General features: G+C 59.7%; 47 protein-coding genes (2 of these 47 only partly in view). 27 read left to right on the top strand and 20 right to left on the bottom strand.

What is annotated here, in order from left to right:
- On the top strand, positions 1-25 hold the end of the coding sequence (locus CCC_RS06780) for a response regulator (protein WP_024080704.1). Its footprint begins 365 nt before the window's first position; only the last 25 of its 390 coding nucleotides appear in the window; its start codon lies off the left edge, out of view; the stop codon is at positions 23-25.
- Between the two features lie 537 nt (positions 26-562).
- Here CCC_RS06780 and CCC_RS06775 read toward each other — a convergent pair.
- The 3 genes from CCC_RS06775 to CCC_RS06765 all read right to left on the bottom strand — a co-directional run bounded on the left by CCC_RS06775 (position 563) and on the right by CCC_RS06765 (position 5,370).
- Positions 563-3,469, bottom strand: a complete 2,907-nt coding sequence (locus CCC_RS06775) for a chemotaxis protein CheB (protein WP_236686322.1) — start codon at positions 3,467-3,469, stop codon at positions 563-565.
- A 44-nt stretch (positions 3,470-3,513) separates the two neighbouring features.
- Positions 3,514-4,782 carry a sensor histidine kinase gene (locus CCC_RS06770; RefSeq protein ID WP_236686321.1) on the bottom strand — a complete coding sequence of 423 codons (1,269 nt, stop codon included), beginning with the start codon at positions 4,780-4,782 and terminating at the stop codon, positions 3,514-3,516.
- Between the two features lie 93 nt (positions 4,783-4,875).
- A complete protein-coding gene (locus CCC_RS06765) occupies positions 4,876-5,370 on the bottom strand; it encodes a hypothetical protein (protein ID WP_152619720.1) in 495 nt (164 codons plus the stop codon).
- Between the two features lie 232 nt (positions 5,371-5,602).
- Between CCC_RS06765 and CCC_RS22920 the strand changes: the two genes are divergently transcribed.
- The 5 genes from CCC_RS22920 to CCC_RS06755 all read left to right on the top strand — a co-directional run bounded on the left by CCC_RS22920 (position 5,603) and on the right by CCC_RS06755 (position 7,550).
- A complete protein-coding gene (locus CCC_RS22920) occupies positions 5,603-5,728 on the top strand; it encodes a hypothetical protein (protein WP_269078871.1) in 126 nt (41 codons plus the stop codon).
- A 22-nt stretch (positions 5,729-5,750) separates the two neighbouring features.
- The gene (locus CCC_RS06760) at positions 5,751-5,966 is read left to right on the top strand and encodes a hypothetical protein (protein ID WP_041040418.1); all 216 of its coding nucleotides are present in this window, start codon (positions 5,751-5,753) and stop codon (positions 5,964-5,966) included.
- A gap of 23 nt (positions 5,967-5,989) precedes the next feature.
- On the top strand, positions 5,990-6,223 hold the full coding sequence (locus CCC_RS21665) for a hypothetical protein (protein ID WP_082036526.1): 234 nt from the start codon (positions 5,990-5,992) through the stop codon (positions 6,221-6,223).
- Positions 6,224-6,225: 2 nt separating this feature from the next.
- Positions 6,226-6,381, top strand: a complete 156-nt coding sequence (locus CCC_RS22415; RefSeq protein WP_160295522.1) for a hypothetical protein — start codon at positions 6,226-6,228, stop codon at positions 6,379-6,381.
- Positions 6,382-6,575: 194 nt separating this feature from the next.
- Positions 6,576-7,550, top strand: coding sequence for a glycosyltransferase family 2 protein (locus tag CCC_RS06755; protein ID WP_052472963.1), 975 nt, complete (start codon positions 6,576-6,578; stop codon positions 7,548-7,550).
- Between the two features lie 19 nt (positions 7,551-7,569).
- Here CCC_RS06755 and CCC_RS21100 read toward each other — a convergent pair whose 3' ends face one another.
- The 4 genes from CCC_RS21100 to CCC_RS06730 form a co-directional block, all read right to left on the bottom strand.
- Entirely contained in the window at positions 7,570-8,301 is a 732-nt protein-coding gene (locus tag CCC_RS21100; protein WP_009868097.1) for an ABC transporter ATP-binding protein, read from the bottom strand.
- A gap of 2 nt (positions 8,302-8,303) precedes the next feature.
- Entirely contained in the window at positions 8,304-9,074 is a 771-nt protein-coding gene (locus CCC_RS06745) for an ABC transporter permease (RefSeq protein WP_009868099.1), read from the bottom strand.
- A 989-nt stretch (positions 9,075-10,063) separates the two neighbouring features.
- Positions 10,064-11,605, bottom strand: coding sequence for a DUF2079 domain-containing protein (locus CCC_RS06735; RefSeq protein ID WP_041040415.1), 1,542 nt, complete (start codon positions 11,603-11,605; stop codon positions 10,064-10,066).
- A 15-nt stretch (positions 11,606-11,620) separates the two neighbouring features.
- Positions 11,621-12,409, bottom strand: coding sequence for an ABC transporter permease (locus CCC_RS06730; RefSeq protein ID WP_041040413.1), 789 nt, complete (start codon positions 12,407-12,409; stop codon positions 11,621-11,623).
- A gap of 339 nt (positions 12,410-12,748) precedes the next feature.
- Between CCC_RS06730 and galE the strand changes: the two genes are divergently transcribed.
- The 3 genes from galE (at position 12,749) to CCC_RS21660 (ending at position 15,580) form a co-directional block, all read left to right on the top strand.
- Positions 12,749-13,729 (top strand): UDP-glucose 4-epimerase GalE, encoded by a 981-nt coding sequence (galE, locus tag CCC_RS06725; protein WP_009868104.1) that lies wholly within the window; start codon positions 12,749-12,751, stop codon positions 13,727-13,729.
- Between the two features lie 10 nt (positions 13,730-13,739).
- Entirely contained in the window at positions 13,740-14,483 is a 744-nt protein-coding gene (locus CCC_RS06720) for an ABC transporter ATP-binding protein (protein ID WP_009868105.1), read from the top strand.
- 167 nt (positions 14,484-14,650) lie between these two features.
- Positions 14,651-15,580 carry a metallophosphoesterase gene (locus tag CCC_RS21660; protein ID WP_160295521.1) on the top strand — a complete coding sequence of 310 codons (930 nt, stop codon included), beginning with the start codon at positions 14,651-14,653 and terminating at the stop codon, positions 15,578-15,580.
- Here the strand turns inward: CCC_RS21660 and CCC_RS06710 are convergent.
- From CCC_RS06710 to CCC_RS06690, 5 genes are read right to left on the bottom strand one after another with little or no spacing between them, the layout of a single operon-like run.
- Positions 15,552-16,784, bottom strand: coding sequence for an oligosaccharide flippase family protein (locus CCC_RS06710; protein WP_041040409.1), 1,233 nt, complete (start codon positions 16,782-16,784; stop codon positions 15,552-15,554). The two genes, CCC_RS21660 and CCC_RS06710, sit on opposite strands and share 29 nt — an antisense overlap.
- A complete protein-coding gene (locus tag CCC_RS06705; RefSeq protein WP_041040407.1) occupies positions 16,778-20,209 on the bottom strand; it encodes a hypothetical protein in 3,432 nt (1,143 codons plus the stop codon). Before CCC_RS06705 ends, CCC_RS06710 begins: the two co-directional genes overlap by 7 nt.
- Entirely contained in the window at positions 20,206-22,662 is a 2,457-nt protein-coding gene (locus CCC_RS06700) for a hypothetical protein (RefSeq protein WP_009868585.1), read from the bottom strand. Before CCC_RS06700 ends, CCC_RS06705 begins: the two co-directional genes overlap by 4 nt.
- Positions 22,659-24,236, bottom strand: a complete 1,578-nt coding sequence (locus CCC_RS06695; RefSeq protein WP_082036524.1) for a B12-binding domain-containing radical SAM protein — start codon at positions 24,234-24,236, stop codon at positions 22,659-22,661. The genes CCC_RS06700 and CCC_RS06695 overlap by 4 nt, the downstream gene beginning before the upstream one ends.
- Positions 24,233-25,048, bottom strand: coding sequence for a class I SAM-dependent methyltransferase (locus CCC_RS06690; protein ID WP_160295520.1), 816 nt, complete (start codon positions 25,046-25,048; stop codon positions 24,233-24,235). Before CCC_RS06690 ends, CCC_RS06695 begins: the two co-directional genes overlap by 4 nt.
- 253 nt (positions 25,049-25,301) lie before the next feature.
- Here CCC_RS06690 and CCC_RS06685 point away from each other — a divergent pair, with 253 nt between their 5' ends.
- The 3 genes from CCC_RS06685 to asnB are packed head-to-tail and all read left to right on the top strand — an operon-like array spanning position 25,302 to position 28,722.
- Positions 25,302-26,153: a glycosyltransferase family 2 protein gene (locus tag CCC_RS06685; protein WP_082036522.1), complete on the top strand. Its 852-nt coding sequence runs from the start codon at positions 25,302-25,304 to the stop codon at positions 26,151-26,153.
- The gene (locus CCC_RS21095; RefSeq protein WP_082036521.1) at positions 26,048-26,860 is read left to right on the top strand and encodes a class I SAM-dependent methyltransferase; all 813 of its coding nucleotides are present in this window, start codon (positions 26,048-26,050) and stop codon (positions 26,858-26,860) included. Before CCC_RS06685 ends, CCC_RS21095 begins: the two co-directional genes overlap by 106 nt.
- Positions 26,848-28,722: an asparagine synthase (glutamine-hydrolyzing) gene (gene asnB, locus CCC_RS06675; protein WP_041040401.1), complete on the top strand. Its 1,875-nt coding sequence runs from the start codon at positions 26,848-26,850 to the stop codon at positions 28,720-28,722. The genes CCC_RS21095 and asnB overlap by 13 nt, the downstream gene beginning before the upstream one ends.
- Here asnB and CCC_RS06670 read toward each other — a convergent pair.
- Genes CCC_RS06670 through CCC_RS06655 form a run of 4 tightly spaced genes read right to left on the bottom strand, consistent with a single transcriptional unit; the run spans position 28,691 to position 33,953 of the window.
- Positions 28,691-29,926, bottom strand: coding sequence for a glycosyltransferase (locus CCC_RS06670; protein ID WP_052472962.1), 1,236 nt, complete (start codon positions 29,924-29,926; stop codon positions 28,691-28,693). The two genes, asnB and CCC_RS06670, sit on opposite strands and share 32 nt — an antisense overlap.
- A gap of 5 nt (positions 29,927-29,931) precedes the next feature.
- Positions 29,932-31,500 carry a B12-binding domain-containing radical SAM protein gene (locus CCC_RS06665; RefSeq protein ID WP_041040399.1) on the bottom strand — a complete coding sequence of 523 codons (1,569 nt, stop codon included), beginning with the start codon at positions 31,498-31,500 and terminating at the stop codon, positions 29,932-29,934.
- 22 nt (positions 31,501-31,522) lie between these two features.
- Positions 31,523-32,974: a B12-binding domain-containing radical SAM protein gene (locus CCC_RS06660; RefSeq protein ID WP_009868593.1), complete on the bottom strand. Its 1,452-nt coding sequence runs from the start codon at positions 32,972-32,974 to the stop codon at positions 31,523-31,525.
- Positions 32,975-32,978: 4 nt separating this feature from the next.
- Positions 32,979-33,953 carry a glycosyltransferase family 2 protein gene (locus CCC_RS06655; RefSeq protein WP_082036530.1) on the bottom strand — a complete coding sequence of 325 codons (975 nt, stop codon included), beginning with the start codon at positions 33,951-33,953 and terminating at the stop codon, positions 32,979-32,981.
- Between the two features lie 285 nt (positions 33,954-34,238).
- Between CCC_RS06655 and CCC_RS06650 the strand changes: the two genes are divergently transcribed.
- Both CCC_RS06650 and CCC_RS06645 read left to right on the top strand, forming a co-directional pair.
- Positions 34,239-35,753 carry a B12-binding domain-containing radical SAM protein gene (locus CCC_RS06650; protein ID WP_052472961.1) on the top strand — a complete coding sequence of 505 codons (1,515 nt, stop codon included), beginning with the start codon at positions 34,239-34,241 and terminating at the stop codon, positions 35,751-35,753.
- Positions 35,754-35,773: 20 nt separating this feature from the next.
- A complete protein-coding gene (locus CCC_RS06645) occupies positions 35,774-37,333 on the top strand; it encodes a B12-binding domain-containing radical SAM protein (RefSeq protein WP_160295518.1) in 1,560 nt (519 codons plus the stop codon).
- 27 nt (positions 37,334-37,360) lie between these two features.
- Here the strand turns inward: CCC_RS06645 and CCC_RS06640 are convergent, their stop codons facing one another.
- On the bottom strand, positions 37,361-38,401 hold the full coding sequence (locus CCC_RS06640; RefSeq protein WP_082036519.1) for a glycosyltransferase: 1,041 nt from the start codon (positions 38,399-38,401) through the stop codon (positions 37,361-37,363).
- 262 nt (positions 38,402-38,663) lie between these two features.
- A complete protein-coding gene (locus CCC_RS06635; protein ID WP_152619719.1) occupies positions 38,664-40,442 on the bottom strand; it encodes a hypothetical protein in 1,779 nt (592 codons plus the stop codon).
- Between the two features lie 310 nt (positions 40,443-40,752).
- Here CCC_RS06635 and CCC_RS06630 point away from each other — a divergent pair, with 310 nt between their 5' ends.
- From CCC_RS06630 to CCC_RS06615, 4 genes are all read left to right on the top strand, one after another.
- A complete protein-coding gene (locus CCC_RS06630) occupies positions 40,753-41,808 on the top strand; it encodes a glycosyltransferase family 2 protein (protein WP_041040393.1) in 1,056 nt (351 codons plus the stop codon).
- Positions 41,809-42,054: 246 nt separating this feature from the next.
- Positions 42,055-43,119, top strand: coding sequence for an autotransporter outer membrane beta-barrel domain-containing protein (locus CCC_RS06625; protein WP_152619718.1), 1,065 nt, complete (start codon positions 42,055-42,057; stop codon positions 43,117-43,119).
- 328 nt (positions 43,120-43,447) lie between these two features.
- Positions 43,448-43,984 (top strand): hypothetical protein, encoded by a 537-nt coding sequence (locus tag CCC_RS06620; RefSeq protein WP_160295517.1) that lies wholly within the window; start codon positions 43,448-43,450, stop codon positions 43,982-43,984.
- Positions 43,985-44,031: 47 nt separating this feature from the next.
- The gene (locus CCC_RS06615) at positions 44,032-45,939 is read left to right on the top strand and encodes a hypothetical protein (RefSeq protein WP_152619716.1); all 1,908 of its coding nucleotides are present in this window, start codon (positions 44,032-44,034) and stop codon (positions 45,937-45,939) included.
- A 6-nt stretch (positions 45,940-45,945) separates the two neighbouring features.
- On the opposite strand, the gene CCC_RS06610 is transcribed toward CCC_RS06615, so the two are convergent.
- Positions 45,946-46,821, bottom strand: a complete 876-nt coding sequence (locus tag CCC_RS06610) for a hypothetical protein (protein ID WP_152619715.1) — start codon at positions 46,819-46,821, stop codon at positions 45,946-45,948.
- Positions 46,822-46,921: 100 nt separating this feature from the next.
- A complete protein-coding gene (locus CCC_RS06605; RefSeq protein ID WP_152619714.1) occupies positions 46,922-48,382 on the bottom strand; it encodes an SMP-30/gluconolactonase/LRE family protein in 1,461 nt (486 codons plus the stop codon).
- Positions 48,383-49,072: 690 nt separating this feature from the next.
- Between CCC_RS06605 and CCC_RS06600 the strand changes: the two genes are divergently transcribed.
- The 9 genes from CCC_RS06600 to CCC_RS21090 form a co-directional block, all read left to right on the top strand.
- A complete protein-coding gene (locus CCC_RS06600) occupies positions 49,073-50,425 on the top strand; it encodes a tyrosine-type recombinase/integrase (RefSeq protein ID WP_009868332.1) in 1,353 nt (450 codons plus the stop codon).
- A complete protein-coding gene (locus CCC_RS06595; RefSeq protein ID WP_152619713.1) occupies positions 50,364-50,801 on the top strand; it encodes a hypothetical protein in 438 nt (145 codons plus the stop codon). Before CCC_RS06600 ends, CCC_RS06595 begins: the two co-directional genes overlap by 62 nt.
- A 78-nt stretch (positions 50,802-50,879) precedes the next feature.
- Positions 50,880-51,074, top strand: coding sequence for a helix-turn-helix transcriptional regulator (locus tag CCC_RS06590; protein ID WP_041040383.1), 195 nt, complete (start codon positions 50,880-50,882; stop codon positions 51,072-51,074).
- 164 nt (positions 51,075-51,238) lie between these two features.
- Positions 51,239-51,628, top strand: a complete 390-nt coding sequence (locus CCC_RS06585) for a hypothetical protein (RefSeq protein WP_009868334.1) — start codon at positions 51,239-51,241, stop codon at positions 51,626-51,628.
- Positions 51,625-52,425: a hypothetical protein gene (locus CCC_RS06580; protein ID WP_009868335.1), complete on the top strand. Its 801-nt coding sequence runs from the start codon at positions 51,625-51,627 to the stop codon at positions 52,423-52,425. Before CCC_RS06585 ends, CCC_RS06580 begins: the two co-directional genes overlap by 4 nt.
- Positions 52,426-52,465: 40 nt before the next feature.
- Positions 52,466-52,822, top strand: coding sequence for a hypothetical protein (locus CCC_RS06575; RefSeq protein ID WP_009868336.1), 357 nt, complete (start codon positions 52,466-52,468; stop codon positions 52,820-52,822).
- Positions 52,823-52,881: 59 nt separating this feature from the next.
- Entirely contained in the window at positions 52,882-56,472 is a 3,591-nt protein-coding gene (locus CCC_RS06570) for a PriCT-2 domain-containing protein (RefSeq protein WP_041040381.1), read from the top strand.
- A 176-nt stretch (positions 56,473-56,648) separates the two neighbouring features.
- A complete protein-coding gene (locus CCC_RS06565) occupies positions 56,649-56,996 on the top strand; it encodes a phasin family protein (protein WP_009868338.1) in 348 nt (115 codons plus the stop codon).
- A 347-nt stretch (positions 56,997-57,343) separates the two neighbouring features.
- Positions 57,344-57,671 carry the 5' portion of a phage terminase small subunit P27 family gene (locus CCC_RS21090; RefSeq protein WP_052472960.1) on the top strand. The gene runs 149 nt beyond the window's last position, so the window shows 328 of its 477 coding nt (coding positions 1-328); its start codon is at positions 57,344-57,346; its stop codon lies beyond the right edge, outside the window.

Genomic DNA, 57,671 nt, shown 5'->3' with positions numbered 1-57,671 from the left:
GGAGAAGGTGCTTGGCCGTGCCTGATGCGGATGGCTCTTTCTGGCACTGACCTGCCGGATCTGGCCTTCGTCCTGAACGGCTGCTTCCGAGGGCAGTGCGGTCAAATACCACAGTGGGGTCAATCGCCCCAGGATACAGAAACCACCCGCTGACAAGGCAACTCTCAGACGATTCAGCCCCCACAATCAAATTGGTTAACGGCTATGGCGATAATGTCGGGCCGCCGCATTCAACATCGGGCTGTCCAACAGAATTAGTTGTGGGTCGGTAATCCCCCCTGGAAATAGAGGGATCGGAACGTAGAATTTTCTCGGTTCACGGAACGAGGAGACCCGTCCTTTGCGACCGGAACGAAGAACACCTCGCCCAATGCGGGACGGGTAACAGTCTGGAGACGAGTGGCATCAGCCTCGATTGATTTCTTGAAATCCGGCCGCCCCTCAAGCCAGCGGCGAGATGGGGGGATCGCCCTCGACCCTGCCTTTGACCTCATCTCTCCCCCTGCCCCCATTTCTCCTGGTGAGAGGATTTGAGATAAAGCCGGAGGGTACCGCATAGGCCTCACGGGCCAGGCGGCAATTCCTCGACGGTCAGAAGGATGAGGGGGCGTCCGCTGGTACGGCAGACGATCCTACGGCCGCCAAGATAAAATTTCTTGTCGGGAACGGCGCGTTCCACCGAGAAACCTTCAAAGCTCTGCTGGCGGGGCAGGATGTTTTCCAACAGGTCCCGCAAGGCCGGAGAATCCCATTTCCCCCCTTCCAGGGCATAGACCGACCGTCCCTGCGTCTCGGTCTGAGAGACCTTGAAATCGCGGCAGAACGCGTCGCTGGCAAAGAGTACCGCGAAGTTTTCGTCCAGAACCAGAAGGGGGCGGCCCACCGCGGCGATGACGCATTCGGCGATGTCGTTGCCTTCGCGCTCGGCCATTTCGGCCGCCACGCGGGCGCTGATATTGGAGAAAGTGATCACCACGCCGTCAATGACGTTGTCCAGGGTGCGATAGGGCTGGATGCGGGTCAAATACCACTCGCCGCCCATGGTGCGCACTTCGCGCTCATAGGGGATGAGCGTCTCGATCACCGTGCAGGCCTTGGCCAGCAGGTCTTCCTCGTCCAGATCGGACTTGATGTCGCTCAACGGGCGGCCCACATCGGTGCCCACCAAACGGTAAACCTTGGCCGCCTCGCGGGTGAAGCGGCGGATGGTCAGGCGATCGTCGAGAAAGATGGTGCCCACATTGATGTTGTCGAGCAGGTTCTTCATGTCATTTTGCATGGAGCCCAATTGCTCGATCTTGGCCTGAAGCTCGGCATTGACGGTGATCAGTTCCTCATTGACCGACTGCAACTCCTCCTTGGAGGTCTCCAATTCCTCATTGGTGGACTGGAGCTCCTCGTTGGTGGATTGGAGCTCCTCGTTGGTGGATTTCATTTCCTCGTTGGAGGATTGCTGTTCCTCGATGGTGGCTTGGAGGTTCGCCCGCGTATAGGCGAGGTCGCGTTCCAGTTCCTCGATGCGCCCAAGATCGACCGGCCCGCCACTCCGCCGACGGGCCGTCTTGCCGGACGGGGAAACGGGCGCATCATGAAAGCTGATCAGAACCATTCCGGCACCCGCATCCGGGTCGGGCAAGGGCCTTACACCGAGGCGAATCTTTCGCACTTCCCCAGCGGCGGTAAACGACACTTCGCGCTCCAGGGTCGGCACGCCCTGGGTGACGGCAAGGTTGAGAGCGGCCCGCAATTCCAACTGCAGACCATCATGGGCCATATCGACGGCGTTAAGGGTGGCTTGGCCCGGTGGTGGCCGCAGATAGTGGGCGGTGTCGCCATGGACATAGAGGATATCGCCCTTGAAGTCAGTCATCACCGAGACCGGCGCAAAGGCCAGAACCAGGGCGCGGCGGGTCAGTTCGGCGATATTGCATTCCTTCGCCTTGCCGACCACTTCCGCCGGTAAACGGCTGGAGCCCGCGGTGATCCAGGTTGGAGTGCCGGTCGTCACCATGCGGTTCGACGCCGCAGGGACCGCCGTCCGGTAGAACTTCCATTTCCGGCTGAGAGCGGAGAACAGTTCGGCATGGCCGCCGATACTTTCCGAGGGCGACAAGAACAGCACGCCACCGGGCTTTAGGGCATAGTGGAAGGCGGGAATCAGGCGGTTCTGCAACTCCGCCTCCAGATAGATCATCAGATTGCGGCACGAGACCAAATCCATCTTGGTGAAAGGCGGGTCCTTGATGACGTTCTGGATGGCGAAGACCACCATCTCGCGGATGTCCTTCTTCACCCGATAGCCACCCTCTTCCTTGACGAAAAAGCGGCGCAGCCGCTCGGGCGACACATCCTGGGAAATATTGGCGGGATAGAGCCCGGCCCGCGCAATGGCGATGGCGTCGTCATCGAGATCGGTGGCATAGAGCTGGACCTTGAATTCGCGGCCCATCTCCTCCATGACCTCGCGCAGGATCATGGCGATGGAATAGGCCTCCTCGCCGGTGGCGCATCCGGCCACCCACAGGCGGACCACATAGTCCTCGGCCTTGCCTGCCAGGATCTGGGGCAGGATATCCTTCTTCAAGGTCTGAAAAGCCTCGGGGTCTCGGAAAAAGCTGGTGACGTTGATCAGCAATTCCTTGAACAGGGTCTGAATCTCGTCCGGCTGAGCCTTGAGATAGCGGGCATAAACGTCGATATCCTCGATATTGTGCTGGGCCATCCGCCGCTCGATCCGCCGGCCGATGGTGCTTTTCTTGTAGCCGGAAAAGTCATGGCCGGTCGCCGAACGCAACAACAGCATGATCTGGTTCATGCCGCTGATGGTGGCCGGGGTGGGGGGGGTGTTCTTGCGCACCCCCTGATGGCGGTGGGCCGCCAGCAGGACCTCGGCCATCCGGTGGGGGGGCAGGACATGGGTGGCGTATCCGGCCTGAATGGCGCTGGTCGGCATGCCGTCGAACTTGGCGGTGGCGGGGTCTTGCACCAGGGTAAGGCCGCCATTGCCGAGAATGGTCCGCAAGCCCAAAGTGCCATCCGAGCCGGTTCCCGACAAGATGATGCCGACGGCGTTCTCTGCCTGATCCTCGGCCAGCGAGCGCAGGAAGGAATCGATGGGCATGCGTTGGCCGCGCGGCTGTTCGGGCAGGCTCAGCTGCAATGTGCCGCGAAGCAGGGCCATGTCGCGATTGGGCGGGATGACGTAGACATGGTTGGACCTCACCACGACCTGATCGGCGGCTTCGACCACCGGCATGGTGGTGGCCCGCTGCAGGATCTCGGTCAGGATGCTGGTGTGGCTGGGATCAAGATGCGGCACCAGCACGAAGGCCATGTCGCTGTCCATGGGCAGATGGCGGAAGAATTCCTCGAACGCCTCCAACCCCCCTGCCGAAGCTCCCACGCCGACGATGGGCATGTCGGGCGCTTGCTTTACCGCCGCGGCCGTCGTTCGGGTTTTACTGGTCACTGGATGGTCTCCCGTCCCCGCATCATGGCCGCGTATGCGGAATCTCAAGGATCGGGCACCGTGAAGAGGAATGTGCTCCCTTCTCCCGGATGAGATTCGACCCAGATGCGGCCGCCGTGATGTTCGACGATCTTCTTGCACACGGCAAGGCCGATCCCGGTTCCGCTGTATCTATCGCGGGTATGGAGGCGACGGAAGATGGCGAAGATTTGGTCGAAATAGGCCGAATCGATTCCGATCCCGTTGTCGGCGACGGAAAACACCCATTCATGGCCTTGATGCCGGGCGGTGACGGTGACCCTCGGCGGCCGGGCGGGGTCCGCGTATTTGACGGCATTGCCGATCAGATTTTGCAGCAGGCGGATGAACTGGTGGCGGTCGTAGAAGATGGTCGGCAGACCGGCATGGGTTACCTGGGCGCGGCTTTCAATGATGGCCTGGGACAGGCTGAGCAGTGCCTCGGCCACGGCCTCGTCGCTGACGAAGCCTTCACGCCCCCCTCCCGTACGCTCGACCCGTGAGAATTCCAGTAGATCGGTGACCATGGACTGCATCCTGGCCCCGCCCTCGACCATGAAGCCGATGAATGCGTGCGCATCGTCGTCAAGCCGGTCGCGGTACTTCTTTTCCAGCAATTGTCCATAGCTCACCACCATGCGCAGGGGCTCCTGCAGATCGTGGGAGGCCACATAGGCGAACTGCTCCAGATCCCGGTTCGAGCCCAGCAATCTCTCATTGGCCAGCATCAGGGCGTCCCGGGTTGCGTTCAGTTCCGCTTCCGCCCGCTTGCGCTCGGTGATGTCGGAAAGCGCGACGCGCAGGACCAAAACGCCGTCCTGCATCTGCTGCTGGCAATCGAGATGGGCCGCGAACTCGATCCCGTCGCCATGCACAAGCATCAATTCGCATTCCTGGCGGCCAGGGTGATGGTTGGCATGAACCAGGTGCCGAAGCCAGCGGTCCCGATCAGCGGCGGCGACGAAGGAAGCAAAGCGCCGAGACACCACCTTGGCTCGATCAACTCCCAACATGCTGGCGCCTGTCAGATTGATCCCGTTGATGATGCCCGTGTCGGACAAGATCAGATAGCCGATCGGGGCAAACTCGAAGAGATCGACATAACGGTCGCGGGATTCCTCCAGCGCCTGTTGGGCCCGCCGCAACTCCTCGTTCTGCATCTCAAGTTCGACCTGATGGACCCGCAACTCGTGCAGCAGGTGTTCAGGTGACAGGGAAACCCCGTCTACGGCCAACGCCGTGGCATCAGCGGGCACAGTGAAGGGAATGTCTGGGCGGGCGGTAGGCTTTGTCATGAACAATGCACTTCGCTGTCAGAGAACGGCGCCCTTGGGACCTAATACTTTACGCCAGATTGACAAGCCTACACCGAATGTTGGCTGGGCTCATTAGGAAAGTTGCAGATTGGCTCCTGCCTCTGCCTGACAACCTCCTCTTTGCTCGGTGCGAGGGAACGCGCTCCGGCGGCGGCTTCGGGTATAGATCTGAGCCAGAGCCCAGGGGGCAAAGCCGCTGCCTCCGCCGCTTTCACGATAGGCCAGGCGGACCCTGGCGCGGATGCCGTCCAGATCGGCGCCACAGGCCAATTGCCCGGCGATCTGCCGGTTGATGACGACCACCGCGCCGACGACGGCATCGCTGATCCCCATCCCCAGGGCGGCCGAATTCATTGTGGCAAACTCGGTGTCCTGGATTGATGGCGCAATCCAGTCATCCCTGGCCTCAATATCCCGCAGGATCAGCCAAAGGCGGTGGTTGCCGTCAAGAGCATCGACAAAGGCGCCCACATCGCGGGCAGCCTCGATACATTCCGCCGCCTCTATCAATGCCGCCGCACAAATTTCCGCCAGTTTCAATCGGATCGGTATGCATCCAGGATTCATCACAACACCTCCTGTCGATCGGCGAGCGCAAAGGTACAACGTCATCAATTGTAGCGCTTTGACGAATGGCAGTGCAATTTTGGGAAATTATTATTTTGAGTACCGAAAATAAATTATAAAAAATATCGCTGATGATTCTTGCGATTAATATCCTGTGATCGCATTTGAAATTAATTTAATTGCCATTATATATCAATTGATGGCCGCTAATATTTTTTAGGAGGGCTGTAAAATGAATGCCCAATTACAAAAATGCTCTTTCGCGCTGAAGGACTGGATGGTTCCGCCGATCCTGGTTCCTCTGGCCCTGGTTCTTACCATTGCCATCTGGGTCGCGGTTCGCCCCCATTTGGGCTGAGTCTCAGCCAGGAGTGCCCGATATGACCCTCACCATGATGGAATTCCCCGTCTCTCGCGGGATCGAGGGGATGAACAAGCTGGCCTTGTTCCTCAACGCCTCGCATAGCCAAGGAAATTGGCACTTCAGACGCGGCACCCGCTTCGATCAGACCGCGGTGAGTATCGACTTCGACGATCCGGCCGATCTGGCTCCGGCCTGGAGAAGCTATTGCAACGCCCGGTCCGAGGGCTTGTGACCGGATTACCGCAGGGGATGCCCATGACAGAGAGCTCGACATTCCAACTGAGCCGGATTTACGCCAGCGGCTGGGGGGCGGGGCGGCAACACGGCAATCTTGATCCGGACGATATGGAAGCCGTGGCCGAGCGCCTCAATCCATACTGCTTGTCCGTCGAACGGGAGCGTTGGACACAGGGATTCAAGGATTCCATTTCGCGGGTTCGCGCCACCCCGGCCCGAACCCGTGATCGCATCATGAGAACAGGAGAATAGACATGGCCAAGGGACAAAAACGCAGCGGACGCGAGCCGAAAAAAGCCAAGGCACCGCCAAAGAAAGCCGCCCCGGAGGCATCAATCTTTTCCGAACCCCGGAACCAGCCGACGAAGAAACCGGCTCATCCTTCCCCATCGGCCGCCAAGTCCGAGTGAGGCCGCGGATCGTTCGGACGGGCTTGGCATGGTGCGGGGAATCGGCTCCGCGCTGAAGATTGAGAGGTAGCCGCCGCTGTAGGGGCGCGGTATCTCTGCCCCGGCCCACGGCCGGGTCTGGTTGACGGGTGCCATCGGGTGTTATGGTGGCCTAGGCATTCCAAGAGTTCCCGTCCCACCAGATAGATGTATCGATGATTGATTTCGAACAAGATTCGCGTTCGCCCGATGGGCCAGGCGGACCGCTGCACAGGGTCTCGGCGGTCGTCGTGTCCTATTGGACGGGTCCCTCCTTTCGTGAGTGTCTGGGGGCCTTGCTGGGGCAAGAGGGCTTGCTGGAAGTCATTGTGGTCGATAACGGCAACGATGCCGCGACTCGGATGTGGCTGGGTGACCTTGCCGCGGCCGACGCGCGCATCAGACTGCTTTCTCCCGGACGGAATATCGGTTTCGCGGCGGGATGTAATTTGGGGGTGTCTGCGGCACGGGGAGAGTATCTGGCCTTCGTCAATCCTGATCTGGTGACGCCGCCGGGAACCTTGACGACCGTACTCCGCTGCCTGGCCGCCAACCCCGGAGCGTGGCTGGCTGGCGGGCGTCTGCTCAATATGGACGGAAGTGAGCAGCGCGGCGGTCGCCGGGAGATTCTAACACCCTGGCGGGCTTTCATAGAACTGACGCGCATCAACCGTCTGTTTCCAAACCATCCCTATTTCCGCCGGTTACATCTCTACGAAGATGAGGGCGTTCATGAGGTCGTCGAGGTTCCAACCGTCTCTGGCGCCTTTATGATGATCAGCAAGACCCATTATGGCGCGGTCGGAGGAATGGACGACAATCTGTTCCTACATTTCGACGATGTCGATTTGTGCATCAGCATCATCAAGGCGGGTGGACGGGTGTTGTATTGCGGAAATGCCCCAGTCTATCACTATCTTAGCACCAGCGACGTTCCCCAGGCCTTTGTCGAGTGGCACAAGGCCCGCAGCGCCAGCTACTACTTCCACAAACACTTCCTGGCAACGTATCCGGCCTGGGTGGTGACTCTGATCTCCGCGCTGCTCTGGCTGCGCTTCGCCCTGATCAGCGTGGGGACGCTGCCGTCGGACCTGCGGACCATGTTCCGCCGCCGCCGGGGGCGTTTGGCAGGCAACGTGACGGCGAAATAGACAGGCGGCTTTTCAGCTCTCAAAAAGTCAGCGACGCGCCGCCATCGCGGAGGATGGCGTCCAGAGGGCCTCTGGCGCTGAGCTGGCCATCGCACAGCAGGAGCGCTTCCGAGCAGAAGCGCGACAGCAGGCCGCGCGAGCGTTCCGCCATGACGAGAATAGCACCCGAGTCGATCCGCTCTGCGATGGCCGTTTCCAGCTTGCCGTGGAAATGCGGGTCCATGTTGTCCAGAACCTCGTCGAACAGCAGGATGTCGGCGTTCAGGCAGAGTGCGGCAGCCGTACCCAGCCGAGACAGGACACCGGGTGGCGCCACATGGGCAGGGCACTTGGCCTGGGAGCGGATTTCGGCGAAATCGAGGATCTCATCGACCTTGGCACGGGCCAAGGCGGGGGGAACTCCCATCAGCAGTCCCTGGGCATAGGCCAAGTCCGCCAAGCTGGCCTCGGGTAAGGCGCCGAAGCCGATGCTGAAGACTGCGCCGGGACGGCCGTGGATGCTGGCTGTTCCCCGCAGGGGAGGTACCAGACCGGCCATGACGCGAAGCATAGTGGTCTTGCCGGAACTGTTGGGGCCGAGCAGGGCAATCCGGCTACCTGGCTCCAGGACCAGGGTGATCGCGCTGAGGGCGGCGATCTCCAGACCCTTCTCGGCACGGGTTCCCGGCAGCAGATGGCGCGTGAACGAACGCTGACCTGCATCGAAGATGCGAAAGGTGACATCGACAGCGGTGAGGTTTATGCGGGCCATCGTCAAATCCAGTAGGGCCAGCGGAATTTCGACCAGCGGTACACGCCAAGGGTTAGCGCCCCGCCTGCCACCGCCAGACCCATCGCGGTGATCCAATGGTATGACGGAACCTGGATACCGGCGGCGGCGGCCATAAGGATCGAAAATTGGAAATAGAACGGATTGAAGGACAGTAGATATTCGAACCGACCCAGGAAATAAGGCGGCCAAAGGATCGGAGTCAGCAAAAAGGCGAGCTGGATCACGGCGGGAACCAGTTGCCCGATATCGCGAAATCTTGCCCCCAGGACAAAGGCGAGAGCGCCGATCCAATAGACATTGGCCACCAGGAGCAAGACTGCCCCCAGCATGGGCAGCGGCTCCACCGCCCGGCCAAGCACAGCGTGTTGCAAGACGATCAGCAGGGCGATGTTGAGGCCAAGCACCGGCAGGTGGCGCAGAAGTACCGACAGGGCAATCACCGGCATGGAAATGCGGGAATGGCGCAGGATCGGCATCCAGCGCGCAAAGGCGATGGCGCTGTCATTGGCGACGGCGGCCAGGAACGTCCACATCACAAGACCGGCGGCCAGGGTGCTGATATAATCCTCGAAGCTGATCAGCAGGCTGCGCAGCATGGTGCCGAACAGCAGACCCACGGTGCCCACGGCGACCAGCACTCCGACAGAACTCCACAGCGGCCCCAGTCCGGAACGGCGAAAGGCGTTGACCAGACTGATCCGGGCCAGCAGAAGCGCCAGGGGGAGGTAAGCATTGGCAGGGGGCTGGCTCATACAGGGGGGTCCAGACGAAGCGGAGAACCGGCGCACCTTAAGTCGGGGGGAACTCCTCGGCAACCTTCAGAAGCCCCGACCGCTCCAGGAAACTCCTCCGCCGCCACCGAGACGGTCCGGCAGCTCCGACCTTTGCCGGATGGGGCGGGCGGCCATGACGCTGTGCGTCAAGGCCGCTATTGGGGGAACTCCCGTGTTTGGCAGGTTTGTTGCGGCGCCTAGTTGGCCTTGGGGGCTGGCTTCGAGTCGCCTTTGGTCTCTGTCGCAGCGGCGGGAGGCGGGGTCAGGGTCTTTGCCGCGTCGGACGTGCTCTGCACGGTCGAGCCGGTCGTCTGAGGCGAGGTCACCGGCGCGACGACAGGCCCGGGCATCTGCGCCCAAGACGCGCCGGAGAAGAGGATCATAGCAGACGCCATCAGGGCAATGTTCCTACACATGATTGTCCTCCTGATTTGAAAATCTCCCCAATAATACGCCCTGTTTTTTTGGTGGAGTAGGCAATTCTTACTGTGGAGAGCAAGTAGTTTCAGCTGGGGGCCCGGACTGGCCGGGCATGGCGCGCCCGTCGTGGCGCGGCCAGGGTAGAGACAACAAGGAATGGCCGTAACCAACGCCATCCGATTTTTCGTTCTGACTGGCACTACTTTGGCATATTTCTAACTGCTGGCGCGTTTTTGGGGTTCCAAAAGGCAAGTTTGCGTGATTTGTAAAAGGTCGGCTTATGGGCGCCGATCAATGGACGTGGACTGGCAAGGCGATCTTGACCATTGGCTTGCGCCGTTTGTTGCGGCGCTACGACACAAGATGCGGGCATGGATAATCGAACTATCGATGAATTGCAGGGATTGCGGTGATTGTGCCGCGAATGTCTCAAATATCCTGAGCCAGATGCCCACCTTGGCCCAACGATTTAAGCGGTTATTTTTTTCCTCAAGATCTGGGCCACCTTCCCCGGAATTCCGCGATGAATCTTAAAAGCGGGGGGATTATCAGGACCGCCGGCGCTGGAAAATCATGATGCCATCCTGGTCGCACAGTACATCCATCTCGGTCCGCAGGCGCTCCTGGGTCAAGAGGAACCACTTCGAGACCTCGCCATCCTCGCAGGTTGTCACCTTCCATTGACAGACCTGATCATCCGAAGACCAGGGCCGCTTGAGGTCAAGGACGACGATGTCGGCCATGACCGTATCGCTCCGCCACCGCCCATGGTCGAAGACTGGACGGCGGTAGGGCTCGAATACCCCGGCTGGGAAGGGGATCAGATAGGTGCGGCGAAACAGCCTGCTACCGGTGACCATGCTCTGAGAACTGACCGCGATATCGGGATTATCCGGAACGAATTCCTCGATCAGGCGGTCCAGGCGATCCTCATGTTCGCCGCGGCCATAGGCCGTAGCATTGAATGTCCACATGTCCGACCGTCGGAATACCTGCCCCAGGGGGGATGGGGCTAAAACCACATGAGCTATCAGCGCTCCCGCAGCTACTGTCGCCCCGAGCAATGTTGGACTTATCCGCAGCCTCAGGCGGCGTAGCAGGTCTAGCCCCTCTCCGAATGCCACAGCCAGCGGCCCGACAACCCCGGCGGTGTAATGATATTCCCAGTGATAGTAATGCGGATTACTCGACAGCAACGACAACGCCAGAGGCGGAACGGCAAGCAGCAATGGCCGCGGTCTCAGTAACGGGAGGAAGCCGAACGAGCCGAACAGAAACGCGAGGTACAATATTTTTGGGCGTTCCCGCAGGATGTCGCCGATCCAATCGAGTGGGTGGAATATCAGGGAAAACAACATCTGGCCGGGCGAATTTCCCAATCGGGAATAGGCTGCCGCATAAGCTGGAATCGACAAATTGGGCGCTAAAACACTGGGATCTGCCGCATGCCAAGCCCATTGCGACGCTGACAGGACAGCCCATGCTCCCATGAAATAGGCGCTTCCCGCAGCCACAAGGAGGAAGCCCAGGCGCCATTGGCGCAAGGTCAGAAGGTAGATCCCGCAAGCGGCGGTCTGTAATGCGAACGGCTCCTTGATCAGCGCCGTCAGCAGAGCAGGCACCAAAGCTTCGCCGAACCGTCCGGCGCGGACCGCCAGCAGAAACCAGACCGCTAACGGAATCGCCAGGTGGTCAGGATGATATTCGAACAGTCCATTGTACCAGACGGCGAAATGCAGCGCGTAAGCAATGGCGGCGCTCCACCCGAAGGCCCTGCGCAATGCCGGGATCGGCAAGGCCAGAGCCACCGCTTGCAATGCCAATAGCACCCGAGCGGCCATATCGGCGGGAAGGATCGTGAACGGAAGGGCCAGGGGCAGCAAGATGGGGTGGAAGTGTCCACTGAACGCCCTGTCCCAATGCCCTCCGGCAATGGCGGACAGATGGTTGAAATAGATGCCCAGGTCGAAATAGCCAGCATGCCACGAGGAATAACGGCGAATGGCCATGCCGCCCAGCACAGTCGCCAGACCCAAGGCAAAGATCGCCGCCAGCCTATCCTCACGCTTGAACTGCGTCACCGTCATCATACCCGTTTCGGCTGCCTAGATTTGCAGAATGAATGTGCGCCGCTTTAGAGCGTTCAATACCAACGCCGCCGCCAGGGCCACAATGGCGATGGAGAACGCCGCAGTGGTTACAGCCATGGATGGCTGACTGCCGCTTTGCAAGGTGACCTGGATGGGGGCCAGCAACAGCGCCAGTGGGTGCCATTTTACAAGAAGGGACAATGTTGGATCGGACACCATCGACCAATGATAGGTGATGGGAATCGCCCAAAAATTGGTCATCAGAAAGAGCTGCAGTAGATGCGGAACATCGCGAAAGGGCACGGCCATGTACGACAGCACCAGTCCGGTCGAAAAGGCGAAAATCACCAGTGGAAGGATAACCACCGGCATAATGAACAAGATCCTCCAGGTTTCGGGTGAGGTGAAGCACCGCCCCAGTGTCAGCAGTCCCAATGCCAGCCCGAATCCCACGAAGTCCGCCCAAACATCGCCAGCCACCACCATGGCGGGAGATTGTGGGAATGAGAGGAATTGATCGCGTCGGGCGGTAAGAGACATGGCCGAATTCGACAGTGCCTGCACCAGGAAACTCCAAGGGATCAGTCCGCTGGCCAGATAAAATCCGTAATGGTCGATGGGGACCCGCAGGACATAGGACAGCGCGAAGTAAAAAAGCAAAACCTGCGATGCCGGATTGAGCAGCGACCAGCCGACTCCGATAAATGATCCGCAATAGCGCTTGTAAAGATGGACTGAGCCGAAAAATGCAATCGACCGTAATGTATTGCCGACGCTTGCGAAGCTCGAATTTTGCGACCCCATATCTCGTCACGCCTCATTGCCGCACAAGCCCCCCCGTCGGAAAAATCGGGGGCGGGAACACTATACCCGAATCCTCCGGGTCCCAAGCCCCACATTCTGCCATCCTTGCGTGAGCCATGGTCAATCCCCCAAGGGTAACGCCGCCGCGTCTCATGCAGTAATTGCCAGCCTCCGCCGGGAGGCCGTAGTTGCTCGACTGCGACAAAATGTCTATAACGGGCCGCCCTGGGCGTTCTCTTCGACCTGGAACTTTGCCATCTGGCAGATGTTTCCGGTTGGGTGAAGCTGACGAAGGAATCTACTCCGGGGATAGCCCCTTGGTTCTGACGGGTGATAACAATGCTCCTCGTGACCGGTGGTGCGGGCTATGTGGGTTCGCACACTCTTCACCACCTCATCAGAAACGGTTATTCCCCCGAATCCATTATCGTGGTTGATAATTTGTGTCGCGGCAGCCGCGACGCCGTTCCCCATGGCGTGCACTTCGCCGAAGTGGATCTGCTAGATACCGAAGTCCTGGTTGAATTGTTCCGGCGCCACGACGTTTCAGCCGTCATCCATTTCGCCGGTTTCGCCTATGTGGATGAAAGCATGGCGGACCCGACAGCCTATTACAGGACGAATGTAGTCGCCGGACTCTCTTTGTTGGAAGCCATGGTCCGGGTCGGCTGCCGGGCCATCGTGTTCTCGTCCACCTGCGCGACCTATGGCACTCCTTCTTCGGTCCCCATTGCCGAGAGTGAGCCGCAAATTCCGATCAATCCCTATGGGGAAACCAAGTTAGTTTTCGAACGGGCCTTGGAGTGGTACGAACGCTGCCACGGGATTCGTCATGTCATCTTGCGCTATTTCAATGCTGCCGGTGCCGCCTATGGGGTGGGGTCATATGGCAATCATGATGTGCGAATGATCCCTGCGGCCGTCTTGGCGGCGATGGGGCGCAGGCCACCAGTGAAGATCTTCGGTACCGATTACGAGACCTCTGACGGGACATGTGTTCGCGACTACGTCCACGTGGCCGATCTGGCCGAAGGCCATTGCTTGGCGCTCGAACACCTGCGGGAGGATGGCGCTTCGACCGCCCTCAATCTGGGAAGTGGCCGGGGAAGTAGTGTTCTCAACATTCTTGAGGCGGTGCACCGTATCGGCGGTAGGCCGGTCCCCAATGAAAAGTCGCCGCGCCGTCTTTGCGATCCTCCGACTCTGATCGCCGACACCCGTCTGGCGCAAAGAATATTGGGCTGGCATCCGGCGTACACTCTGGACGACATCATTTCCAGCGTGTGGCATTGGCACCAATCCATGGTCATGGCGAGGTAGGGGACAGATCATGCCCACGGCCCCGCTTGTTACGGCAGAGAATCTGAAGGTCACCATCGAGACCGGCGTCTATGGCCGGTCTCTGAAGCACCGCATTCTCGGGCGCTGCGGCGCGCGCTCGACCAAGTTGATTCTCGACGGAGTGGCGTTCAGCCTGCGATCTGGCGAACGTGTGGCCCTGCTGGGCGAAAACGGCAGCGGCAAGACATCGCTACTGCGAGTGATCGCGGGGATCCTCCCGTTCTCGGGGCATCTGAACGTGATGGGCACGGTTCATCCTCTATTGGCGCCGACATATGGTTTGGATCCAGCGCTGACGGTGCGGATGAACATCCGCATGGTTCATACGTGGAAGGGGCGGCTGCAGGAATGCGACGCGGAGCGTGAAAACCGCATTTTGATGCTGGCGGACCTGCCGGGGGTCGGAGACTCCCATTTGGGAGAGTTGTCTCAGGGGCAAGTCGCGCGCCTAGCCTTCGCCGTCGCTCGCATGTTGCGGCCAGACATTTTGTTGATGGACGAAAGTCTGGCTGCGGCGGATACCTCCTTCGTCAATCAGGTTGCACGAGTTCTGACCGCAGAGGACTCTCCTTGCCGCAGTTTTATTCTGGTTTCGCACGATTTTTCAATTCTGCGCCGCATGTGTAACCGCGCCCTTCTTCTCCACCGAAGCCAACTTTACGCCGATGGTTCGGTCGATGCGTTGATCGATGCATATGAAAATTTGCAGGAACAGGTGGGCGGCAAGCCATGAACTTCTTTCCAGTTGGGATGGCGCCGCAGTAAATGGCTCCCATATCCTGCGGGAGCCCGAGGATCAGGATGAACCGTTTAGCCTTTAAATGCAGACAACCCGATGCCGCTTGGCGGGTGCGTCGTCTCGATGGAGACCGGACGCGCTGGCGCCACGAGCGTTGCCGCTTGGAATCCAATCTCCGGCTCCTGGGCTACTCCAGTCCACACAGGCAGTGGCATCAACTGTATCGCACAGCCCTTTCCGCCATCATCAACGCGGGATACGCTCTTCTCCGCCGCTCGTGGCTGGATCGCCGCGGCCGCACCAATGCCTGCGCGGTGCGCCGTGTGGAATTGACGGTATCGTTACCAGGACTACCGCCTGCTTTTGACGGCTATCGCATCTTACAAGTCAGCGATCCTCATCTGGACATGATGCCCGGTCTGGACCTCGCCCTGTCGCGGGCGACGGCAGAATGCGAGGTGGATCTATGCGTGTTGACTGGCGATTACCGCGCGGGCTTCACCGGTCCATTCGATGATGTTCTGAGCGCGCTGTCCTTAGCCTTGAGGACCGTCCGTGCCACTGATGGTTTCGTCGCCATCCTCGGGAACCATGATGAAGCCGGGATGGTACCCGCCTTGGAGGCACGGAATTTCGAGGTCTTGGTCAACGAATCTGCCTATGTCGAGCGCCGGGGAGAGCGGCTGTGGCTGACGGGGTTGGACGACGTCCATACGTTCCACACCAACTTGGCCGATCAGGCCCTTAGCCTTCCACCGGGGGAGTTTGGCATCGCCCTGGTGCATTCTCCGGAGATGGCAGCCGTCGCCGCTGCCGCTGGCTATGACCTGTATCTTTGCGGTCACACCCATGGTGGCCAGATCTGCCTCCCCGACGGCACGCCCGTAGTGCGCGAGTTGAAGCGCCACCGGGGCTATGCGAAAGGATCGTGGCGGCACGGCGAGATGCTTGGCTACACGACCCCAGGCGTCGGCGTCGGCGAAATCCCTTATCGCTTCTATTGTCCGCCGGAAGTAACCGTCTTCACCTTGCGCGCCGATGCCGGGGGCGACAAACCGCAATTTAAGCCTGCTTCCGCTCCTCGATCGTGAGCGTCAAGGTGATGCCCGCCAAGATCAAGGCGGAAACTCCCAGCATGATCAGGGCGATGGTCCTGCCGTCGGCGTGGAATGCGTAGACTAGCGCCGGGACGAGCCCAGCCCCCAGGGCGAGCACCTTGATGAACGAAAATCGGTTGCGCGCCATGGAGAAGTTAATCAGCACATTGCATAACGACAGCAGGGCCATGGCCGGGCTGAGCAGTTGCAGGATTGGCGCCGCAGGGATGAACTTGGCGCCGAACAGAAGGCTGATGATTTCCTCCGACCAGATCAGGCAGAGCAGGCAAAAACCCCCGGATAACACCACGCAAAGAGCGAGGCTGGCCGCCAAGGCCCCTCCACCTGACAGGCCCTCCTTGTGCGCCTTGGCCACATGGGGTAGCAAGACATTAACCAGGGCGGCGGGCAGGAAAAGGGCGATGTGGCCAATGATCGCGGCATTGGCATAAAGCCCGGAATCATAGGGGCTGCAATAAAGGCGTGCTAATATTATGTCAACGTTCCACATAAAGATGAACATCGTCGTCGATGCCAAGGCCGGAATGGCGAAGCGGACCATGCGGCGGAAAATTCCTGCGGGAAGGGGGGCTGCGGGAACGCGCATGACATCCCGCAGGGCCAGGGCGCTGATAGCCAGTTCGAATATCAGGCCGAAAGTCCAGGCTGAAAGCGCGGCATTGATGCCTTGGCCGAACAGCCGAAGCGCGACGAAGGCAATGGCCAGCCGGATGAACATTGCTCCGGCTGATGCCACGCCGAAGTATGTGAAGCGTGACAGCCCCTGCAGGACTCCCCACATAGGTGGCAATAAAAGAGCCACCGACAGGTTGAGTAGCATGATCAGGTAGGGAGTGGGCTCTGTCAGCTTTAGATAGCCCATGGCCGTCCCGGTAAAGAGCGTCGCCCCCACCGGAACCACCAGGGCAATCAGCCCCATTCCCTTCATGCAAGTGGAAATCAGGTTCCGGATACGGGCTGTATCGCCCAACTCAATCGTGAATTTGGCGAACACTACGGGCATTACCGAGGCCGGGGCCATGATTACCGACAACAGGGCGGCTAGTGAGTTGAGGCTTCCGTATTCCGCAGGATCCAGGGCCCGGCCGACTACGACCTGGAACAGGTAGTTGCAGAAGTTGCCGCTGTTTAGAAGAATCAGGACGACGATATTTTGGCGCAGGAATATCTTTAGCATTGCTGGTTCGTCACGGACACGTCCTCTCCTTGCGAATTCTTTTTCCGGTCGCTGCGCCAAGCGGCAACCAGTGCCGCAATGATCAAATAATATGCGATGGCGGCCACCTGGTTGGCCGCTGCGGGGCGGGCGAATGCAATCAGGAGGATCGCTGCCGCCAGTGAAAGCATGACGCCCCACAAGGCATGGTGAACCGCAGTGGACCCGGGATCGCTATCAGAAAGCCGTCGGGCCCGCGGTCGGTACGCCAACATCCAGGCCGTAGCGGCGGCAAGCCGAGATACAGTGGGCAGGATTCCGTCGGTCACGAGGGGCGGCTGGAATAGGCTGAGCAGGAGGAGCCCCAGGCTCGACAGAATTGCGGAAATGACCCAAATCCGGCGCGGTACCGCAGTGATGCGCCTCCAGAGGGATTTCGGAAAGGCTATGCCAAGGTGCGGCGGTGATCCGATCCGAAGAAGAATGCGCCCCAGCGCCAACCTCCTCCACCAGATAATGGCCGCTGCGGCGATCATGGAGGCGACCCAAGGCAATGGAGAGGTGGATTTGAGAGCCGGTGGGGCGATACCCGGTGGAATTTTCAGGGCCAGATCGGTGGCGAGGCGAATGTCGGAAACCACAATATGGGGATTGTCGAGCACACTCACCAACTCTTCCCCTCCCACAGGCAAATAGACTAAGCCGAATTGGGCAGTAATCTCATCCTCGCCGGGGTTGAGGGTGGCAGGAAGGCTGAAACCCTGTGCCGAGAGTGGCTTCCCGTTGACCTGCAGCAGTGGTGTCTGGCTCAGCTTGGAGTCGAGGCGCTGGAGACCGGAGCGAAATGCCTCGGCGGAAATCTGGACGGTGGCAGGGGCGGTCGGCACCTCGCGACTCTGTTCAACGACAAGACGCCACTCGATGAACGAAAGGGAGCGGGTACCGGGGCGGGGGGGCTCGCGTTCCAACCAAGAAACCAGCGGAAGTACCGAGGTGGATTGTCCATCGTCGAAGGGAATGGGGACCGTCCTTTCCCAATCGGCGCCCACCAGACGGGCCTGAAGCCTCACTTTGGGATAAGGAGGAAGACGCCCGGCCAGGATGTCGATGCGGGCGCGGATGAGGCTCGGTGGCAATCCATTTCCAATCGGCGTCCTCCACACCGTTTCGGCACGTGCTGGCAAGCCCCCGGTGGGTACCAGCGCTTCGACGGCATTGCCCGCAAGTGCCGCAGGGATTTCCGCTGCGGTCATAGGTTGCTCCGGGACGAGGGGCACCCATTCCGATGACGGGAGTAAGACCGACGGCAGGGACAGATCATCTGTGTCTTGCGTCGTAAATATGGCCCAATGCCTGAAATCGGGTAAACCTCCGTCGAAACGCAGGCGGAGTTCACGAATATCGCCTTTGTCGCCCAGAGGAAGCGGTTGGTTCATCCTGACGGGGATGTGTCTGACCTTCCCTGCTGCGTCTATCAGGGTGAGCTCCGTGGTGCGGCCCCAGGGGTCAGGCCCTGACAGGAAGAAATAGGCATTCGGCGGCAGGGTCAGATTACGCCTTTGGCGGTACTCGAACGCTGGCTTCGCCGAGGAGGAATAACACAATGTGCCGTCCGACCATTGGCGGCACGCCGGTTCGGTGGTGGCAGACAAGTCTCGTCCCGCCCGGTCGACCCTTGGCGCACCGTCGGTCATCGGCTGAATGGAGAAGTCAGTGGCGATGGTGCCTTCGGGGGTCCCTGATGGCCGTCCAGCCGGTCGCAGTTCAAGAACTGCCCGCTCGCCGCCTCCGATTTCACTCCAAATTTCCGCTTCACCGGGCGCCAGGGTGATCTCCCGCAGAGGGGGCGATGTCACCCCATTGCGTTCGGCACGCAATGTCACGCTTCCGCCGGTGGACGTGTGCAGGCGGATATCCACGCGGCGTCGTCTCATCTGGGAATCGCGCGGCTCGTTGACGGCGACGCGCAGCACGGCCTCATCCTTGGTGAACAAGACCTTCACAGAATGCGGGCGCCCGTTGGGAGCGGGGCCGTAGGCTGCGTGCTTGGCGGCAAGGATGGTCATGCCCTCTGGAGCAATGTCCAAGAGTCCATGCCTGAATTGGGGCGGAACGGATGTTCCCTCCTCGAAGGCCAGAATGTTCGGGCACTTCGCCCAGCCTGGCCGCTGTTCATCAAATGCCCCTCCCCAAATTTCGGTCCATTGGCGGCATGGGGCGGAGAGATCAGGAACAGCCGTCCTGATCATCGGTTTGGTGAAGCTAATTTCCTCGATCCTGAGACCGGCAATGCGGTGCCGGTCTTCAGGTGTGGCGATTATACGGGCATCGACCAACCGCAACCCATTCAGGTCGCCGAGAACAGCGCTGAGCGGTTTTCCCAGGGGAATGGTCAGAGTATGGGCTCCGTTGTTCCCCTTTTGAGCATTGACGGGCAGGATGAATACGTCACCTGCCGCTTCTATGCCGATCAGGTCCAGCCGTGTGAGTCGCCGGAGCGGAATCGCCTCCTCAGGCTTGCCGGGCACATAGGCGATGATCTCATCCAGGGTGACGTGTCGGCCGGGCATCAACCCGCGGACAGTCTGGCCGACGGCCAGCCGGGTGACGCGGTTGCCTTCCTCTATCCGTTCCGATGGGGAGAGATCGGCAAAGGAGACGATTCGGGACTCTCCGGTATCGCTGCGGACTCTGAGATTGACGGCACAGTTGCCGCCTTGGCAGCCGATATCAATGTATTCCAAGGACTTGGGTTCGACCGGTTCGGAAAACCGGCGCTGCATGACAGTCAGTCCGTCGGGATGAGGCAGGAAGCGCCAGTCCTCATCGAATGGCCGGTTCAGAATTCGGCCGACAATATATCCGATACCGCGCGGTTGCGGTGGGCGTGCCATGGGTGACAGGTGCCTAACATTCCCGGTAGCGCCCGGTGTGCTCAGGACCAGAATGCTGCCATCGGCCCGTTCCATGGTCACCTGCATGGAAAGGAAGATGGCGTTGCCGGGGGAGGCATTGGATGTGCGGACGATCAGCGCCGCCGCGCTGCTCAAATCGGCAAGGGAGGCTTTCGGATTGAGGCGGAGAGGGATTTCCAACGCAATGGGAGCTTGGGTCGGATTCCAGGTGAATAGGGCACCGCTGCGCTGCCATCCTCCCTCGGCCGGTATCGCGGGCTCAGCCACGTCGAACGCCGGTAACATTTTGATGCCGCTGGAATTTTCCTTCCGCAGCCGTATCTTGGCTTCGAGGGAATAGGTCCCCGCCGGAAGGGGGGCTGCGGTGGTGGTGCGGCGAACCACGATGGGGGCTGATGGGGCGGCGGAGATAGGATGTGACACGGAAATGGGCGGCGACGACGCGGTTTCGCCTTGGCTCGACGCAGTGCTGGCGGTCGCCGCCATGGTAAAGGCCGCGCCGATCAAGATGGCTGCAATGCTAAGCCTCATGGCAAACGCCGCCTCCGAACGCCAATTCGGCCCGATGCAAAGCGGAGCAACAAAAACAGCAGAGCCGCAGCCAAGGTGGCAACGCTGAGTGCCACCGCAAACGGAATCACTCTTTGCGGCGCAAATTCGGCAAACAGGCGGATGGTTGCTGTTCCGTCATCTCCGAGGGTTACAGCTTCTGGAAAGCGTTGCCGGACCTCCTGCAGATCCACAAGCCAGCCGTTGGCAAAGCCGTTGGCCACAGTATGCCGACGATCATCGAGGCGCGGAAGGTCTATGGCCGCCCCAATGTCAAAGGGGCCAGCGTCCTTGGGGGTCAACTTCCATAGGGGGTGGAAGGCTTCGGAAAAGACCAGAGGAAAGGCTCCGCTCGCGCCTGTTACCGTGATTTCGTACCGCGTGGGGTTAAGAACCCGGAACGTGGCCTTTGGAACGGGCGCGGCCTGGGCGGCCAGGGCGGCAAATTCCTCGGCTGCGGCGGGAAGGAAGGTGGCGCCGCCTGGGGCGGACGCCAGAAGGTCGCCCAAACGGGCCAGCAGCCGTTCCGGCGACTCCAGCGCGTCCTTGAAGCCAGGATCAATCAGCAAGATCTGATCTGGGATGTAGATCTTGGCACGGCGGCCTTGGCGGTTTAGTCGCAATAACAGCGTCGTTTCCCCATCGACCATCACGGTGGATTGCCCGTCAAGATGACGGTGTAGGCAGGAAACGGTGCGTTCGGCATTCCACAGCTGTTCTTCTGGCGGTACTGGCGGCGCATAATCGCGCTTCAGAATGATGTAGCCGATATCCAGCGCGTCCAGTAATTCCCATGCTTTTGGGGAGCAAAGGTCGATCAGCCGGTCGAGACCGGTTAGCATCGCCGCGCTATTGGCGTCGGGGGCAAGATCGGCAACCACGACAGGCTTGGGTGGGTTGTAATTGAGGATGGGATCGACGCCCGAGCCCTGCCGCTGGTGGGGCGTGTTGAGGAAATACGGGCTGCGCCGCATGGGCAGCGCCAGCAGGCGCTCGCCTCCCGGCTCTTGGTAAAGACGGCGGATAGCCTCGGCATAATCCTTTGGTACCGCATAGGCGTCCAGATGGTCGCCCTTGTACCAGTTGGTGCTGGCGAGAGCGCGCCGGTAGAGTTCCTGTCCTCCTAGATTGCCGGACAGGTAGGCGGGATGGACCATGGCAAGGACGGCTGCAACTAGGACTGCGCTGACCCAGGGCCAGCGAAAGTGTTCCAGGATGCGGGCGAAGCTCAGTCCGACCAGCACCGCGAAGGCAATAGCCAACGGCATGATCAGCCATTGTGGCGAGCGGAATATGGCCATCAGTGGCGAACTGCGGTAAAGGGCCTCGACCAACACCCCGAACGGCGCCTGGAAGCCTGCGGCCAGAGCCACGAACAGTAGATAGATCGCCAGCCAAAAACGCGCCGATACCGTCTGGTGGGCCGGGCGATTGCCGGGCCAAAGGGTGGAGACGATCACCACACCACAGAGGCTGAGGGATAGAACTGCCCAAGCGGTGCGGTACGAACTTTCGGCGAGGTAATTATAAAATGGACGGATATAGCCGTCGCCCCAAAGGGCCTCGGTCAATGGCGGTACGTTGTCGATCAGGTTTGAAAACGCCAGGTTCTCCTGCAGTCGCTGTCCGATGTTCTCATAGGCCAGGCAGATAACCATCGGAATGACCCAGTGGGCATAGGCCAGCAGGGTCGTAATGCCGTAAGCGGCCAGAAAGCGGATACGTCGATGGAGAGGCTCGGGGAAGAGGATGGTGGCGTAGGCACCCACGAACATGCCCGCGAACAAGGTGTTGTGAAGAGACACCTCGACCAGGAGGGACAGCGGCATCAGCAGGCACAGCGTTGCCGTATCGCTCAAACCGCGCCGTCGCCACTCGAGTACTACCAAGACGTAGGGTAGGACGGCCATGGATCCCAGTTGGTTGGCCGCGCCGCCAATGAGATGCCCGATAACAACCGACGAGAACATCAGGTAGAGGCCTGCCGCGATTCCGGCAAGCGACGCCCGGCGGCGGCTGACGGAGTCGTTGAGAAGGACTGTGACATAGACGTAGATGCCGAAAGCCCCCAGCACTTGGTTGGCGACGATGTCGGCCTGGGCAACCATCCGGCCTTGCAGCAAGATTCCCAGCACGGCATGGGTCGCCCACCACAGGCGGTTGGAAAATCCGTTGGGAAGCGCATAGCCGAGGGCGTGGTCGTAATCCCAGGTGTAGGGGATCGAGGCAAGCATGGCTCGATAGCTCTCCTCGAGACCCGAGAAGGGCGAATCCCAATTATGCCCCAGGACCAACTCGGGAGAGAGCAATTCACGGATGCCCACCAAGGCGGCCAGGAAAAATACCAAGATGGCCGCCAGATGATGGGCGGCTTCAGCCGGGAAGTTGGTGGCGCTGGGGCGTCGGGACGGTCGGGGGGGAATGGGAAGGCTCATGGCTGGGGTGTTTGGCCGCACGAGTGGTTGGCATTCACCCTATCATCGTTACGCTTGGCCCACAGCTTGGTGAAAATCGCGTTGAGGGTTTCGAGCCAGTCAAGGGTCCAGCCGAAGGTCGCCCGTTCCAATCTGGGGGAGGCGGCGTAAAGGGCTTCCGAGAGACGGGCGATCTGGAGCATCAGAAGATAGGCCCAAAGCAGTGGCCGCCCCCGCTTGCCGATGGTCTTTTTGCGGAAATGGTCTCGGAAATCCATCATCCGCTCCATCATTCCCGGGGGGAAGTCGTAGATGGGGACGTGGCGCGGATCGTACTGAAAACGCCGCACCACTTGATAAAGGGGGCGCCGAGAGGGGAAGGCCGATGGGTTGAGGTACCAACTCGACCGTTCGGGCGGTACGGCGGAAAACTCAGAGGTGCCGGGGCAGGCGACCACGATGCTGGCGGACACGATATCGACGTATTGGTCGGCAAGCTCGTCGAACAGGGCCTGTTCGCGGGCGATGTCCTCCATGGTGTCGAAGGAAAAGCCGATTAGGCAGTGGACGCTGATAACGAAGCCCAATTCGCGGCAGTTCTTCAGGTTCTCCATGATCCGCGAGCGGCTGATATTTTTCTTGATACGCCGCTGTATCTCGGGTGTCAGGCGTTCAATGCCGAATCCGATGGAACTGAAGCCGCTTTGCTTCATCAGCGCCAGGGTATCGCGCGGTATCACGCGGAAGGAGTCCGTCTCGATGGTCAGGTTGATCCGGTTGTGCAGTCCGCGACGGATCAGTTCATTGCAGAATTCGACGACGCGCTCGTTGTGCATGGTGAAGTCGGCGTCGCGAATATTAAAGATGTTGACGCCGAATCTATCGAGCTTGTCCTCGATTTCATCCACCGAGCGCGCGATGGAGCGATAGCGGACGGACTGGGACAGATACTGGTCACTGCAGAACGTGCAGCGAAATGGGCATCCTCGCTGGGTCAGCACCGACCCGATGGCCAGGGAGTCCCGGGGATGGCGATAGAAGTCGCCGAGGTCGTAAAGGCCGAAATCGACGTCGCTGTGCTCGTCCAGGTTCAGGGGCAGCGTTGCGTTGCCGCCATCGACAAACGCCTCTCCCCGACCATGAGATACACCGGCGATCCCCGTGAAGTCGGGGGGCATTCCCCGGTCGCGAGCCTCCACCAGCGCGGACAGCAACGGAACGATGGTCAGATCCGCCTCCCCACGAACCACGTAGTCTATGCCGGATTCCAATGCTTCACCGACCTGATGGCTGACGTGCAGCCCTCCAGCCAGGATGGGGATGTCCGGGAAACGGCGCTTTAGCATCTCCGCCGTTTCATAGGACGTAAGGGCGTTGGCGGTGATGATCGACAGGCCGATAACGTCGGGACGGAAATGCTCAACCTCTGCGGCGATGTCGTCGTGGGAATACAGGCGGTACAGTCCGTTGTTGTCGATGGCGCGGACGGAGAACGCCTTTGACGCTGCTGTGGCGACAAGGGCCATGCCGTAGTTTATGACATTGCTTCTCGCAAACTCCCGTTCACGGATGAAGAGAATGCGCCCATTCGTCATAACTGCGGTCTCTCTAACTTACGCAGGACGAAATTGTTGTGGTGGGCAAAGAGACGCCAAGGGGACCAGTATAATATCCTGTCGATTAACTTCAGCGGATGGTAGAGCCGGTTTGTCAACCATCCGGGATAATCGAAGACCATATTTGATTTGAATGTCTTTTCGACCTTCCATCCATAACTGCGGAAGAGACGCAGTGCTTCTCCGTCGCCGTAAAGGGTGTCATGACGCCCTAATCCCAGTATTCCCGCCACATGTTCCACCAAGGCAAGCTTGCGGGGCATCTTGAAGACGAACAGCTTTCCGTCGTCCTTCAGCACGCGCGCAATCTCGCGCATGGCGGCATCAAGTTCCTCATGGGGGATGTGTTCGATCACCGCGTAGGCCGAGATCGCATCGAAGCTGCCATCTGGATAGGGGAGGAGGTGGCCGTTGTAATGGTTGAATGATATGCGGAAACGCTCGGCCAAAGGAGGGTAAATCAGCCTCTGGTGCGCGGCTGCCTGGCCGTCGGAAAAATCCGGGTGCGACTGGCTCTTGTTGTCCGTGGTGTCGACAGCGGAGATATCGAGTTCGGGGAGTACCTGCCGTAAGGCGATGGCGAACACGCCAGAACCCGTGCCGAAATCCAAGATATTCCTGTCATGGGGGCCAAGGGTCGCTCGGACGACCTTGGCGTCATCCCCGATGGAATCGACGTAGAGGCGGCTGTCGAGCATATACTCGACCGACGTGATGAACGACCAGCGCCCGGGAAAAGGGTTAACGCTCCTCAGGATGTCTCTCATCTCGGATAAGTCGATGAGCTTCACTGAATCCATCCGTCCCTGACTATTCTCCAACGAGCGCCCCCTTATAGGATAGAGGCGAGGCCCAATCAAATTGTCTTGGTACTTGGGTTGCCGCATTCGCTTGATTCGGAGGAAGGCGCTCACCAGCCGCCGCGGATGGGAAAGATACTCCGTACCACGATTCTTGTACATTCAACGAAGCCTTTGGTGCGTCCCATGGGTGTGTTAGCATCCGGTCGCGCCTACCGTAACCCTTTGGCCAATCGACATTTCAATGACAGTGCCCGTTTCCGTGGTTGTCGCGACCCGCAACGAAGAACGCAACATTGCCCGCATTCTGGATGATTTGCGTGCCCAGACCCACCCAGATATCGAAGTGATTGTGGTGGACAACGGGTCGACCGACCGGACTCGCGTCTTGGCCCGGGAGGGGGGCGCGACGGTCTATGATTTGGCCGATCATGTGCCGTTGGAGGGGGTCCGGAACTTTCGCGGCGCTCAGGTCAATTTCGGCGTAGAGCGCAGCCGCGGCCAGATCATCTTCTATCCCGATGCAGACATGACCTTCGCCCCCGGCCTGATCGCGGAGGCTGTTCAACTCCTGACGGATCATGACGCGCTTTTCGTGCCCGAGATCATCATGGGCCAGGGGTATTTCGGGCAGATTCGTCGCTTCGAACGCTGGTTTTATACCGCGACTTGCATCGATTCTCCGCGCTTCATTACCCGCTCGATGTTCGATGCCGTCGGGGGATTCGATACTCGGGGCATGCCGTTTGGTCCCGATGACTGGGACATGGCCAAGATGCTGAAGCGGGCGGGGGCGCGTCTGGCGACGACCCGAAGCAACAAGTTCCATCACGAAGAATGGCTGACTGTTTCCACCTATATCGCCAAGAAGGCGGCCTATTCCGGCACCTTCGCCGACTATGTTCGGAAATGGGGAGAAGGTGATAGCGATGTTCGTCGCCAACTGGGGGTGGCTTATCGCTATCTCGGCGTCTTTCTTGAAGACGGGAAATGGCGGTACTTATTGTCGCGGCCTCATCTGGCGGTGGGAATGTATGCCTTGCGGGTGGCCGTGGGGGTCGCCTTTCTGATGCGCCGAAAGAGGGGCGCAGCGTGAGGAATTTGGTTGATGAAACTCCATTCGACCCCCTGAGTGGGCGTCCCCTTTTCACCACTCGGCTGGTAGGGGCAGACGCGGTTCGGGGGCGCGAAATTCTAGATGTTGGATGTGGCTTCGGTTGGTTCGTGCACCACTGCCTTGAAGGCGGGGCTGCGCGCGTGGCGGCGATCGAATCGGCGGACGAGCAGATCGCCGTGGTCCGCCGTCATCTCCCCGATTGCCGCCTGAATGTGGTGTCCGGCAGCGCCCTGACCCTTCCCTTTCCTGATGCGAGCTTTGATGTGGTGGTGTCGTGGGAGGTTCTCGAGCATTTGCCCAAGGGCAGCGAAGGACAGTTCTTCGCCGAGGTTGCACGGGTTTTGCGCCCTGGTGGGTCGCTCACCTTGTCCACCCCCCATTGGTCGCTGGCGGCCAATCTGCTTGACCCTGCCTGGTTGCTGACCGGCCATCGCCATTATCGGCCCGGCGACGTCGAGGCATTCGGCGCGGGCGTCGGCCTTGTTCCCGACTGGTCCCTGGTGCGTGGCGGCTGGTGGGAGCTGTTGGGAATGATCAATCTCTACGTGGCAAAATGGATTTTTCGTCGTCGCCCCTTTATGGCCGACTATTTTCGACGGAAAACCGATGCTGAATACGCCAGGAACGGCGGCTTCGCCACTCTGTTCGCCCGATTCGTCAAGGCGCCGGATTCATGTGCGGCATAGCTGGCTTTTTCTCCCGCAGCGGCGGTGATGCCGAAGCAATTTTACGCTCCATGCTTGAGGCACAGAGGCATCGAGGGCCCAATTCAGAGGGACGGCTGGTGGAGGGGGCGGTTGCCCTGGGCATGCGCCGGTTGTCAGTCATCGACCTCGCGGGCGGTAATCAGCCTATCCACAACGAGAATGGCAGCATATCCGTCGTCTTCAACGGCGAAATCTATAACTTTAGGGAATTGCGCCGTGAGTTGGAGGAAGAGGGGCACATCTTTTCCTCCCATACCGACACCGAGGTGCTGGTTCATCTTTACGAAAGCCACGGTCGTGGCATGCTCGACCGCCTTAACGGCATGTTCGCATTTTGCCTGCTTGATCGCAGGGCCGGGCGATTGTTCCTTGCCCGCGATAGGGTCGGCAAGAAGCCGCTTTATTATGCCCACGGCGATGGTGCATTCGCTTTCGCCTCCGAAATCAAAAGCCTTCTGTGTCACCCCGCCGTCAGGCGAGAGGCCGATCCTGCGGCGGCGGCGCTTTATTTTACCCACGGCTACGTTCCCGCCCCTTTCACCCCCTTCATGGGTATTCGCAAGTTGCCTGCCGGGCATTGGCTGGAGTTGGACCTGGCGTCTGGCGAGATCCAGGTCGGCCGCTACTGGGATCTGGACTACTCACAGGTCGATGAGGATCTGTGCGAGGAGGAGGCGGTTGCCGGTCTGGAATCCGCGCTATTGGCGGCCGTGGAACGCCGGCTGATTTCCGACGTGCCTCTTGGCGTATTCCTCAGTGGCGGCGTCGACAGCAGTCTGGTGGTTGCCATGATGGCGCGTTTCCGCGAGGGAAGAGACATCCATGCGTTTTCCATCGGATTCCACGAAAAGGCCTTCGATGAATCCGGCTACGCCGAGAGCGTGGCACGAGCCTGGGGCGTCGATCACCATGTGACGCGTTTTTCTGACGCCGAGATGTTTTCGGTGATTGATGAAATCCTGCCTCGGATGGACGAGCCCCTATCGGACCCGTCGCTGATCCCGACCTATCTTCTCAGCAAGGTCACGCAAGATAGCGGCATTGTCGTGGCCCTGAGCGGTGACGGTGCCGACGAAATGTTTGGCGGCTACCCCAAATACTATATCCACCGTTACGCCGCGTGGCTGGACCGGTTGCCGGGGATTTTGGGCCGGGATGTTCCTGCCTGGTTATTCAGTCAGGTGCCGCTGAAGGCCGAGAACAACATTTTTAATTATAAGGTTGAACGCTTTGTCTCTGGGCTGCGGCTGGCACCGCGACACCGCAACCAATTCTGGGTGGCGCCGTTCATGCCCGATGAGTTGACCCGCCTGCTTCCCGAACAGGAAGTGCCGCGTGCCGTATGGGAGGTTACCGACCAATACGACAGCCGGTTCAACGGCCGTGGGGTCGTTGATCGGATGATGTATTTCGACGCCAAGATGATGTTGCAGGACATGTACCTAGCCAAGGTCGATCGGGCGAGCATGGCGGTTTCGTTGGAGGTCCGCTCGCCGTTTCTCGACCTGGAGGTGATGGATGCGGCGGTGCATCTGCCGTGGCAGCTCAAGGTTCGGGGGCGTGAGACGAAATATTTGTTGAAGAAACTGGCCTCCCGCTATCTGCCGCATGATGTGGTCTATCGCTTCAAGCGGGGTTTCGGTTTGCCCCTGGCAGTCTGGATGCGGACATTAGCTCCCCGGATCTCCGAGACGCTTACTCAGGGGGATTGCGGCGGCATTGACGCCGCCTATGTCCAGAGTTTGCTGCGTGAGCATCTCGATGGGACGCGGGACCATGCCGTCAAGTTATGGGCCGTTTACGCTTACCTCACCTGGTTGCGGAACTGGGGAGGTTCGTGACGGCGGATATGGGGCGTTGAGTTGCCCGACGAAAGGGCTCGCCTAACGAGGCCGAATAGTTCAAGTCGTCGCACCAGTGGGCGATCTTCCGGCGGGCGCGGGTGCCGATCTCAATGCGCCGTTCAGGGTCATCCGCCAGTCGGCGCAAAAGCCGGGCAGATTCGTCAAGATCGGGATCTGCCCAAATCTGGTTCCTGCCACCATAGCGTCGCTGCGGGTCTTCCACCGTGACCAGGTGGGCGGGGACGGGCTCCGCCGTATCGGCGGTGACAAAGTCGGTCGAGCCTGACCAGTCAGTCGCCACCACGGCCTTGCCTGCGCGCATGGCCTGGGCGAGCAGGAGTCCGAAGCCTTCCGAGCGATGCAGCGAGAGCAAGATATCAATGCTCGCGATCAGCGAATCCATTTCCTCGGGCGAAAGAACTTCAGTGAGAAGGAGGACGTTGCCCAAGCCGTCCACCGCGCGGCGGATGGTCTCGAACGCCGCCTCATTGCCGGTGAGGCCGCCGACCTTGAGCACCAGCAGACGGGACGGATCGTCGTCGAATGCCGCCCGGAAGGCAGCCAAGGCGCCCAGCGGGTTCTTGCGTGCCATGCTGGACCGAAGGTCGCACGCAGCCATAACGACGCAAGCGGCTTCTGGAAAGCCGAACCTGGCCCGGTGCGGCGCTGCGGCGACGGATGGAACCGGGTGGGGAACAACCCTGACCGGCTTGTCGGTATGGCGGCCCACGGCCGCCGCCGTGAAACGGCTGGGCACCCAGATTTCATGGACATAGGCGAACCCCCTGTGCCAGTCATCCGGAATGTCGGGAAGTTCCCAAGCCCAATAGCCGATTATTGGGCGGCCGCCGAGGATATTGGGGCCGAGATGGGCGCAAACTGCCGGAAGTTCCGGCGGGTTGACGTGAAGGACCAGCGGTCCGGTTCCGCCAAACGCGGCATTTGCCGACGGGGCCATCCGGTCGTGGGGCAGGAAGCGGGGGCTGAGGTCGATCTCGCCCGGAAAAAGGCCCAAACGGCGGAATGCGGCAAGGCACAGCCGTGCTGATTCGCCAATGCCGCTCGGCGTGGTCAGGAACCCCCCGACAATCGGCGGTCCCATGGGCCAATCGGGCGTAAGTTGCGACGCCTTGGGGGCCGTTACATGGTATTTCAGGGCGGCCAGACGTGAACGAAATGCGGCAAGCAAGGGAAGGGACATGGCGGCTACTCGCGTTGGACCGCTTTTCTTTGCCAGTAGACAGTGCCGCCCACTTTCCGGTTCTTGCCGAAGATCGCGGACTTCATCAGGGTGCGGGCCATGAATAGGAAGTTTCCAAGAAGCTTGCAGAAGTACCTGAAGTCGTCGACCGAGTTAATTTTCCTGAAGTAATGTCCTGGGTTGGTGATCAGTCGCTTCACCTGGGTGGACAGCATGCGCTTATAGCCGAGATGGGTCATCTCCCTGATTTCGTCACTCTTGTACAGGGTCGTGTCCAAGCCCCTGGTCGAGAGGTAGTAGCCGATGTTCTCGAAGAAGTCCCCCTCGTTTATCAGGTCCTCCTTCTTCAATATCTCCCACAGTTCCGTCTTCGGAAAGGGCATCAGGGAGTAGAAGGTCGCGAAGTCCGTGCCAGACGAAATGGCGTAGCGGATGGAGTCCTGCATGTCCTCCTTGGTCTGATGCGGAAAGCCGAAGATGAAGGTGGATACCGTCCAGATGCCGATCTTATTGGCGTAGCTGAGCATGGCCCTGGCCCGCTCGGTATTCAGGTTCTTGCGGATGTAGGCCTGTGTTTCCTTTGAGGCCGCCTCGATGCCGAAGGTCAGGCGATAGCAGCCGCTGGTTTTCATCACGTCGAGAAGCTTCTCGTCAAGTGTCCAGATGGCGGTGCCGTTGGGGCAGGTCCACTTGACGTCCAGTTTCCGCTCGATGAGTGTTTGAAAGATTTCCATGGCCGTCTTGGGGTTGGCCGTCAGGTTGTCATCCACGAAATGTATTTCGCCGACGCCGTAATCCCTCACCAGATGTTCGATTTGGCGCACCACATAATCGGCGGAATGATGCCGCCACTTGTGGGACCACACCGACTGGATGGAGCAGTAGATGCACCGTTTGGGGCAACCGCGCGATGCCAGCATGAAGGTGTGCCGGTTGCGGTACACATAGGGATTTTCGTGATTGGAGAAATACAATTCCATCGGCAGCAGATGGCGGGCCGGGAAGGGTAGATCGTCAAGGTTCTCGATCAGCGGTCGGGATTCCGTGCGGACCAGATCATTGTCGCGGGCGAAGGCGATGCCTTGGATTTGACACCAATCCTCACCTGCGTCGATGCGGGTCAGGAACTCGGAAAACGTCAATTCCCCCTCGCCCAGGATGGCGAGGTCGATCTCGGGGCGGCCGAGTAGGGTGTGTTCCGTCAATGCATTGACATGGGCCCCCCCGACCACCACGGTGATGGTCGGGTCCACGGCCTTGGCCAACGCCGCCATTCGATAGCCGTCCGCCGCATAGGCCGAGAACATGATGCTGATTCCCAGCACCCTCGGGCGAAATTCCTCGATGCGCTTGCTGATGTCGTCGTCGCTCAGTCCGACCTGGGTGCCGCCAGAATCCGCAAGGGTGGTCCGGTTGTGAAATCCTTCGGTCAGGGCATCGACGATACGGACCTCGTGGCCATCCCGCTCGGCATAGGCCGCGATGGAGGCCAGACCCAGCGGCGGGATGGAACCCGCCTCCGATGGGTCAAGGCCGTAGCGGGTAATCGGCGGGTAGATCAGCAATACGCGCATGGGGCGGAACCCTTCCCGGCGGCTACCGCCTGGAGGCGGCGGTCACCTTGCTGTAGATGAAAAAACCGATTGGGTTGTCCAGGGCCAGTTTTCGCCCGATGGTAAATAGCGTTCGGTTGCGCGACACAAGATAGGCCAGTGTGCCCGCCACTCGTCCGAAGCGGTATATCAGGACGGTCTTTTCATAAAGTGCATTTCCCAGTTCCATGGCGCGGATGCGATCGGCGCGTGGAAACTCGTCGGTCTCGTAGACTGGTTCGAAATTGCGGCTGCCGATGCGAGACAGGAACTCCTGGTCTGGGATCAGTTGTCGGGCCTCGGCCTTCATCCACTCATAGACCTCCGTCCCCGGATAGGGGACGAGATTATAGAAATTTACAAAATCGGTTGGGAGTGAAGCAGCAAAATCAAGTGTCCGCTGGAAAGCCTCAAAGGTCTCGTTGCGATGGCCAACGATGAAATTGACTGAATTTCGGATGCCGACCTTGCGGGTCAGCTCGACGGCGTTGCGGACATCCTCGAGTTTCAGCTTCTTACCCATGTTGTAAACGATTTCCTGATCGCCCGATTCGCAGCCGAACGACACGAAAACACAGCCCGATGCCTTCATCTTTCGAAGCAGGACCTCGGATACCCGGTCGGCCCGGATACCGTTGTACATTTCATAGGTAATTCCCAGCTTTCGTTCGATGATCAGGTCGCAAATGGCTTCCGCCCGCTTGAGGTCCAACGAGAAGCAATCGTCGTTGACCTCGAACCGCCTGATGCCGTAACGCTTCTTCCAGAATTCCATCTCATCGACGATGCTTTCGGGATTTCGCTTGCGAAACCCTCGTCCCATGGACAGCTTGACCGAGCAGTAATTGCACTTGTAGGGGCAGCCGCGTGACGTGATGATCGGCAGTGCCTTTGCGCTGTAATAGTTGTAGCGCTCGAATTCGAACGCCTCGAAATCGGGATAGGGAAGATCGTCCAGTTCGGAAATCATGGCGGTGGCAGGATTGGCCACTAGGCCGCATTCCTCGGTACGCCGGATCAGATTGGGCACCTTCGCGAAATCGCGCTCGCCACCCAACTGCACAAGAAAGTCGAGAATTGCCGTTTCGCACTCGCCGTACATGGCGAAGTCGGCGACGGTTTCCTCCAGGACCCGTTCGCGGACCGCAGAGACATGGGCGCCGCCGATGATCACCGGGACGTCGCTCACCTCTTTAATCCGTCGGATCAGATCGGCAGCGTAGTCGATACTGAAACTGAACGAGGTGATGCCAACCAAATCCGGCTGCCAGTCGTGCAAGCGCCGGAACAACAGGTCGTCGTCGTTTTCCAGTCCCTGGTCGAAGACCGCGCAGGAATGTCCAGCCTTCTTCAGCACGGCGACCAAGTAGGCCAAGCCCAGATGAGGGTGGCCGGGCCGGGCCTTTTCGTCTCCAAACAGAGTTTTCTGCCAGGGATTGATGAACAGAACCTTCATGTCGTCATCCTTGCAGCATGGTGTGTCGCCCCTCGGACGCACTATCTTCTGCCGATGGCGAGAAGGCAGGCAAGCGGGACACCCGTCTGGCCTCGACCAGTCCGTCGACGAACCCGCGGGCGCAGGCCCCGACGAGGTCCATTCTGCGGCAGGCCAGATAAATCGACGTGTACGCCAGAAAGAAGGCTGGATTAAAGAAAACCAAGAAGCAGGCATATTGAAGCGGATTGGCAAAACGCTTCATGAATATGGTGCGGTTGCGCGAAAAATAGTAGGCGCGGTAGGGGCTGCCGCGCAGCATGATCCCATCGCGCCAGCCGACGCTCGGTTCGATGTCGTGGTAGACCTTGGCGGCGGCGCATATGACGCTGCGGAATCCCGCCCGTCCAGCCCTCATCGGCCAGTCGGTCTCGCCGTAGCTCATGACATAGATGGGATCCATTGTTCCCACCCGCTCAATAACCGAGCGTCGGACCATCCAGACATTCGGGATCTGAATAGTATCGCAGTTTCGTGAAAACGTGTCGTCGTCTGGCATGTTGATGCCGCGATAGTGGGTCCTGCTTGTCCACAGACTGATATCGACTCCCATGCACCATATCCGGTCGGGGGCCGAACGGTAAAACATCTTGGGACCGACGAAGCCGATGTCGGGCGAGCTTTCCGCCAGATCCACGAGATGGGTGAGGAAATCGGGGGCGACGACATTGTCGCTATCAACAAACAGAAGGTAGTCTCCGCCGCTATGGGCGATACCCACATTACGCCCGCCCACGGCACCAAGATTCTCAGTCTGACGCAACACCCGCACCCTAGGATGGGCACTGAGGACGGCCTCTGCCGATCCGTCGGTGCCAGCGTTGTCCACGACCAGAATCTCGACATTGGGGTAGTCGATGCGTGACAGCGATTCCAGACAGGCCAGAAGTTGGTTCTTCCGGTTGTGGGTTGGAATAATCACGGAAACGAGTGGTCGCATTCTTCGACTTCGCGCTCTGGTGTCGCGCCGACCACCCGTTGGGGGCGTCGGATAATGACTTTGGGCGATTGATATGCCACTTATCTACGGAATATGTCCAGCCGCGCGGAACGGCCCTTTCGGTGCGCCGATGCGCATCGTCACCACACTGACGTGGATCGGATGGATTCTCCCTGTTGGATTGTCTTGCCATGCGCCGATTCCATTGCCTAACATGCCGACACACCCGGGTATTGGGCGTTTCGGGGGCTTGCTGCGGCAAAAAGTTGGCTGGTTTCGTTTGGAATGATTGAATTGGCGCAGCGCAGCACGATCGGTAAAGTCGCGATTTCTTACCCGCCGCTTCAAAGCGAAAAGGGAGTTCCGCTGCTTTCCCAGAACAGGCAGTTCCAGTGGTTCAAGCGCCCAACCTATATCTACCCCGTGATTCCAGCCTATGCCGCCACCCGGCTCAAGAACGACGGCTATGCCGTCTTATGGGACGACGCCATTGCCGAGGAACTGAGTTTCGAGCAGTGGTGGGAGCGAATCCTTTCCGAGCGGCCCGACGTCATTGCCATGGAGGTCAAGACGCCGACCGTCCGGCGCCACTGGGCCATCACCGAGAAGCTTAAGCGGGAAAGCGGTTTCGATCCCATCGTCGTGCTTTTCGGCGATCACGTTACGGCCCTACCCGCGGAAAGCTTTGAACACTCTCCGGTTGACTATGTGGTCACGGGGGGCGACTTCGACTTTGTATTCGCTGGTCTAATCGCGTGGCTGGATGGCAAGTCCGAGACCCTGCCCGGGGGCGTTTGGCGTCGTTTGGACGGGCGGGTTGAGGCGGTCGGGGCAATCGCGCTGCATCACGATCTCGATACCGCACCGATCATTGACCGCGACCTCACGCGGTGGGAGCTTTACGCCTATCGCAATGGCAATTTCAAATACACGCCCGGGACCTATGTTATGGCGGGCAGGGATTGCTGGTGGGGGCGGTGCTCGTTCTGCAGCTGGACGACGATCTTCCCCGGCGCCACGTTCCGTACGGTTAGTCCCCAGCGGGCATTGGATGAAATCGGCCAGCTGATCGAGCGCGGAATCAAGGAAATCTTCGACGATTCCGGATGCTTTCCCAAAGGAGAGTGGCTTCGCGAGTTCTGCGACGGCCTTATTGCCCGCGGATACCACAAGCGGGTGGTCATGGGCTGTAATATGCGGGTCGGGGCGTTGTCGCGCGAGGAGTGGCAATTGCTGGGCAAGGCCAATTTCCGCTTCGTCCTGATCGGACTGGAATCGGTCACCCAATCGACGCTCGATCGCCTGAAGAAAGGCATTCGCGTCTCGGATATCGAGGCGACTGTCCGGCTTGCCAAGGAAGCGGGTCTCGAGCCGCATGTCACCACCATGGTGGGCTATCCCTGGGAAACTGCGCTTGAGGCGGAAAACACCATCGCCTTTGCGCGCCAGTTGTTCAAATCCAATCTGATTGACTCGCTTCAAGCGACGATCGTCGTGCCTTATCCGGGGACTGTGCTGTTCGCCGAAGCGCGCGAGCAAGGATGGTTGCTGACCGAGGACTGGGATCGCTACGACATGAAGGAATCGGTATGGAATAGCCCGATTTCAAGCGAGGACGTGTTGCGCTTCACCCAGGAGCTCTACAAAGCGGCGCTGAGCCCGCGTTTCGTCCTTCGCAAACTTGCGGCGGTGAGGTCGGTGGACGATGTCAGGTTCCTCATGCGAGCGGGCGTTAAACTTGTGGGCCATTTGGTTGATTTCAGGGGATCGTTTGCCCGGCACCGATCCGAGCCGCAATGACGGAGAAGGAGAATGTCGTCTTGACCGGCCGTGTATTGTTCATTCGAGAGCGGGACTATATCCGAACGAATGTCATTAATTATGGGATGTCGATTATCGCGACGTTGGTGAGTAAGGAGTTCACCGTCAAGGCGATCGACAACAACGGCCGCTATCGCCTCTATCAGCATAAGGATATTCTGGCTGAGGTCGAGGCGTTCGCACCGGATGTCATCTGCTTTTCCATCAGCACGTCCAATGCTTATACCGCCTATACGACGGCGCAATATCTGCGGTGTCATTACGCCAAGTCTCCCGCCCCGGTTTTCGTAGCGGGCGGCGTGCATGTCAGCCACATGTTCGAGGAGGCCATCGACCACGGCATCGACTATGTGGTGCGGGGCGAGGCAGAACTCGTGGTTCTGGAGTTGCTGCGGGCTGTCCTGGATATCCGCGAAGGGCGGCGAGACGCGGTCAATATGGCTGTACCCGGAGTGGCGTTCCGTCGCGAAGGAGTTGTCATCGACGGTGGTGTTGCTCCGTTGCCCCAGGATCTCGACCAGTACAGCGACGTGAATTACGCCATCTACCAAGTTTCGGACTTCTCCCGCCACGCAAGAGATGCCAACGACTTTGGAGCCGTGCTGTCGCAACGCGGTTGCCCGTTTCGCTGCGCCTTTTGTAGCGATCGCTATCTGAAGGAGCCGGTGCGCCGCCGAAGCGTTAATAGCATTGTCGATGAGATTGAACGTAAGCGCAAAGCGTTTGGCGTCGATCTCGTTGATATTACGGACACCAACTTCACACTATCCGACAAGCGGGTGACGGAATTCTGCGAAGAAATTATTGCTCGCGGCCTTAACAGGCACATTACATTTACGATTCAGAGCAATTCATTTCGCGTTGTTAAGCCGGAAATCATCTCTCTAATGAAGAAAAGCGGGTTTGGTTGGGTAAGTTTTGGATTGGAGCGCCTTGAATCAGCCACGCAGAATCGTGTCCACAAGATCCAGAGCCTGGATGTCGTCTATCAGAACCTGAAGAATTACACGGATCAGGGCTTTACAGTCAGCGCCAATTGCTTGATCGGCTTCTCGTTCGATGACCTCGAGCGCATCGAGGCGGAGGAACGGGCGTTTTCCGAGATTCTCTGGCGATATGCCGACTCTATTCCCGTCAACATCATGTTGCCGTGCCCTGGGACTGAGGAATATGAGGAACTGCCCGAGCAGAACAGGAAATGGTACCTCAGTCCGATGTTTCATAACATCAGGCGACCATTTTATCAGGCGGTGAAGCGGATGCAGTACGATCCCCGTCTGGTTCCGACTTTCAATTTCGACGCAGCAATGATGCGCCGAATGCTGCGGATGCGAGATGATATGCGCTTGAGGAGCCTAAAAAAGAAGAGCCTGGCGCTCTTTGTGGGCTACTTCCTGATGCTTCAGGTCTCTAAGGTCTCCGAATTCATCTATCTGCGCAACCCACGGCTGGAATCCTTACTTTTTGGGTGGTCCTTGGACCTGATCGCCCGCCTTGACGCTGCGCTGGTGGCTTTTTGGGCCCGGAAGGGGCCGTCGCAGACCGCGGGGCCAAGCTGAATTAGCGGCGGCGGCGTCGGGATCCGATCAGCGGCCGAGGGATGGCGAGTAGTTTCGCGCGAACAGGCCGACAATGAACCGCGTCCCGTACCACAGATGGGTTATGACGACATAGGGCAGGCTCAGCAGGGCGACCACGCCCCCTTCGTGCTTTCTAACGTCGAACCAGACCTTGATCAGAGCCAGTCCGTAAACCGAAAGGCCTGCGATATATAGAAGGCGGATCGTTTCGGAGAATTGCGACAAGATCAACCCGATCGCTACGAACAGGGCGAAAGCCGAGGGAATAAAGAAGATCAACTTGCGCGACGTTTCGGGATAGCGTTTGGCGAACAGGCCGCGATGGTAGCCATAGCTGCCCACTTGCCGAAGATGCTTGCCAAGGGTGGCGCGGCGGTGATGGAACACCTTGATGGACGGGGCATAGTGGATGGTCCAGCCGCCACCTACTAGGTCGCGGCACAGCTTGGTGTCTTCGCCCGGCCAATAGCTATTGGCGAAGCCATCGACGGCAATGAAGGCGGTCCTATTGACGATCAGGTTGACGGTCGGCCAGTCATCGACCAAATGCGGTTTACCCACAGGTATATAGCGTTCGGGAAAGCCCCCTGACAGGCTACTGAGGAAAACCGCACCCGAGACCCTGTTCCAGAATGAATCGCTGGACGGCGTGATCGCCGGGCCTCCGACCGCCCCGACTCCGGGGTGGGCTTTCAGATAGTCCTCGGCTGCGCTCAGCCAGTCTGGAAACGGGTAGGCGTCGTCGTCCAGGAAGGCGAGATACGTGCCGATCGCCTGCCGCGCGCCCATGTCGCGTTTGGCTGGCGGACTGATCGGACCGGTGACGATGATCGAAATGGGCAGGGCGGAGAATTCGTCGGGAAGTTCGATCGCAGAATCCGGAAGAAGGAATACTTCCCAGTTACGCTTAGGAAGCAAAGCTAAATGCGTTAGACATTCACTAAGGTCTGGTGACCATTCCTTAAATGGAATTATTACTGAGAACGTGATTCCGGTAGGCTCTGGTTGAATGCCTGAGTCAGATGTTGGATTCGTTTCAGAATACATACAGGAAAATCCCCGGAGTTACATTACGTGCGGCGTCACGTGCATTATTGGCGCGTAAGGCTGCGCCGGTATTGTCCACCCCTGCCCGCGCGGCAAGTATATCAGGCGGATTGAACTCCTTCTACCGTGCAATCGGCCAACATGACGCCGCCATTCCTTATTTGCTTACACCTCTCCCTGCGGCTCGGATCTGGCTCAGGGTTACGTCCCGAACTGTGCTGCGATTTGCTCATGTTCTGGCTCTGATCAAAGGGGTGTGAACCTAGAATTGGAAATAGAGGAACCGGCCCTGTTGGAAGGCACCGAAATAGACAATGAACGATGCCAGGAAGCCTATGGATAAGTACCTCAGCACAGGCGATGATTCCGATGCTGATATAAAATTGAATCGGGGTCCGATCAGGGCCGTCAACTCGACGAGAGCGATTCCCGCCAGGGCGGCAACCAGAAACGTGGTTTCGCCGGTGAACAGCGACAAGGCGCTGCCTTCGCGCCAATGGGCAATTGACGACAAAAAGGCGCTGGCCTCTGTGAGGGTTGCGGCCCGAAAGAAAACCCAGGCGAAACAGACCAAATGGAAGGTGAGCAGCCACCGAATCCCATCGGCGAGCCAGCCCAAACGGCGTGGACGCCGCCACCCAAATCTGCGAACGACGATTCCGGTCACCCAAACGCCGAAGCGCACCGCTCGCCCGGCCAGGGATTTGTCGCCTAGGCCATAGACCGATTTCTCGTCGATGAACTTGCGTCGAAGAGACACCTCCTGATCCGTGGTGTTTTGTATGCGCAAGACGGGAGCCTTTCGCCCGTCCAGGTCGATGTCGGCGACCGAGATCTGGGGGGAGTTGCCAAGTTCGATCTCCCTGCCGTCGGGGCCCGCATGGACTTGCTCCAGGATGCTGAAGGGCAAGTCGAAGCCAGTGCCGGATGTCGCGGCCATGTCAAATTTATGGGGAATATGGGACTGTGCCGAATAGCGCACCCCAAATACGGTCCGCTGTACTTGCGCCGGGTCACGGGGGGGCGGCAAGAGTCCTTTCGCCTGGAGATGCTCCATTAGGGCTCGGGTGAAGATCGTCCCTCCCAATTTATTAAGGTGCTCACGGTCGGCAAACAGAGTAGTTGGGTCGAGTTTAGGCAGGAACAGGCTTGCATCGACGATCGGAGCCCCCCGCTTGGCGAGAGTTGATCTGAAAGCATCCCAGTCCTTCCGCACCGAGGCCGGCATATCTTCTCGTTGCTCGAATGGCGGCCCCAGCACCGTCACCACTGGGATTCCGGAGGCGGCAGCCAGGTCAAGTAGGGTCATGTAGCTTTCCACCTGATCTTCGAGCATCGGGTAAGCTCGTGGTGCCGTCAGGGTGCTGTTTTTGCTGAGTTTGACAGCATATCCCTTGCCGACATAGGTGCGGTTGCCGTTGTTGGGAATGATGACGTTGGCAGGTCGGGGGTGGCGCAAGCGATCGATAACTTCGGCCACCACAACCCGCAATGGAATTAAGCTTCTGTGCGCAGCTGCCATTTGGAGCATTTCCAGGTCGAGTGGCGCATCGTGCAGCAGATAGGGGAGAGCCTCTACGCCTTCGGTACTGAACATCCGCGAATAGAAATCGTAGATGATCAGCTTTGGTTTCTTCCGGGCAAGGGCGTATTTGAGGAAGTAGTAGGATTGTTTGGGCGTCTGCGCAGAAGTGCCAAATGAAAATGCCTGGTAATTAGAGCTCTCGATCTCGGTAATATCGTAGTTGCTGTAGGCTCGTGATGGCCCTAGGATCAAAATATCTATAGATCCTATCTGTTCGTATTCATTGAACTGCGTTGCAAGAAATGTATGAGTCTGCTTGTGCCATTTTATCGTCCTTTCAAGTATTGATGAGTCTCCAATTTTGATAAAGCTCAGTAGGGCGCCGACAGAAAACGTAATTGTCACCAGGAAAACACACACACCTCCCGTGCGAACAAGCGCTCCGAGAGCCAGTGTTATAATTCGGCGGACACGGACATAGGCTTGGGGGGGCGTATCGAGGCGACGAAACGTCATGCGCCAGCGCACCCCAAGAATTTCGTAAGATTTTTGGACAAGCGGCTGTCTGAGGCGAACGGGGAGCGCCAGGGATCATAAGCCATTGGCCGCCACTTCGCCCCCCGCTTCTGAAAAATACGCCGAAGCTACGAACCTATATCCCTAATGGACGTTCTATCCGCCCACGCCAGTGCAAAATAGCTCAACTTAGGGCTTCAGGGAAGCCAGTCGCCGTCAAGGCTGTCGATGTCCTGTCTTGGGAAATTTCCTGGATTATGTCAATCCGGGGGGGCTGGCCTGAATTGATGAATCTGCGTATACCTGGGCGATGAGGTCCGCACACTCAACTTCCAGGCCGGATGCTCCCGCAGTGAGCGTTTTGGTGGTCAACTACTTGGCTGGCCCACATCTCGAGAACTGTTTGCGAGCCTTGCTCGGGCAGACCATGGCCGATTTCGAGGTCATCGTCGTCGATAATGGTTCGTCCGATGGTTCGCTGATCCCAGCCATGGCGGCTGTCGCGGGGGATAGCCGCTTCGTGTTCGACAGTCCTGGCCGCAATGTCGGGTTCGCCGTGGGGAACAACCGCGCTGCCGCTCTGTCCCGAGGGGTCTGGCTGGCCACTTTGAATCCTGACGCCTTTGCCGCGCCCGATTGGCTGGAGCGCCTGTTGGAAGCGACCGCGCGTCATCCCGATACGGCCATGTTCGGCTCAACGCAAAGGGATGCCGGTGACCTTGGTCGCTTGGATGGAGCGGGCGACAATTACTTTTTTGCGGGTGTGCCATGGCGAGGAGGCTTCGGTTGGCCCGCATTGGCTCTGCCGCCCGAGGGTGAGGTCTTCGGCCCCTGTGCCGCCGCCGCATTTTATCGTCATGACGCCTTCACGGCGGTTGGTGGCTTCGACGAGAGCTTCTTTTGTTATGTTGAGGACGTGGATTTGGCCTTTCGTCTACGGTTGGCCGGACACCGCTGCATCCAGGTTGTTGGTGCCGAGGTCAGGCATGTGGGGGGCGCCAGTTCCGGCAGCAGTACATCGGACTTCGCCCGCTATCACGGCTTGCGCAATCTGGTTTGGTGCTTCGTCAAGAATATGCCGGGGCCGTTGTTTTGGTCGCTGCTGCCATTCCATGTGGGGGGGGTGGCGCTGCTGGTGGTTAAGGCTGCGTTGCGAGGCCAAGGGAGGACTGCGTTCAGGGCGATATGGGACGCACTGGCGCAATTGCCGCGGATATGGGCTCGGCGCCGTCAGGTTCAGGCTGCGAGACGGATAAGCTCGGTCGCGGTGGCCCGCTCCCTTGTTTGGTCGCCGTTCTCCTACTTGCGGCGGGCGCCCGTGGTTTTGGCTAATGCTCGATCCAGCCGGAACCGCATCTATTCGTGACGCCCGCTGCCGAAGACTTCGGATGCGCAACGGGATGGAGGGCGGTCGCAGATTTTCTGCTGCGCTAGGTTCGTCGTCTCTTTGCGCAGCACATCTATTGGGGGCGTGCAAAAATATCACTATTGCCAAAATGGCGACATTTTCGCACTTGTCGGCGTTGACATCTCTGCGTTCCGTGGTAAAAGCCTTACCAAAGCTGTGGTATCTCGTCGGGCTCTGGCCTGGCACGATTGAGGAGAACTGGGGATGAGGATTGATCGGATTTCGGCCCTGGCGGCTGTTGGGGTTGCGGGCGTGGTTTTGGCCAGCCCGGCATTGGCCGCGTCCGACGCATCGTCCTCTGCCGCAGTTGCTAATCAGGCTGTTGCTTCGGTGGCGGCTCCTGTAGCTGCGGCTCAGACTGCTGGTCTGATTGGCGGCGCGGTTGGTGGTGCGGTCGGCGGCGCGGTCGGTGGTTCGGTCGGTGGGGGCAGCGTTGGCGGTCCGGTCAGCAAGCTGTTCAATACTCGCGACTCCGGTAAGGGCGGGGGCGGGATGCCTCCGAAGCTCGGCCTCTGGGCCCAGGGCACCTGGGTGAACATCCGCAAGAGTGAAGCCTCCCTCGGCATGGATGGTAACGTTATCAACACCGTGTTCGGTGTCGACTACAAGTTCACTGATCGTGTTCTCGGCGGCGTGGGCTTCGGTTATGAAAATGTCGATATCAAGACCAAGTTCAATTCCGGTACCTACAAGGCCGATGGCTATACCGTGGCCCCGTATCTGGGTGTGAGCATCACCCCCAACTGGACTGCGGATCTGTCGGGTGGCTACACTTGGCTGACCTACGATGTCAGCCGCACCAGTGGCGCGGTCAAGGGGTCGTTCGATGGTGGTCGTTGGTTCGGTGCCACCAACCTGACCGGTTCCTATGCTATCGATCGTTGGCGCCTGAGCCCGAAGGTCGGCGTGTTGTATCTGCGTGAAATGCAGAACGCGTACAACGACACCGGTACCAGCACGGCTCGTAATGCCGCCCAGGGTATCAACTTCGGCCGCGCCAGCGGTGGTTTGAAGACCGGCTACGCCTTCGACGGCTTTACGCCCTTCGTCAAGCTGACCGGCGAGTGGGACTTCACCAAGCCGAAGGCGGTGCTCAAGAGCAATGGCCAGATGTCAGCCGTGGATAATGGCGGCGGCGTTGCCGGTCTGGGTGTGGATTTCGGTGGCGCTGGACCGTGGTCCGGTACTGTCGAGGGGTCGTACAACTCGATCGGTCGCACCAGCCTCGACGTCTGGCAGGGCACTGCTAAGGTCCGTTATCAGTTCTAGTCTGCGGATTAGTCTGGAAATGTTGGGAAGGGCTAAGTCTTCGGGCTTAGCCCTTTTCCTTTTCTGCCTGATGTTGCCCGGCTGCGCCAGCCGTCTTGACGTCGCGGAGGCCCTGGCAACGCAGCGTCATTGGCGATCGGAAGTAATCGCGACTCCGACCTTCGACCTCCACTCCTTTGGTCCGGCTCGCTTGGTTCCAGGGGCTCCCCTGGTTGTGTACATAGAAGGTGACGGATATTCCTGGATCAGCCGAAACCGGATTTCTGATGATCCCACTCCCCGGCGCCCGCTTGCCCTGGAGCTGGCGGTGAGAGACCCGCGGTCGAACGTGGTCTATCTGGCGCGGCCCTGCCAATACGTCCGCGGCAGTCATCTCCGAAACTGCCAGCCCGCCTATTGGGATACAGCTGGATATGCCCTGGAAGTAATTGAAGCCTTCGATGCGGCGATTGATCTGTTAGTGCGCCGGGCCAGCACAACCCAGGTCTTCTATGTGGGGTATTCCGGCGGCGGTGCCGTGGCCGCCCTGGTTGCTGCCCGCAGATCTGACAGTGCTGGCTTGATTTCGGTAGTCGGAGTCCTCGATCACGCCACCTGGACGAGGCTGGACGGATTGGAGCCCTTGCGCTATTCACTGAATCCCGCCGATGAGTCCGCAAGGCTGGTAAATGTCCCGCAACTCCATTTCTCCGGCGGGCGCGACCGGACAGTGCCGAGCGCCGTGGCCCGAGCCTATGTCGCCAGCTATCCTGATGGACGGCGACCTCGGATCGAGATTCTGGCCGATTATGATCATGAATGCTGCTGGGTGGAGCACTGGCGCAAGTTGATCTCCCAACCTCTTACGCTTCCTGGGGAGCCCTAGTGCGATCGTCTCCCGATCCCAGTCTCCCCCAGGTTCTCGGACCGGCCTTGGTTTTGCTGTTGGCTCTGCCAATGGCCCTTGGGTCGCTGCCGTCTTTTCGTTTCGGATATTGGGACAAGGCCGAGCCCATGGTGGTGTGGCTCAATCTGTGCGCAGGACTGGGGGCATTGGCGCTCGCCCGTTGTGCCTGGGCAAACCCGCGCATGACATTGGCCAATCTCTCCCACCCTTATGTACTAGCGCCACTGGCGGTAGCCCTGTGGAGCCTCGTTGCCGCGTCTTTTATAGCCCAGCCTCGGCTCAGCCTTCTTGGTGTGCCGCAAAGTGGTCTTGGCGCCCTGTGGTTCCTTGATTTGGCCATTATGATCGCTTGCGGGTTGATGGTCCGGGATTGCCAGCTGGCATGGCGGCTGTTGTGTTGGGCTGCGGCTGCGGTAGCGCTGGCGGTCGCCGGGCTCAAGGTATTCGACCGCCTTTCCGCCGATCTTGACCATACGCTGCTACTCTACGTCGAAGCCTATTACGGCTGGATCGGCGTCGCTCTTCCAGTCTTGGCGCGGCCTTGGGCGTGGGCTCGCAGGGACTGGCCTCTTGCCGTGATGTTGGCATTTGCTTCGCTGGGTTGCGTTTTTGCCTCCCACAGCCTAACCGCTTGGAGCATCCTGATCGGTGGTGCGGTTCTGGTGTTGCTCTCTGAGCGATTGCCAGTTTGGCCTATCCGGATGGTCACTCGGTCCCCCTGGGGGGCGGCTGCTCTGGTGGGGGGAGCGGCACTCTTGCCCCCCTTCGCCCTGCGGGTTGCCAAGCCGTTTCTCGACAGTCCATCGCTGGTGGATCGTGCCCATCTACAGGATATGATGCTGGCCGACATGGCCCGTTCATCCTTCTGGTTGAGTGGACAGGGTTGGGGGCGGGTTCAAGATGCCTTCCATGCCAATCTTAATGTCACTGGTGAAAATTTATGGCAGCCAACCTGGATCTTCCTGTCCAGTGACTATTTTAGTAGCCATAACTGGCTTTTGGACACACTTCACGCAGTGGGGCTTCCGGGAGCGATCCTGGTCTTAGCGGGATTCATGGTGCTGCCCCTATATGCGGCTCCAGCGGCGCGACCGACGGCGACTGTTTTGGCTCTTGCCTATGCCCTTATTGCCGCCGTCTGGTTTCATCTCTGCTTTTCCCTGCCGTTCTTCGCCCTGGGGATGGCCGCAGTTGCACGTTCGGTGGACGAGAGGACTGTTCCCGCCTTCTTCAGGAGGGGGGGCGCCTGGGGCCTGATGCTGGTCGCTACCCTGCCGTTGTTTGCATCTCAGATACTGGCCGAGTACGGGTTGAATATCAGGGACTTGCGCAGGGACGTGGCGAATAGAACCGCTATGGAGCGAGTCTGGCCCGCCGATCCTCGCGGATCGGATCTGGAAACGGCAGAGGCTATTCGTGATGCATTTGCCGACTTCGCCAAAGAAGGAGGCCGGACTAATCCGGCCCTGGTTCCTGCAGCACGGGCCATGATGGCGACCCTGCGGGAGCGCATCCCCCAAAGCGATAGTATTATGTTGATTACCGTCGGCCTTGGGGTTCAGTCCTATCTCTATTTCAGTAAGGAACTGGCTTGGTTGGCGCCGGATCTGCCGGGTAGCCGCGATCTGTGGCGGCTTTGGCTCGAGCGTTTACTCCTATTGGCGCCTGGGCGCACCGATCAGGCCATAGCTTATCTGACGGATAGGGCCATGGCCGGAGATCTGACGGCGGTTGAGCAGTTGGTTACCCCGATTATTGGTCGCGATAGCCGTGATCCTGTTGGCCTGTATTTCCGGGGGCTGCTCCTGATCCTTGGTCGGGATCCGGCCATGCGGCCCCAGGCCATTGCTTCGTTCAGGGCGTCAGCCGCCGCTGGGATAGAGCGATTTATGCCACTTGATCCGGTGGTGCGCCAGTTGATCGAGTTCCGATGACTGGAGTCAGGGCTTGATGGGGTTGGGGGTTGGGGGCGAGGCAGCCAGCAGTTCGTCGATGATCCGCTGGCGTTGCTCGGTTGAGACTGTGCTGGACGAGGGCGTGAAGCATGCGAGCATCCGCCGTCCCAGGCTCTCCATGCCGCGACCCAGATAGGTGGGGGGAAGCGTCAGGTATATATCGCAGTATCGCCCGGAAGGATCGGTCAGGATGCCCCCCTGATCCCGATGTGATGTTGGCTCCAATGCCCTATGGAGGCGGTCCTGGGTATCGGCGGTTACCGGGTGAAAGGTAATCTCGATCGTTTTTCCTGCCTTACGGCCCGGCGGCGGGCACGAGCCGGTTCCAAATGTGCACGACAAGGTCCATCGTGATTGCTTCTCTGCCGCCTCGATAGCGAGTGAGAGGCCGTCACGTTGGGCCGCCGCCTGACGGGCAGAAAGATAGCTGGAGGCAGCCTTGCCGGTCAGCATGTCGGGATGGAAGCCGCCAGCAAGGCAGTGAAGAAGTTCGTGGCCCACCGCCTCCAACTGAAAAGCCGAAGGGTTAGGCGGTAAGGCCACGTAGATATCACAGCGCTGGGATTCCGGGTCGGGAACGGCAATGCCAGCCAGTTCCATTCCGGCGTGGCCGCCGACGGCCCGCCGCAAAGCTTCGGTTTGCGAGGCCGTCTCAAGGGCGTGCAGCGTGACAGTTTGCTTGGGATGCCACCATTCCGCCCGGACAGGAAGGGCGGCCATCTGTGCCTCGGTCATCGAGCAGACCGGTGCCTTGGCATTGACTGAGGAACCGCAAAAACCGCTTCCATCGCTACAACTGGATGTCAACAAGACGGAGACGAGGCAAGCGGCCCACCGTCTTATCACGTTGGAGTCAAACATCCGGATACCTCGAAAAACTGCTGATATCGGTATCGCTCAACTTCCTTATAGATTGATCTGAGATCTATCCTGCTGCTTTGGGTACCGTCTCGAATCAAGCTTAGCAATCATAACCTTTGCTGTCGCAGGAGTAATACTGGATGTTATGCAGTCTGACGCGGCAATTGGCGGCGATCAGGATAAACGGATTTGACGATGTGAATTGCGGGTCAATCTGCCCCCGGTAGGTCAGCAATTCCGAGACCCCCGGTTCTGACATGCCTTTCTTGCCGTTCACCCCTCCGAATCCGGCTTGCATCGAATTGCCGCGATAGAATCCGACACGGACGCATTGAGGCGCGACCCCGTCCGCCCAGGCCGAGACCACCACGGTCTTGCCCGCCAAAGAGGTATCATAATATGAATTGGTTGGGACGTTTTCGACCAAGGGGCGCAACGCTATGGGGATCGCACCGGTCTCGATGGTGACGCTACCTCGGTTCTTTGGCTCGCTTCCATCGTTGACCACCCGATAGGGGCGGCCTGCATAACTTTCCCAGTTGACGAGTTTATTGTTGGCGGTCTGAAACGGGTAGCTGGTCAACCGTCCCGTGGCTGGGATGGGGACATTGCGTACCGCATCCGAGGTGCCAGCTGCAAACATCTGGAGAAGGGGCATGAGCGTGTCCGTGGGCATGACCGCTTCCGCGGCATTGACGAGTTCCAGCACGGCACGTCCTGAGGGTAGATAGGTTTCCTTATCTATATCGACTTCCATTACGACGCCGTTGGACATTTCTGCGAAATACAATTTGTGGCGGATGGGGTCGAAGTCGATTCCTTCCAGATGTATTTTCTCGGGCAGCGGAGTCAGTAAGGCCCGTGACTGTTCCAGGATCGACAGGTTCAGGTCCCGATCCATCATCAGGACATGTCCTTTGACGTCGGCCTTGTCGGTGCAAGTGATGAAGACTCGGCCCCGGTCGTCCTCGACCATCTGACGGGGACGGACTCCGTCGGGCAGGTTCAAATACCTGATGTCCTGAGGTGAGTTGATCGCAATTAACCTGCTCATGGGTGTGTCGGCAATCAGGATGGTACCATTCTTCAGCCGGATGATGCCTTGGGGAGAAAACGCCAGGGAGGGCAAAGGCAACAGGTCGTTCGCTTTGCCGGTATCAAGATTCAGGCTGACCGGAGTCGCGGCACTTACCAGGGCCGAACGTCCACTCGTCCCTCCATCATTGAAGAGCCCCATGGGGAAGGTCATATAGGTCTCGTGGACCGCCTCCACCACGGCCTTGGGTCCATCGAGCCTGATCTCATAGACATATCCGCTTTGCCCCTGGTAATAGCCAGCCAAAAGCTTGGAGGACGCGCCCGGGACAAGGAAATACATGCGATCGACCCCGTCGCGCCCGGTGATGGGCACTGGCCTCACCTGATTCTGCGCCAGATCGAGTTCAAACAGGAAGTTGCTCCAGGTTTCCCGGGGGTTGGGGTGAATATTGAACAGCAGCCGATGATCCACCAGCGCCAGTCCATAGATGGGCATTGTCAGGCCCATGTGATAGCGGGTCACCGCAGCGCTTCTCAGGATAGCGGGCCGTTCGGTCGTGATCCAATGCTGGGGGGGCGGGGCGGCTATCTCTTGTTGCGCGCAACCAGTGAATAGGACGGCAAGGGTAATGCAGCATGCCACGGCCGCGCCACGCAATGAGATAGCTTGAAGTGATTTCATATCCAGACTCGTAAAACTACAATATAAGGCCAATTCGCTTGGCGGTCGGTAATGTAGCGGTGTTCTGGTCCGGTCGAAAGGCGGAATGATTGACCCTCCCCCGGTGAATGCTCAAAACCAGCAAGCGCCGGTTAAGGGGCCGGGAGGGGCGGTGATGGGAACTCGTAGGGAACGAGTTTGCAAACCACTTGCGGAATGGGCTGCAAACCAATGACAGCCTTCCTGACCAATCCGGGGGTGGCCAAAAAGTCAAAGGCCCCGGAAGCCGTAGCTTCCGGGGCCCCTGAATTTGGTGGGCGCACAAGGACTCGAACCTTGGGCCAGCTGATTAAGAGGCCGTTGCGGCGGGGTATCCTGTTATCTCACGACATAACAAATCGGCCAAAAGGTTAGCGAGTCCATAGCGGCATAAGCCGCCAAAACACAAGGATATTGCTCAATCTGATATCACTGTATATTACAATAGGTAACAGCGCATGCCGCGCTGTCCGAGTTCCGACTCGTGTTACCTATGTTACCTATGAGGTCGGCATGCCCAAGATGAAACTCACCGTCGCGGCTCTGGACCGGATGGCACCGCCCGCCGCCGGGCAGGTCGATTATAACGACGCCACCACATCCGGCTTCGGCGTGCGTGCGAATTACTCTGGGGCTAAGACCTTCTTCGCGCTGCTGCGGATCGGGTCCAAGCTGACCCGTATCACCCTCGGCTGGTATCCCGCCGATGCCGTGGATGAAAAGATGCGCCGCGACGCCCTGGAAGAGGCACGCACCAAGGCAAAGGACGCCATGGCGATTGCCTCCGTGGGAAAAGACCCTCGGATTGTTTGGGCCGAGCGCGAGGCCGCGAATGCCCAGATGCAAGAGGCCCAACGGGCGGTAAATGCCAAGTTGCTGTTCCCGGCCGTGGTGAAGGATTTCATGGCCAAACATGTCGGGCAAGCCAAGGGCGGGCTCAGGGATAGCACCGCACGGGCATACAAAGCCGCTCTACAAGGCACCGACGTGGCCGCCTGGACTGACAAGATGGTGACCGAGATCAGTAAGCGCGATGTGCTGGACGTGCTGGACGCCATCACCGCACGGGGCGCCCTGGCCAAGGCTGCCTCGCAACGCCGGTACTTCTCAAAATTCTTTCGCTGGTGTGCGGAGCGCGATTTGATCCAAGTTCCACCCACCCTCACGGTCCCCAAACCGCAAGCGGCCGTCACCAAGGATCGGGTGCTATCGGTAGAGGAGTTGCGCGACGTCTGGGCCGCAGCCGATGCCGTAGGGCATCCCTTCGGGCCCATGGTCAAGCTGTTGATTTTGACCGGCCAACGCGAAAAGGAGGTGGCCGAGGCGGTGTGGTCGGAGTTCGCGGACCTGGATGGGGAGGGGCCACTTTGGACGCTGCCGGGTGAGCGGACCAAGAATCGCCGCGACAACCTGATTCCTCTGGCCAAGACGGCCACCACCATCTTGGGCGGACTGCCGAAGTACCGCCGTTGCCCGTGGATATTGACCACGACGACAAAGGCACCGATTTCGGGATTTTCGAAGGCAAAGAAGCGGATAGATACCGCCATCGCCGCCCGCCGCGCCAAGGATGAGCGCAAGCCTATGCCGGGCTGGACCTTCCACGATATTCGGCGGACCTTTGTCACCATGGCTGGCGACGAACTAGACGCCGATCCGCACATCGTTGAGGCTGCCGTAAACCATATATCCGGGACGAAGGCTGGTGTGGCTGGCGTCTACAACCGCGCCAAATATCTCCCCCAGAAAAAGAAGCTGTTCGCCGACTGGGATGCTTTTGTCGCCAAGGTGGTGGGGGGGGAGAATGACCGCAGCGAAAGAACGGGCCGAATCACTGAAGGCCATGCTCGAACGGATGCTCCGTAAGACAGCCCGCAATCTGGCCGACAATTATGAGGAGGGGGGATACTCCGCCGAGTCCTGCGCCACCTACCGAAAAGGAGCCGAGGACGCCGCCGAAGCGGCGATCCATGACGTTATCGAATTTCTGGAACTGCACCGAGAAGCGGCCCGGAGTCTGGTGTCGCTTGATGGGTCCTCCGAGGGTGGGAAGCTCCGCACCACCATTGACCGTGACCGCAAGTGGGCGGAGCTGTACCAGCTCGCACAAGCCCGGAATTCTCGACAGAGTAAAGAGGCCGTGTTGCAGAAACTGGCCAAGGACATGGGTATGAAGCCGGACACCGTCAAAAGGGCGGTGAATCGCGGGCTGCGCGACATGGGATTGCTGCCGAAAAAATAGTTGGGAACACCGGGGCATCTTCCCGGACGGTTTGGCTAGGGTGCTCTCCAGTTACAACAAGTGACGGAGATCACCCCCATGAAAACCCTTCTGCGATATAAAGACCTTGTCGAACAAGGAATCGTCAATAACCGCATGACGCTCAAGCGGATGATTGACGAACGCAAGTTCCCCGCACCGATTCGCTTTGGCCGCTCCATCGCCTGGGAAGCGGACCTTATCGCCAATTGGGCCGCGTCGCTCCGCAACTCCAACAATGGGGTTGCCGCATGACTATCTCCAACGCCTTCAACGACGCCCTCCACGAATACAACGCCCAAGGCGCGCGTCGCCTCAAGGAGCTGATCCGTCTCGCCTACCAGCGAGGTAACGCGTGACCAGCCGGGACGCCGAAAGTAACGCGTTACCACCCCCAAATTTCCCCGAAAGGAATCATCATGAATACCAATCGCCCCGCTACCCTCGCCCGTTTCTTGTCGCATTTCGCCGACGTCGAGATCGCCCTGGCCGTCGAGATCAACAAGTTCAACACTCGCAACAAGGTCGCCCCCGTGGCCACACAGTTCACCAAGTTCAAAGGTCAGAACCTCGACCCCATGGCCGCCCTCATGGCCGCGTACAAGTTCGACAAGGGCGCGGTCGGTTCGGCTCTGGCCGAGCACATGGCCGACGTTGCCCGGAATGACCCGAGCGAAGACTATGTTGACTTGTTGGCGGAGCTGTTGCGCGGCATTACCGCCGACATGCCGTGCGGCATGCTTGTGCCGCTGATCGGCGTCATGAATAGCATCCTGTCGGAGCGGGTCGCCGCCGGGGAGGCCGCATGATGACCATCACCGAATCCGCCCTCCGCCGCAAGGCCGCTCGCCTGGATCACCGCCTGATCAAGTCGCGCCTGCGTGGCCAGCCCCACAGCAATAATCAAGGGCTGTATCAACTCGTCGATTTCCGCAACAACGTGGTTCTCGGCTGCGCCTATGAGGCGACCTTGGATGAGGTCGCCGCCTTCCTTGTCCGGGACGAACCTGACCTCAAGAATACGACCGAATGGCGACGCCTCGGCTATGAGCCGATCCCCGATGCGATTCCCGCCAAGTCGAAGTGGTGCTGGTCTGGGTGGGGCGACTGGTGGTCGGCCAATCAAGTCCGCCCTTCCGGTCGCCGCCGCCGCCCGCCGGTGGTGCCGGTCGAGGTGGAGGCGACACCGGAAAACATCGCGAAAGCCATTTTCGCGGTCAACCGTGCGGCAAAGCGCCGCCGCGATGCGGCATCGGCAACGTATCGGCGCAAGATGTACGGCATTGCGCGGGAGCATGCTTTTGTGAAGCGTGATTATTACGACCTCAAGGATCGCGGGGTCGCTCTTCTGGCCAGGATTGGCATGGCGGAGGCATCAGACCTCCACGGCGGTCTTTGGGTCTGGAAGGTGGCGAACTACCGCTTTCATTCGACGCTTTCGCCGAAGGGCCTCACAATCCCCGAAGCTGCGGCTGATCAGGAAGAATTTTTCGCTGAAGCAAAGCCCGTCGAACGTGGCGAAATGCGGCTTGCTGACGCGGTCGCGTTGCTGAAGAAGCTCGACGATTTCCGGGGCGAATTCGATCGGGTCGGGGGGTGCTGGTGACCTCCGCCCCTTACCTATATGGGCGTAATGGGGCGGTCGAATGACCGCCCCCCACTACGCCCTGGCCGCCGTCCGGGCATGGCTGCCGGATCATCTGACCCGGCATTTCGACTTGGCCATGAAGGGCGAAAAGTACGCCCCCGCGAATTTGGTCAATGCAGCCGCCCCGGAAATCCGGGCCGCCTTGCTGTCCAAACTCTTCAAGGCCGGTGCCCCTAAGCCGGTCATCTGCGAAATGGTCGCCGCCCTGGTGGCCGAGGACCGCGACGCCGCCCTTGAGGCGGCCCGCCGCGCCCCCGGTCTCGCTGCCTGGGTCGGCCACGCCATACTGACCGCCGGGCCTGTGAGGCTGGTCGCCTTGTCCAGCCCGAAGCCGAGGGCATTGTCGCCCGACTGAAACCAATGAAAACGGCCGCCCGGAGGACCAATCCGAGCGGCCGTAAAAGGTAAGTAACTATGACCTTTCATGATGTACCAGATTCGCCCGATGTGGGCAAGGATGACGCGCCGCCGTATTTCGGCCGGGACGCTGTCGCCTATCGCCGCGCCGGGTATTACGTCATCCCGGTGGACCCTGGCACCAAGCGGCCGGATCAGAGGGGATGGCCGATCCACGCCCGGAACCTGACCGTTAAGCAGGTCGCGGAATGGTCCATCGATCCCTGCACCGCCAAATACGGCATTGGCGTTCTGGCCCTGGCCACCCCGGCCATCGATATTGACGTCCGGCACCCCGAGGCGGCCGACGAGATCGACGCCGCCGCCGAGCGAATCCTCGGCCCGGCCCCTGTCCGCATCGGCGCATGGCCGAAGCGTTTGCGGGTCTATAGCGGCCCCGAGGACATGCCGTACACCAGTGTCGGCGAGTGCGCCTTTCCGGGCGATGATACCGCCGCCAAGGGCTACAAATGGCACAATGTCGAGGTGCTGTCCGGCGGCGGGAAACAGTTTGTTGCCGCCGCCATCCACCCAGGCACTGGCAAGCCGTACCAGTGGCCGTCCGGCGACCTTCTGGCGTGGCCCCATGATCGCCTGACCGCCATCACGGCCGAGATGGTCGAGGCGTTCTTGGCCGAGGTCCGCGTGATCCTGGCGCGCCATGGCGCGGTGTCGAAGGGCGGTAGATCGGCGATCACAAGCGGAGGTGATCGGCGCACCTCGGTAACCGGCAACAACGTGGGGTTGTCGCGGGTCGCCGAGGCGCTGGCCCATGTGCCCAATGATGCCGATTACCATGACTGGGTCCGCTATGCCTATGCCCTGAAAGGCGCGTTCGGCGAGGACGGATTCGACCTCTGGCGGGATTGGTCGGAGAGGTCGGATAAATACGACGCCGACTATACGGAAACCACATGGGCCGGGCTGAAACCCCGAGGGGCGGCCGGTGGTGTGACATGTGCCACCATCCTGCGCGACGCCCGCCGTAATGGTTGGGTCGGATCACCGGAGCCGGACTTCCCCGCGCCCACCATGACCGCCGACGAAGCCGCCGCCGATCTGCGGGCCGCCCTGGCCCCTTTCTTCGCCGCCGTGCCGGAACACGCCGCCCGCCGTCAAGCTGCCCTGGTGGCCGCCCGGACGGGGGACAGCGGGGAATCCGACGACGATTATGGGCTGGTGTCCGGGTTGGCGGATAAGCTGTTTGACCGGCCCCAGGATACCGACATTCCCCGGTGGGGCGCGAAGGTCGGCGCGGGCATTGGCAAGACCGAAGTGGCTATCCGGCTTGCCCTGGATTTGGTCGCCGATCACCCGGACATTTTGATAGCCATCATGGTGCCGACCCATCGCCTGTCGGACGGGATCGCCGCCCGCATCAACGCCATGGCGGGCAAGCCGGTGGCCGCGATCTGGCGCGGAGCCGAACGCGAAGACCCCGAGAATCCCGGCCGCCGGATGTGCCCCAATGAAGAGGCGGCCGAGGTGCTGCGCCGGGCTGGTGGCGGCCGTGATGCCCTGTGCGTGAAGGGCAAGGGCATGAAGCGGGTGTATTGCCCATTCCACCCGGACCACCCGTCCAAGCCCATCGCCCCGTGCGGTTATCGCCGACAGGAATCGCAGGTCGCCAGTATCTGGATTTTCGCCCATGCTGCCCTGACCAGCCCGCCGCCGAAGGTTTTCAAGCGGGAGGGGCGCGACCCTTTTGACGTTGTGATTATCGATGAATCCCCCTGGTTGGGCATGACCGGCGGTGTGGAGCGGCCCTACGGTCTCACCCTCGACGAGCTAAAGCGCGGCCCCAAGTTCGATCTGGGCCGGAAGTCCACCCGGATCAACGGCAAGCTGGTGGCGCTGTCCGAGGCGGAGCGCGAGGCCGCCCGCAAAGCTGCTGAGGATGCCTACAGGCGGTATGCATCGCTGGCCGCCGCCATTGCGGAAGCGGCCACCCATGGCCGTCTTTCGCGTGAAGCATTCGAGGCGGCCGGGATCACGGCCACCATGGCGGCCGAGGCGCGCAAGCTGGCATTGAACGCGAAGCATGACTTGGACTCCGTGATCCGTCCCGGCATGACCAAAGACGAAGTGGACAAGGCCACGGCGCAATGGGCCGACAATAACCGCCGGTCGGTCGCCTGCGCCCGGTTCTGGGCTGGCGTTGTCCATCTGATGGACCATGCGGAGCCGGAAGCCTGCTATCTGGTGCGTGGGACCATTCCGGTGGGCGGTGTCGCCGTCGAGGGTGTCCGAATCCGCTGGCGGGAGGATATCCGCCCGGCATGGCTGGCCGCGCCTATCCTGCACCTTGATGCCACGATGAATCCCCACTTGGCCGAGGCGTTCTTGCCGGGCTTCCTGGTGGTGGCCGAGGCCGAGGCGATTGCGCCCCATGCCCGCCGCATCCAGGTCTATGACTCGGCCGTGGCCTACCGGAAGATTGCCCCCGGAAAAAAGGTCACTGGCAAGGATGCCGTGACCGCCGCCAACAATGCCGAGCGGTCGGGGTTGCTGTTGGAGATCGAGGCTGCGGCCCTGGCCGCCGAGGGCAAGCGCGGGCTGGCCATCATGCCCCAGGACACCGAGGCGCACCTTGCAGGAATCGGTATGGCCACCCCTAAGACGCTGACTGATCCGGCCCGCATGGGTGCAACCGACGTCACTCATTTTGGCGACTTTACCGGGGTGGACGATTGGCGGGACGTGGCCAAAGTCTGGACCGTTTCCCGGCCTATGGTCCCGGTACGGGTGGCCGAGGATATAGCGTCCGTTCTGTTTGGGCGGTTGCCGGTGCCGGTCGAGGGTGACCGCTATCTGAGGGCCGAGGTGGTCGCCCTTGGCCGGGGTGGTAGTGGCCGCCCGATGACCGCCGATTACCATCCTGATGCCGACGCCGAGGCGATCCGATGGCAGATTACCGACGCCCCGCTGATCCAGGCCGAAGCCCGCGCCCGATCTGTTCGCCGGACGGCCGCCAACCCCGTGGAGATTGTCATTATGACCAATGTACCCTTGCCCATCGAGATCGACGAATGGGTGACCTGGGATAGCGTGATAAATGGGGTGGACCCGGTCGGGCTGATGCTGGCCCGTGGGCTGGTGCCCTCCAATTGGGCCGGTGTCGCTGGAGTCTGCAAGGAGTTGTTCGGCGAGGCGGCCGACCCTGCCGACGCGGCCCGGCAATGGTTCCGGGATCACCCGGAGATCAAGGAGCAACTGGATTCTGTCCGGTCTTGGCTGATAAGCGCGAATATCGGTGAAACTCCTATAAGAGACTCCTATAGGAGAACCACCGATATTCGCACCTTTACCGAATACCGCTACCAGACCGCAGGAAAGCGGAAGGGTGCAACCATCCTGGTGGACGCCGAACGCTATCCGACCGCCGCCGCTGTCGCCGCCGCCGTCACGGTCTGGGCTGGTGCCCTGGCCGTCTGTGAGCCAGTTAGAGCCAAGTGCAACTATATGGCCATGGTGGCGCTGGGCGATGGTCGTGTCCAGTTGTCTGGCGATGCCGATATGCTGCACGAGTGGTTGTCGCGTCCTGGTTTCGATCAGACAATCGTGGCCGCTGTGTCGGCAGCGCAAAGCAGTGCTGACCTGACGGGCTAGATGGTGGTCGTGCGGATTTGGGCTGAGACGGTGGCGGCACTGACGCTCTTGGGCTATGACAATCCCGAAATGCTGCGCCGCAACATCTCTCTTGATTTTCTCTATGTCGTACGTATAAAGGGGGCATGTTGCAGCGCAGCATTATCGTGCGCAAACCCAAACCAAGGATAATCTCAATGCCGACCGCCGCTTTCGACCAGATCACCACAGCCGCCAAAGCCAATGCCGAAGCCCTGACCCAGAGCGGCAATGCCGCCATCGCCGGTTTCCAGGAACTGGCCAAGGCTTATCAGGCTCTGGCCACGAAGAATGCCGAGAAGCTGACCGCCTCCATCCAGGCACTGGCCTCGGTCAAGTCGCCGGAAGATTTCCTCTCGTTGCAGCAGAAGCTGGTCAAAGAGGCCGTTGACGCCGCTGTCGCCGACAGCAGCAAGATTGCCGAACTGACCACCACCGTCTTCACCGCCGCTTTCGAACCGGTCAAGAAGCAGGTCGAAGCCGCGCAGAAGTCCGCTAAGAAGTAAGGCTATCCGCTACTTTCAAGCGTCTTCCTGAATGAAGCCGCATCCCGTAACCGGGATGCGGCTTTTTCATGTTGTCTCGAGAAGCGTGCTGGCCGTGACAATATTTAGCCATATCGCGGCGAGCGTCATTAGCACCAGCTGAGTTCTTAATCGGGAGGCTTGAGCATCACGATTAGCAACCTGATAATAGCCGGGGGGATGGCAAATCACTACAGGAACGGGGGTGCTTCACCGACGCCGGGGAAAAACGCGGGTAGGCCCGATGCCCAAACTTATTTTCGCCGCCCGGCGATCCGTGCTATCATATTGATATGTTGTAGTTTTATCCTACAGGAGGGAGGCTCGAAATGCGTGGTGCACTGGCCAAGTCTGCTGAAATACACCGACTGCAGGGGACCCGGTGCAAAGCCGGGACCGCTACCCCGAAAAAGAACATCAAAGCCGTCAAGGAAGCACCGGCCGACAACGTGACCGCCCCGCCGCCAGAGTTGCAAGGCGTCGCCCTGGCGGAATGGCAACGCCTTGCACCCCTGCTGCGCGAGCGAGGTATGCTGTCGCCCCTGGATCGCAATCACTTGCAACTCTATTGCGAACAGTGGTCGGTTTACCGCCAAGCCGTCGCCGCCATGGCCGAGACCGGGATCGCCATTCCGACTGCCGCTGGAGGCTCCAAGA

The organism is Paramagnetospirillum magnetotacticum MS-1 (genome assembly GCF_000829825.1).
In the GTDB taxonomy this organism is placed as follows: Bacteria; Pseudomonadota; Alphaproteobacteria; order Rhodospirillales; family Magnetospirillaceae; genus Phaeospirillum; species Phaeospirillum magnetotacticum.
This window is presented reverse-complemented; position numbering and strand designations above follow the sequence as displayed.

What these genes read in the sequence shown, in the direction of transcription:
- CCC_RS06770 (WP_236686321.1), bottom strand. Translation starts at nt 4,782, where the DNA reads ATGACAAAGCCTACCGCCCGCCCAGACATTCCCTTCACTGTGCCCGCT.
- CCC_RS06765 (WP_152619720.1), bottom strand. Translation starts at nt 5,370, where the DNA reads ATGAATCCTGGATGCATACCGATCCGATTGAAACTGGCGGAAATTTGT.
- CCC_RS22920 (WP_269078871.1), top strand. Translation starts at nt 5,603, where the DNA reads ATGAATGCCCAATTACAAAAATGCTCTTTCGCGCTGAAGGACTGGATG.
- CCC_RS06760 (WP_041040418.1), top strand. Translation starts at nt 5,751, where the DNA reads ATGACCCTCACCATGATGGAATTCCCCGTCTCTCGCGGGATCGAGGGG.
- CCC_RS21665 (WP_082036526.1), top strand. Translation starts at nt 5,990, where the DNA reads ATGACAGAGAGCTCGACATTCCAACTGAGCCGGATTTACGCCAGCGGC.
- CCC_RS22415 (WP_160295522.1), top strand. Translation starts at nt 6,226, where the DNA reads ATGGCCAAGGGACAAAAACGCAGCGGACGCGAGCCGAAAAAAGCCAAG.
- CCC_RS06755 (WP_052472963.1), top strand. Translation starts at nt 6,576, where the DNA reads ATGATTGATTTCGAACAAGATTCGCGTTCGCCCGATGGGCCAGGCGGA.
- CCC_RS21100 (WP_009868097.1), bottom strand. Translation starts at nt 8,301, where the DNA reads ATGGCCCGCATAAACCTCACCGCTGTCGATGTCACCTTTCGCATCTTC.
- CCC_RS06745 (WP_009868099.1), bottom strand. Translation starts at nt 9,074, where the DNA reads ATGAGCCAGCCCCCTGCCAATGCTTACCTCCCCCTGGCGCTTCTGCTG.
- CCC_RS06735 (WP_041040415.1), bottom strand. Translation starts at nt 11,605, where the DNA reads ATGATGACGGTGACGCAGTTCAAGCGTGAGGATAGGCTGGCGGCGATC.
- CCC_RS06730 (WP_041040413.1), bottom strand. Translation starts at nt 12,409, where the DNA reads ATGGGGTCGCAAAATTCGAGCTTCGCAAGCGTCGGCAATACATTACGG.
- galE (WP_009868104.1), top strand. Translation starts at nt 12,749, where the DNA reads ATGCTCCTCGTGACCGGTGGTGCGGGCTATGTGGGTTCGCACACTCTT.
- CCC_RS06720 (WP_009868105.1), top strand. Translation starts at nt 13,740, where the DNA reads ATGCCCACGGCCCCGCTTGTTACGGCAGAGAATCTGAAGGTCACCATC.
- CCC_RS06710 (WP_041040409.1), bottom strand. Translation starts at nt 16,784, where the DNA reads ATGCTAAAGATATTCCTGCGCCAAAATATCGTCGTCCTGATTCTTCTA.
- CCC_RS06705 (WP_041040407.1), bottom strand. Translation starts at nt 20,209, where the DNA reads ATGAGGCTTAGCATTGCAGCCATCTTGATCGGCGCGGCCTTTACCATG.
- CCC_RS06700 (WP_009868585.1), bottom strand. Translation starts at nt 22,662, where the DNA reads ATGAGCCTTCCCATTCCCCCCCGACCGTCCCGACGCCCCAGCGCCACC.
- CCC_RS06695 (WP_082036524.1), bottom strand. Translation starts at nt 24,236, where the DNA reads ATGACGAATGGGCGCATTCTCTTCATCCGTGAACGGGAGTTTGCGAGA.
- CCC_RS06685 (WP_082036522.1), top strand. Translation starts at nt 25,302, where the DNA reads ATGACAGTGCCCGTTTCCGTGGTTGTCGCGACCCGCAACGAAGAACGC.
- CCC_RS21095 (WP_082036521.1), top strand. Translation starts at nt 26,048, where the DNA reads ATGGCGGTACTTATTGTCGCGGCCTCATCTGGCGGTGGGAATGTATGC.
- asnB (WP_041040401.1), top strand. Translation starts at nt 26,848, where the DNA reads ATGTGCGGCATAGCTGGCTTTTTCTCCCGCAGCGGCGGTGATGCCGAA.
- CCC_RS06670 (WP_052472962.1), bottom strand. Translation starts at nt 29,926, where the DNA reads ATGTCCCTTCCCTTGCTTGCCGCATTTCGTTCACGTCTGGCCGCCCTG.
- CCC_RS06665 (WP_041040399.1), bottom strand. Translation starts at nt 31,500, where the DNA reads ATGCGCGTATTGCTGATCTACCCGCCGATTACCCGCTACGGCCTTGAC.
- CCC_RS06660 (WP_009868593.1), bottom strand. Translation starts at nt 32,974, where the DNA reads ATGAAGGTTCTGTTCATCAATCCCTGGCAGAAAACTCTGTTTGGAGAC.
- CCC_RS06655 (WP_082036530.1), bottom strand. Translation starts at nt 33,953, where the DNA reads ATGCGACCACTCGTTTCCGTGATTATTCCAACCCACAACCGGAAGAAC.
- CCC_RS06650 (WP_052472961.1), top strand. Translation starts at nt 34,239, where the DNA reads ATGATTGAATTGGCGCAGCGCAGCACGATCGGTAAAGTCGCGATTTCT.
- CCC_RS06640 (WP_082036519.1), bottom strand. Translation starts at nt 38,401, where the DNA reads ATGTATTCTGAAACGAATCCAACATCTGACTCAGGCATTCAACCAGAG.
- CCC_RS06635 (WP_152619719.1), bottom strand. Translation starts at nt 40,442, where the DNA reads ATGACGTTTCGTCGCCTCGATACGCCCCCCCAAGCCTATGTCCGTGTC.
- CCC_RS06630 (WP_041040393.1), top strand. Translation starts at nt 40,753, where the DNA reads ATGAGGTCCGCACACTCAACTTCCAGGCCGGATGCTCCCGCAGTGAGC.
- CCC_RS06625 (WP_152619718.1), top strand. Translation starts at nt 42,055, where the DNA reads ATGAGGATTGATCGGATTTCGGCCCTGGCGGCTGTTGGGGTTGCGGGC.
- CCC_RS06610 (WP_152619715.1), bottom strand. Translation starts at nt 46,821, where the DNA reads ATGTTTGACTCCAACGTGATAAGACGGTGGGCCGCTTGCCTCGTCTCC.
- CCC_RS06600 (WP_009868332.1), top strand. Translation starts at nt 49,073, where the DNA reads ATGCCCAAGATGAAACTCACCGTCGCGGCTCTGGACCGGATGGCACCG.
- CCC_RS06595 (WP_152619713.1), top strand. Translation starts at nt 50,364, where the DNA reads ATGACCGCAGCGAAAGAACGGGCCGAATCACTGAAGGCCATGCTCGAA.
- CCC_RS06590 (WP_041040383.1), top strand. Translation starts at nt 50,880, where the DNA reads ATGAAAACCCTTCTGCGATATAAAGACCTTGTCGAACAAGGAATCGTC.
- CCC_RS06585 (WP_009868334.1), top strand. Translation starts at nt 51,239, where the DNA reads ATGAATACCAATCGCCCCGCTACCCTCGCCCGTTTCTTGTCGCATTTC.
- CCC_RS06580 (WP_009868335.1), top strand. Translation starts at nt 51,625, where the DNA reads ATGATGACCATCACCGAATCCGCCCTCCGCCGCAAGGCCGCTCGCCTG.
- CCC_RS06575 (WP_009868336.1), top strand. Translation starts at nt 52,466, where the DNA reads ATGACCGCCCCCCACTACGCCCTGGCCGCCGTCCGGGCATGGCTGCCG.
- CCC_RS06570 (WP_041040381.1), top strand. Translation starts at nt 52,882, where the DNA reads ATGACCTTTCATGATGTACCAGATTCGCCCGATGTGGGCAAGGATGAC.
- CCC_RS06565 (WP_009868338.1), top strand. Translation starts at nt 56,649, where the DNA reads ATGCCGACCGCCGCTTTCGACCAGATCACCACAGCCGCCAAAGCCAAT.